This window comes from Streptomyces sp. NPDC107522 (assembly GCF_055657525.1).
Window position 1 is genome coordinate 168999 of sequence record NZ_JBVKAU010000006.1, and the last position, 53633, is coordinate 222631.

Consider the following 53633-nt stretch of genomic DNA (forward strand, 5'->3'; position numbering starts at 1 on the left):
CTTCGCCGCTGCGCCCGGGTCCTTTCGGCTTCGCTCCCGCGCCCCGGGTTCCTGGGGGCTCTTCGCCTCCGCGGCCCGGGCTGCTTGGGCTCTTCGCTCCTGCGCCCGGGTCCTTTCGGCTTCGCTCCCGCGCCCCGGGTTCCTGGGGGCTCTTCGCCTCCGCGGCCCGGGCTGCTTGGGCTCTTCGCCGCTGCGCCCGGGTCCTTTCGGCTTCGCTCCCGCGCCCCGGGTTCCTGGGGGCTCTTCGCCTCCGCGGCCCGGGCTGCTTGGGCTCTTCGCCCCTGCGCCCCGGTCCCTCCGGTACTTCGCCCCCACGCCCCCCGCGCTCTCGGCTCCTCGCCCCCGCCCCCCTTCGGGCCGGGTGGGGTGTCTCGCGTGCTAGGCGAACTGTCCCGGCTGGTAGTCGCCCGCGGGCTGCTGGATGATGACGTTCATCCGGTTGAAGGCGTTGATGAGGGCGATCAGGGACACCAGCGCGGCCAGCTGCTCCTCGTCGTAGTGCTTGGCGGCGTTCGCCCAGACCTCGTCCGGAACCCCGCCGGCCGCGTCCGCGATACGGGTGGCCTCCTCCGTCAGCTCCAGGGCGGCGCGCTCGGCCTCGGTGAAGCAGGTGGCTTCCCGCCACGCCGCGACCATGTTGAGGCGCAGCCAGTCCTCACCGGCGGCGACGGCGTCCTTGCTGTGCATGTCGGTGCAGTAGCCGCAGCCGTTGATCTGGCTGGCGCGGAGCGTCACCAGGTGCCCCAGCCCGGCGGGCAGCGACGAGTCGTGGATCACCTTGGACGCCGAGACCAGGTGCTTGACGAACTTGCCGAAGGTCGGGATCTCGAAGGCGTTCAGACGGGCGCTCATGGCGAACTCCTTGGCCGTTGTCGGTGGTTACACACTTCTGACGGAACGGCTCGGCGGAATGTGACATGGGCGGAAGTGACGTGGGTCACCCGCTGTCGGTGCCGTGGGAGTGTCCGGTGCCGTGGGAGTGCTCGGCCTTTCGCATGGGGTACCAGGTGTCGCCGGCCGGCCGGGGCGGGTCCGTGAGGTTCCAGCTCCACGAGAGCGTCGGCGTGATGCGCAGGTAGTGACCCGGGCCCACCATGCCGACGCGCTCCACGGGGCCGTCCGCGACCCCGTACACGCGGATGCCGCGGGCGACGAACGGCTCGATGGAGACCAGGTCGTCCACGACGAAGGCCACCTTGTCGCGACCGTGCCCGACGTTGCGGAACTTACGGGTGCCGAGCACCTCCGGGCGCGGGCCGCCCACCCAGAAGTGGGTCCCGTCGAACTCGAGGGCCACCGGCACCACATCGGGCTGCTCGTGCGCGCAGAGGCTGGCGAGCCGGGCGAGCGGGTTCGAGGACAGGTAGACGATCTCCTCGTCGCTGAACGACATGTCGGCTCCTCCGGCGGCACGGACAGGCTCCGCCCCAGGCTAGGACGCCACAGCCCGCCCCCTGCGGACGTAGAGCCGGAGCGTCTGGTCCATGTCCCGCTCCTCCATTGCCGTCCGCTCCTCCTCGAGCGGCGCCCGCACGTACCCGGCGCGGGAGACGACGCCCTGGGACGGGAGGTTGTCGGCCTCGATGGTGGCGCACAGGAGCCGTACGTCGTCCCGGGCCAGGGCCCACTCCGACAGGGCGCGCAGGGCCTCGCTCGCGTAGCCGCGGCCACGGGCGCCCTCCACGAGGTCGTAACCGACCTCCGCGCGGCCCTCCTCGTCGGGGGCGCCGTGGAAGCCCATGCCGCCGACCGCGAGGTCGTCCTCCCGCCGCACGAGGACGAACAGGCCGAACTCGGGCCGGTGCACGCCCGCCTCGTACGCCTTCAGCATCATCCCGGCGGCCTCCCTCGTCCCCTCGAAGGGCCCGCCCACGACCCATGTGAACCCGCCGTCGCCGCCCGCGCTCAGGTCGGCGGCGGCCGCGGGGGTGACGCCCTGGAGGGTGAGGCGGTCGGTGGGAAGGACGAGGTTGTTGTGCCAGCGCCACTCGGTGAGCGGCGCGCGGCCGGGCAGGTCACCGCGGCCGGTGGCCCACAGCAGGGTGCGCCAGTGGTCGGGGCCCGGCTGGACGTGCGGGAAGATCGTCGTCAGCACGAACTGGGAGAGCACGGCGGGCGGTTCGTAGGCCAGCCCGAGCCCCTCGGCGATGTCGTGCGTGTGCAGCAGCACCTCGGCGACTCCCATCGCGGCGAAGCCCTCGCGGTTCGCGCTGCGGAAGGGGTACGGGTGGAAGGCGCGCACCTCGGGGGGTGCGGTGCGGACGGCGGCGGTGAGGAGGGCGCCGGTCGCCTCGATGACCTGGATCAGTCCCGCGTTGTCGGTTCCCTCGTCGAGGGTGATGTCGAAGGGGACGTACGCGCTCTGCGCCCGGCCCGCCAACTGCCCCGCGTACGCGATCAGATCACCCGCGATGTGCTCGGCCGCCTCCCGGCAGCTCCACTCCAGCCTCCCGGCCTTCACTCCGTCCCAGTCCCGGTCCACCGCCGTCCGCAGCAGCGCCGCCGCACCGGCGACGGCCTCGTCCACTCGTTCCCCACCCATGTGTCGCATGTGCGGCAGGCTACGGGTCCCGGCTGGTCAGGGCGACAGCATTTCCAGCTCGGAGGAGAGGTTGTAACGGGCGGTGGCCTCCCACTTCTCCCGGCCGTACGGCGTGCGGAACAGGCTGGGCAGGGAGAGGAGTTGGCGCAGAATCGCCGAGCGGCCCTCGCGGAAGGCGTCGTTCGGGACGAAGTGGTACTCCTCGCGGACGGCGGCCGTGTAGGCGGCGTACGCGGAGGGCGGGGCGGCGAGGATCGCGAGGTCGGCGTCGCACAGGACCTGGCCGTTGCGGTCGTCCGGCGCCGGGTCGTGGGTGGTGGTGAGGCGGACCAGACGGGCCACCTCGGCGGTGCGCTCCGCGGGGACACCGGCCTCGGGGAGGGCGCGTTCGGCGAGGCGGGCGGAGCGCTCCTCGTTCTCCGAGCGGTCGGGGAGGTAGACGGCGTCGTGGAACCAGGCGGCGAGCCGTACGACGTCCGGGTCGTCGGCGTGTCCGGCGAGTTCGTCGATGCGGTCCAGGACCGCGGTGAGGTGGGTGAGGGTGTGGTAGCGGCGCTGCGGCTCCTGCCAGCGGGTGAGGAGGTTGTCGGCGTACGGAGCCGAGTCGGGGGTGGTGGCGGGTGAGCGGGCGGCGTTCAGGGCTTGGGTGAAGCGGGTGCGCAGGGCGTCGGGATCGGCCATGGCGTCATTGTGGCGGGTGTGTTCGCCGCCCCGGTGTGCCGACGTCCTCCCGGGCGCGTGCCCGGCCCCCTAGCGTGGACGCCATGACTTCTGCTGACGTGCATGACGTACGGGATCCCGAGCTGCCGGGGCGGCTGCTGGTCGTCGAGCGGGACGCGCTGATTCCGCTGTTGCGGTCGCGGCCGGAGGGCGACTTCGCGCTGCCGACCGCAGCGTGTCCGGGGTGGTCGGTGCGGGATGTGCTGGCGCACTGTTCGGCCGCGTTGATGCGGGTGGTGGAGAGCCGGTTCGAGAAGGGCGTGTTCTCGCCCGAGTCCAACGACCGGGACATCGCCGAACGCGCCGACTGGACGAACGCGCAGGTGGTCGACGAGCTCGAGCGCGGGATGACCGAGGCCGGGCCGGCGATCGCCAAGGCGGGCGGAGTGCTGGACGTGCTCGCGCTGGGCGAGTGGGTCCACGCGGGTGACGTGCGGGACGTGCTCGGGGAACCGGCGGCGTACGCCGGGGCCGGATTGCCGGACGCGCTCCGGCTGCTCGCCTGGTTCACCCGGGAGCGGCGGCATCTGCCCCTGCACGCCGACCTGGACGACGTCGACGAACCCCTGCGCCTGGGCGAGGCGGCGGCTCAGCGGCCACCGGCACGGTACATCGGGGACGCCGCCACACTCGTACGGCTGTATGCCGGGCGGCCGGTGGAGGGGGCGTCGTACGAGCTGGCGGGGGCGGAGGCGGGGGAGCTGAACATCTTCGGGTGACGGCGATGGGCGTCTTCGGGCGACGGTGACCTGGGCGCGGTCTCCGCGGTGGGCGGGGCGTACGCTTGGATGGATTGGACTAGACCTGTAGCCGCCGTCGAATGCCGAGGAATGGGGTCCCATGAGCGAGCGTGCAGTCCTGGAGGTGATCGCCCTCGGCGTCGAGGACGCGGTCGCCGCCCAGGCCGGGGGTGCGGACCGGTTGGAACTGGTCACCGACATGGCCACCGACGGGCTCACCCCGCCCGTCGAGACGTTCGCCGGGATCCGTGCCGCCGTCGACATCGATCTGCGCGTGATGCTGCGGCTGGTGGACGGGTTCGCGGTGGGGGACGTGGAAGAGGTCGTACGGGTGGCGCGGGCGATGCGGGATGCCGGGGCCGAGGAGTTCGTGCTCGGGTTTCTCGACGCCGACGGTGGGGTCGACCTGCGGGCCGTCGAGCGGGTCGTGGGCGTGCTCGACGGGTGCCGGTGGACCTTCCACCGCGCCGTCGACCGGGCCGCCGACCGGGATGCGCTGCGTAAGCAACTGGACGGGATGCCCGGGCTGGACACCTATCTCACGGCCGGGTCGGCGGCGGGAGTGGACGACGGGCTCGCCACGCTGGTCTCCGAGGCGGGCAGGAGTGGGGAGCCCGGGTACGAGCAGCGGATTCTGGTGGGGGGCGGGTTGCGCCTCGACCACGTGCCGACGCTGCTCGCCGCCGGGATCGACGGTTTCCACATCGGCGGGGCGGCGAGGCCGGGAGGGTGGGACGGGCCGGTGTCCGCGGCTGCGGTGGCTGAGTGGCGCGCGGTGCTGGACGGCGTTTCCTAGGCGCCCGGCGTGCGGGCTGGGCGGGGGGTGGGTGCGCAGCCCGGCGCGACGGGGTGCCGCTTCTGTGGGTCGGGAGCCGCCCCAGCGGCACGACTGCCCGCAGCTACGCCGGCATGACGTCAGCAGCTGGGCGAGCTGCAACGCCTTGGGGGCGCGGGGCTGTGTCCATATGCGGCTCCGCCGCGTGGGCGCGACCAGCCACCGACGACCTGCAGCCCGCCACGAGCAGTCACCACCCCCCACCCTCCCGGTCCCGGCCCAGCTCCGCCGGCAGCGGCGCCGCATGCGCAACGATCAGGCCCGACACCGCTCGGGTCAGGGCGACGTACAGCCGGCGCAGACCCGTTCGCTCGTCCGGTTCGCCGTCGACCACCGCCTGGGGCTCGTCCAGGACGACGTAGTCGTACTCCAGGCCCTTCGCGAGCGTCGCCGGGACGAGGGTCAGGCGGGTCTGCTGTGTCGTCTCCTCGCCCGGGGCCAGGTACGTTATCCCCACCGCCGTGAGCGCCTCCGCAAGGGCCGGAACCCGGGCATCCGCGGCGATCAGGCCGATCGACCCCTCGTTGCCCAGCAACTCCTCGCACGCGGCGACGACTTCCGCCGTGTCCGACACTCCACGGACCTCGAAGAACCCCGGGTTCTCACGGATCGACGCCACCGGTGTCAGGCCCGGCGCGATGTGCGGGAGGAGGCGGGAGGCGTACGTGATCACGTCCGTCGGGACGCGGAAGCCGGCCGTCAGTTCCTCGATCACGCCGTCCGGCTTGCCGAGGTGGGCCAGCGCCTCGTCCCAGCTGCGCGTCGCCCAGGGGGTCGTACCCTGCGCCAGGTCGCCCAGGATCGTCGCCGACCCGGTCGTACAGCGGCGGCCCACCGCCCGGTACTGCATCGGAGACAGGTCCTGCGCCTCGTCGAGGACGACATGGCCGAGGGACGGCGTGCGCGCCACGATGTCGTTCGCCTCGTCGATCAGCACCGCGTCCGCCACGGACCACTTGGCCGACCTGACGCTGCGCGCCGGCTTCGCCCAGAGGATCGCCTTCTGCTCGTCCTCGCTCAGCAGCCCCTGCGCGTGTACGGCGAGGAAGTCCGCGTCCGCGAGGAGGCGCAGCACGAGCTTCGCCGGGTCCACCGCCGGCCAGATCGCCTTCACCGCGGCCTTCACCGCGCTGTTGCGGGCCACCGCGTCCTGCACCCGGTCGTCCGGCGCCTCCCCCGCCCGCTCCATCTGCACCAGCACGGCATGCGCGATGCGCTGCGGGAGGGCCTCGCGGGCGGCCCCGTAGCGGATGTCGCGGGCGAGCAACTCGCTGACGATCTCCTCCACTTCGTACGCCGGGACGCGCCAGCGACGCGATCCGCGCACGACGACGACCGCCTCCGTCGGCATGGTCACCTGCGAGTAGACCGCCCGCCGCAGCACCTCCGCCATCCTCGCGTCGCCCTTGATCACCGCGGCCGCCGCGTCATCGGTGCCGCGCACCTCGACGTGGGCCACCAGGTCGTCGACCGTGGCCTGGCGGACCGTCAACTCGCCGAGCGCAGGCAGCACTTGCTCGATGTAGTGCAGGAAGGACCTGTTCGGCCCGATGACGAGCGTGCCGGTGCGGGCGAGCCGCTCGCGATGGGCGTACAGCAGATACGCCACCCGGTGCAGACCGACCGCCGTCTTCCCGGTGCCCGGGCCTCCCTGCACGCACACGGTCCCGCCGAGCCCGGACCGTACGATCTCGTCCTGCTCCGGCTGGATCGTCGCCACGATGTCCCGCATCGGGCCGACGCGCGGGCGCTCGATCTCCTGCTGGAGCAGCTTGCTGGTCTTCGCCGCCTCAGCAGGATCCGAGAGGTGCTCGTCCTCGTACGCCGTGAGGTCGCCGCCCGTGTAACCGAAGCGGCGGCGCAGCGCGATGTCCATCGGGTCCTTCTTGGAGGCCCGGTAGAAGGGCTGCGACACCGGCGCCCGCCAGTCGATGACCATCGGGTCGCCCTCGGCGTCGTGCACATGCCGGCGCCCGATGTAGAAGCGCTCGCCCTCGGCGCCTTCCGCCCCCTCCGCGATGTCCGGGCGGGGACGATTGAAGGGGCGCAGATAGTCGAGCCGCCCGAAGAACAGCGGCGTGTCGCTGAGGTCGGCCAGCGCCTTGATGCGCTCGTCGATCTGGTGGGCGAGGACTTCGGCGTTGACCCAGTTCGCGGTGACGTCGCTGATGTCGAGGGACTCGACGTCCTCGCGCATGGCACGCAGGGCGGCGCGGGACCCGGCGAGGTGGGAGCGTTCTCGGGAAAGCGGGTCGAGCTGGTCGAGGGGGTCCAGGGGGTCGTCGACGGGCGTGGACAAGGGGGTGCCTCCGGAGGGACCTACAGGTGGGTGACAGGCAGGTGGTCGAGAGAGCCGACCGGTTACCGTCCGGGCGGCGGCACTCCGCGGGGGAGGCGGGCAAGAGCGGAGATTTTAGGTGAGCGGGGAGGGCGGACGCCAACGAATATTCAACGACTGTTCAGCGCCCGGTCCGTCCCCTAGGGGATGCGCCCCTCCCCCTGGGGGGAAGCGGTCCGTCCCGAGGCGTACGGAGGCAGCAGGCGGCTTCGGACCGCAGACCGATGCCGTCCTTATGGCTGCGAATCCATCATGGAGACATGAGCGCAGCAACCATCCACCCAGCCCCCGTGGCACCCCACGGAGCGACGGCGCTCCAGGGGAACCACCATCACCGCCTCGGCGAAGCCCTGCGTGCCATCAAGGTGTTCATGGGCGCCGCCTTCGACGTGATCATCCTCGGTGAGTACGGCGAGGAAGCGGGCGTCCGCCGCAAGTGACCGTCTAGGGTCACCGCGTGACCCGCCGTTCACAGTCCGCAACCCCCTCCTGTCTTCTGGCGGTTTCCCTCCTCGCCCTCCTCGCCCTCACCGCCCTCTGCGTCCACCAGCGCCTGCCGATGGCCGACGCCCTGGTCTACCGGGCCGAAGGACAGGCCGTCCTCCGCGGCGGCGACGACCTCTACGACTTCACCGTCACCGAGTGGCATCTCCCCGCCACCTACCCGCCCTTCGCGGCACTCCTCTTCGTCCCGGCGGCGCTGATCCCCGTCCCGGCCCTCAAGGCGACCTTCCTGGCGGGCAACGCGCTCCTGCTCGCCGTACTCGTCCACCTCTCCGCACGCCTGGCGGGCCTGCCGAAGATCCGCCTCCCGGCCCTCTGCGCCGCCACGGCTCTGGCCCTCTGGCTGGAGCCGGTCTTCCAGACCCTCCTCTTCGGTCAGATCAACCTCGCCCTGGCCTGCCTGGTCCTGTGGGACCTCACACGGCCGCCCGGCGCTCGTGGCAAGGGCCTGGCGGTCGGCGTCGCGGCCGGGATCAAGCTGACGCCGGCGCTCTTCATCGCGTACCTGCTGCTGCGCGGGCGACCCCGGGAGGCGGCCACGGCGACGGCCGCCTTCGCGGGGTCGGTCGTCCTCGGGGCCCTCGCCCTTCCCGCCGCGAGCCTGGACTTCTGGACCCGCCGCCTCTACGAGACGGACCGCGTGGGCAAGGCCTGGATCGTCGACAACCAGTCCCTGCAGGGACTGATCGCGCGTGCACTGGGAGACCCGGCACCGGGCCTCGCCTGGGTCCTCCCGGCGGCAGCCGTAGGGATCACCGGCATGTGGTCGGCGGCGCGGGCCGCCGACGAGAGGCACGCCGTCCTTCTGACGGCGTTCACCATGCTGCTGGTCTCGCCGGTCAGCTGGTCCCACCACTGGGTGTGGTGCGTCCCCCTGATCGCCGTACTGCTGGCGGAGGGCCGTCCCCGCCTGGCGACGGCGACGACCCTCCTCTTCACGGCCCGCACGATGTGGCTGCTCCCGCACGAGGGCGACCTGGATCTCCGACTCCCCTGGTGGCAGCAGCCGTTGGCGGCGCCGTACCCACTCCTGGGGCTCGCCCTCCTGGTCGCCTATCCCTCGGCCAGGATCTCGTCCGCGTCCACGATCCGGTACGCGTACCCCTGCTCGGCGAGGAAGCGCTGGCGGTGGGCGGCGAAGTCCTGGTCGATCGTGTCGCGGGCGACGACCGAGTAGAAGTGGGCCTGGTGGCCGTCGGACTTGGGCCGCAGGACCCGGCCGAGGCGCTGGGCCTCCTCCTGGCGGGAACCGAAGGTCCCCGAGACCTGGATGGCGACCGTGGCCTCCGGCAGGTCGATGGAGAAGTTCGCGACCTTGGACACGACCAGGACGCTGATCTCGCCCTCCCGGAAGGCGTCGAAGAGCTTCTCGCGCTGGGCGTTGGAGGTCTCGCCCTTGATGACGGGGGCATTCAGGTGCTCGCCCAGTTCGTCGAGCTGGTCGATGTACTGGCCGATGACCAGGATCTGCTGCCCGGCGAAACGGCGGACGAGGGCCTCGGTGACCTTGCGCTTGGTGTCGGTCGTCGCGCAGAAGCGGTACTTCTCCTCCTGCTCGGCGGTGGCGTACGCGAGCCGCTCGGAGTCCGTCAGATTGACCCGCACCTCCACGCAGTCGGCGGGCGCGATGTAGCCCTGCGCCTCGATCTCCTTCCAGGGAGCGTCGAACCGCTTCGGACCGATCAGCGAGAACACGTCCGACTCACGCCCGTCCTCCCGCACCAGCGTCGCCGTCAGCCCCAGCCGCCGCCGGGCCTGAAGATCCGCCGTGAACTTGAAGACCGGCGCCGGCAGCAGGTGCACCTCGTCGTAGACGATGAGCCCCCAGTCCCGGGAGTCGAAGAGCTCCAGGTGCGGATAGACGCCCTTCCGCTTCGTCGTCAGCACCTGGTACGTGGCGATGGTGACCGGGCGGATCTCCTTGCGCGTACCGCTGTACTCCCCGATCTCGTCCTCGGTCAGCGACGTCCGCTTCACCAGCTCGTGCTTCCACTGCCGGGCGGAGACGGTGTTGGTGACGAGGATGAGCGTCGTCGACTTGGCCTGAGCCATCGAGCCGGCGCCCACCAGCGTCTTCCCGGCACCACAGGGCAGGACCACGACCCCGCTCCCGCCGTGCCAGAAGTTCTCCACCGCCTGCTTCTGGTACGGCCGCAGCGCCCACCCGTCCTCGGCCAGCTCGATCGGGTGCGCCTCGCCGTCGACGTACCCGGCGAGGTCCTCGGCCGGCCAGCCCAGCTTCAGCAGCGTCTGCTTGATCTGTCCGCGCTCGGACGGATGCACGACGACGGTGTCCGGATCGAGGCGGGCGCCGACGAGGGGCGCGATCCGCTTGGAGCGCAGCACCTCCTCCAGGACCGGGCGGTCGGTGGTGGTGAGGACGAGGCCGTGCGCCGGGTGCTTGGAGAGCGTCAGACGGCCGTACCGGTCCATCGTGTCGGCGATGTCGACCAGCAGCGCGTGCGGCACGGGGTAGCGGCTGTACGTCACCAGCGCGTCCACGACCTGCTCGGCGTCGTGCCCGGCCGCGCGCGCGTTCCACAGGCCGAGCGGTGTCACCCGGTAGGTGTGGATGTGCTCGGGCGCCCGCTCCAGCTCCGCGAACGCCGCGATCGCCCGACGGCACGCGTCGGCCTGCTCGTGATCGACTTCCAGGAGCAGGGTCTTGTCCGACTGGACGATCAGTGGTCCGTTCACGCGTGGCTGCCTTTCCGGATGCTCGGCGGGGCTCGGCGGGGGCTCGGTGGGGGCCAAACGTCCAGTGTGCCTGATCCTTTCCGGAGTCCCACAGGATGTCATTTCATCTGTCTTTTCATCCGTGTGAGTGGCGCGGTTTCACCTGTACGGCGGCGGCTGCGAAGAATGCCGGACGTGCCGCCCATCAGCCGTGATCCGTCCCCGACCACCACCACCCTCGGGTATGCCCTGTTCGCCACCCGCTGGTTGCAGGCCCCGCTCTACTTCGGTCTCGTGGCCGCGCAGGGGGTGTACGTCTACAAGTTCTTCAACGAGCTGTGGACCTTAGTCCTGCGCTGTGTGACCGGGCAGGCAACCGAGACGTACGTCATGCTCGCCGTGCTCAAGCTCGTCGACGTCGTCATGATCGCCAACCTGCTGATCATGGTGATCGTCGGCGGCTACGAGACGTTCGTCTCCCGCATCGGCCTCCAGGGCCACCGCGACCAGCCGGAATGGCTCTCGCACGTCAACTCCAACGTGCTGAAGGTCAAGCTCGCCACGGCCATCGTGGGCATCTCCTCCGTCCATCTGCTCCAGATGTTCGTGGACGTCCACCACACATCGCGCCACTCACTGCTGTGGGGCACGGTGATCCACATGGCGTTCATCGCCTCGGCGGCGATCCTGGCGTACATGTCGGGCCCGATGGCCGCGCACGCCGAGCGCGGTCATCAGCCGGCGCATCGCGACCCCGCTCCCGAGGCGCCCGTCGAGCCGGCTTTCGTCCCGGCCCAGGCCGCCTCACGCGAGGACGAGCCCAGCGCGGAGGAGCGGCTGAGCGCCGCCGGGTTCCCGGCCCGCAAGCTGCTGGAGGACTTCGACTCCGAGCACCCCCGCTCCTTCGACCGGGAGACCGTCGCCCGGCTCGGCAAGCTGGACTTCGTCGCCGCCCGCCGCAACGTGGTCTTCGTCGGCCCGCCCGGCACCGGCAAGACGCATCTGGCCGTCGGCCTCGGCGTGCGGGCCTGTCAGGCCGGGCACACGGTGCTGTTCGCGACCGCCGCCGAGTGGGCCGCCCGGCTGGCCGGCGCACGGGACGCCGGGCGGCTCGCCGAGGAACTGGCGGCGCTGGACGACCACGCCGTGCTGATCGTCGACGAGGTCGGCTACACCCCACTCGACGCGGAGACCACGGCCCTGTTCTTCCAGTTGATCGCGCACCGCTACGAACGGGCCTCGCTGATCGTGACCAGCGATCGCCCGCTCGGCCGCTGGGACGAGATCTTCGGCGGTCCCTCCGCACTGGCGATGGTGGACCGGCTGGCCCACCACGCCGAGGTCGTACGGATCGACGGGGACAGCTACCGGATGCGCCGCGCTACTTCAGCGTGGGCAGACCGAGGTTGTTGATCAGCGGTCCCTCGATGGTGACGCCTTCGGTGATCAGGGACTCCGCCGCCGGGGCCGGGAGGGGCAGCGGCGGGGCGGCTGGGGCCGCGGCGGCCCCGGGAGCGAGGGCGGTGACCATCGCGGCCGCCGAGACGAGGGCGGCGACGGCGACGCCGGTACGGGTGTGGACGGGGCGGTTCGAACGCATGCGGACTTCGGGGCCTTTCGGTTGCGGAGGGCGGGCCGGCCCCGGGACGCCGGGCCGGCCCGAAAGGTGCGCTGCGGTCGCGTCAGACCTGCGGGGTTTCGACTACCAGCCCGGCGATGTCGATGCTGACCGCCGCGGCCTGTGTGGTGGCGGCACCGATCATCAGGGCCACGGCGGCCAGGACGGTGGCAAGACGGCGAGCTGTGCGCATGGGACAACTACCTCTCTGTTGCGCTCACTTGAGCGTGATCAGGACACCCGGTGGCTGCCCTGCGCCACGCGACGCGATGCGGAAACACCCGAAAGGTCCCTCAAGAGTTGGAAAAGCCCGGCGTGGCGGGTATGAACCGCCGCGTACGCCCGGACGAGTGAGCCGCCCCAGCCGTCAGATCTGGTCGTCCGCGAGCTCGGCCACACCGGTGATCCGGTGCAGCGGATACGTCCGCACCTCGTCCGCGGTGTGGTCGTACGCCGTCACGAACCCGCCCTCGACCCGCACCGGCGCGATGACCCGCTGACTCGCGGCGCCCTCGGCGTTGACGTATCCGATCCACAGCGCCTCGCCGGTCAGGACGGCGGCCTGCATGGTGGCGAGGGTCTCCGCCGAGGTGGTGCGGGGCAGCTCACCGCCGGTCACGGGGGCCGCCGTCGCGTTCGGCTTGCGCGGGGTCGTGGAGGCGAGGTCGCCCGCGCGGATGGCACGGATCGCGGCCGTCAGCAGCGTGGCGTCCGGCGTCGGCGGACCGTCCGGGACCGGCTCGGGTGCCGTGCGCGGCGGGGTGCGGTGGGCGTCGGCGCGGGTGATCAGGACGTCGCCCTCGGCCGACTCGGCGGCCGGCGCGAAGCCCATGGCGCGCAGGCCCTCCAGCAGGGCGGCCGGGTCCGCCTGGGCGGCCAGCACCGTCGGCGCGAGGCGGCGCAGGCGCAGGCCCGCGGCGCGCTTGTCGGCGAGGATCTCGTTCAGCATCGCGTCGTCGTCGCAGCGGACGTACGCCGACGCCGCGCCCACCCGCAGATGCCCGTGCTTACGGGCCACGTCGTCGATCAGGTACGCCAGCGGCTGCGGCACCGGCGTACGCGAGTGCTCGGCGAGGAAGGCGTGCAGGTCGGAGGCGCTGCGCCCGGCGTCGAGGGCGCGGCGCACCGAGCCGGGAGTGAAGCGGTAGACCGTGGCGCCGCCCTTGGACTCCACGTCCGCGAGCACCCCCAGCATGTCGGCGAGCGGCCGCTGCAACGGGCCGGGCGCGACGGCCGTGAGGTCGGCCTGGAGGAGGACGTGGTCGAGCGGCTCGGGGAGGAGCGGGGCGAGGAGGCGGGCGGCGGCAGCGGTGGCCGCGGCCTGCTCGGCGGGGGAGAGGGGCTCGGGAGCCGGGGTGGGGCGGTGATGGACGGGGAGCTTGTCGCCGGGGCCGACCGGGTTCTCGGGCACGGGTTCCGGTGGCCGTGCCCCCAGCAGGGCCCGCCCCTGCGCCGACAGCGCCCCTCGCCCGGTCACGCCCAGCAGCTCCGCCTCGTTGAGCGTCCAGCGGGCGAGGCGGCTACGCAGGTCGTCGTCCTGCTGAGGCCCGCGCAGCGGCCGTTCCCAGCGCAGCCGTGCCAGCACCGACTCGGCGGACGGGGACGCGCCCTCGGGCAGCCCGGCGAGCAGGGTCAGCACCCGGTGGCGTACCTCCGGCGCGGCGGAGCGGTCAAGGCCCGGGCCGAGCGCCGACAACGTACGGTCCTTCGCGTCCCGCCCGCCGACCAGCCCGGCCGTACGCGTCGCCGTCAGCCACGCCTCCGCCAGCCGCGCCCAGCGCTGGGCCGAGGGCTGCTCCAGCCACTCGTCGTAGGCGGGGGTCGCCGCGTACCGCTCGTCGGCCTCGCCGTCGGAGGCCAGCAGGCCCGCGGCGTAGGCCAGCTCGACCCAGAAGGCGGCGACGGGTTCGGACACGTCCAGGGCGACGGCGGTGCGCTTGAGGTCGCGCACGCTGAGCCCACCGGCCCGCAGCACCGTGGGCCCGCCCTCGTCCCAGTCCTTCAGCAGCTCCTCGACGGTCGCCAGCGCCGTGTACGCCTGCCCGGCCGCCGTCCTGTCCACAACCTGTGGACGGTGCGTCGCGGCCGGCTCGATCGGGGGCGGCAGCGGCTCGGTGGTGCGGTGCGCGCGGCCCGCGCGCAGATGCAGGGCCACCTCGCGGGGCAGGACGACCGTGCCGGGCGCCGTCGGCAGCAGCAGGCCGCGGTCCAGGAGCCAGCGCAGGCGGGGTGCCGGATCCGCGGTGACCTGGCCGTACGGCGGTCCCCACACCAGCCGGGACAGGACCTCCCGGGACTCCTCCGGCGCGTCGGCCAGCAGGGCCGTCATGCGCCGCCGGTCGCTGAAGAGGGCGGTGAGCGAGGCCACGGCGGACACCGCGTCGTGGGTCGAGGGCAGCCCGGCCGTCGTGACGATCTCCTGGATCCGCCCCGGCGACATGCCCGCCGTCGCCTCCTGCACGGTCGGCCCGAGCCCGGTCGGCGACGGATGCTGCGGCGAGGGCGCGAGCAGCTCGCGCGCGGTGCGGACGAGGCGCAGCCGGTCGTCGCCGCCCCACACCAGGGCCTGGTCGCGCAGGGTGCCCAGGGCGTGCGGCAGCGCGCCGGCCACGGTCGGATCGCCCTCGTCGCCGGTCAGCAGGCCGAGCAGTTCGTCGTACGTCGCCGGGTCCGCCGCCACGGCCAGCGCCTCCGCCGTCTGCAGCGCGAAACGGTCCAGCCGCTCCAGGGCACGCACGACGGAGGCCCGCGTGCCGGCGCGGGTCGCCAGCTGAGTCAGGTCGGTCGGCACGGGGGTGATGAGGTCGGGCCTGCTGCGCAGAAGCACGGCCAGGGAGGCGTCGTCCCGCGCGCGGAGCGCTTCCGCGAGGGAACGGGGCGGTGTAGCCGGGTCGCTCATCCGACTCACGTTACCGGGTGGAGGGACGGGTCAGGGGGGTCCGCGGGATGCCTCCCGGGCGAACGGAACGTTGCGCAGATGGCCCCCGGATGAACATCACCCGGAGGATTGCGGCACCTCTGGCAACTCCCCGCACCCACTGGTCACCCTGGGCTCCCGGTCAACTACTTCACGGCTCAAGGGAATTCGGGGGCAGCGGTGAGAAGGGTATTCGGGGGGCAGCGGTGAGCGAGCAGGCCGAGCAGTGGATCGCGATCCTGAGTCTCGCGTTTCCCGTCGCGGCGTTCCTGTGGGAGTTCGCCATCGTGGGCCGCAAGCGGCTCGGCTACCGGGTGCAGATGGACACCATGGCCGCGGACGCGGCCGACAAGCCGTACGCCGACGTCCTGGGGGACATGCGGCACGACGGCCACCAGCTCAAGGATCCCTCGTTCGTCCTGCTGCGCATCGAGAACGCCGGATCGACCAAGATCGTGTCCGACGACTATCTGGCCGACCCCGCCGATCCCTACGGCATCAAGGTCACCTTCCGGGACCGCCGGGTCGCGGCCGTCGTCCTCACCGATCCGAGCGACGACGCCCTGCGCGACTTCTTCTTCGAGGAGGTGACGGAAGGCGACACCGTCCGCAACGTCGCCAAACCGGGCTTCCGCCGCAACAACAACGAGCGGGAGCGCACGGGCATCATCCGGCTGCCGAAGGTGACGCTGCCCCGGGGCGCCGAGTACAAGGTCCTCGTCGTGCTGGAACGCTGGCCCGACGACAACGGCACCGACCCGTTCCCGGATCCGGTCGTCCGGGGCACCGACGGTCAGGACCGCTGGTACGACCCCCTGGTACGGCTCCTGCGGCTGAAGGCGACCAGGACCGAGAGCCATGTCTTCGCCTCCCGGCCCGCATGGTGGCTCATCTGGATCCTGATCGCGGCCGTCGTCGTCCAGGCCTCCTTCACGCTCGTCTTCCGCAACGACCGACGGCCCCCGCTGGACTGCGTAGGCGGCACCCTCCACCTGCACGGCTCCACCGCCTTCGCGCCCGCGGTACGGGCCGCCGCGCGCGACTACCTCGAGCGATGCGACGGGGCGGACGTGCACATCCCGCTCGCGGACGACACCTTCAAGGGCAGCACCGACGGCGTCACCGACCTGGACAAGGCGGGCAAGGACGCCGAAGTCCCGGTCGGCGAGGGCCTCGGCGACCACATCGCCTTCACCGACGGCCTCGCCTCCGACGGCCACCCCCGGCTGATCCCCAGGCCCGTCGCGCTCTCCGTGTTCACCCTGGTCGTCAACAAGGACGCCGGCGTGGAGAACCTGAAACTGGACCAGATACGCGAGGTGTTCGCCGGCCAGGTCCAGAACTGGTCCGAGGTCGGCGGCAACGACGTGCCCGTCCACCTCATCAACCGCGACCCCGGCTCGGGCACCCGCAGCACCCTCGTCGCCAAGGTCCTGGGCGGCAAGGAACCGCCCCAGTTCACCGTGACCGACTGCGCGGCCCTGAAGCCGAAACGGTACGGCCGCTGCGAGGTCAGCAGCACGGACACCATGCTGAACAGAACCGCCTCCACCCCCGGCGCCATCGGCTACAGCGAGGCCACCGGAGTCGACGGCCACAAAGCCGCCGGCAACCTCGTCAAGCTGACGATCGACGGCCGCAAACCGACAGCGGAGGGCGTCGAGGACACCAACTATCCCTACTGGCAGACCGAGTTCGCCTACACCTACGGCGAGGCCCCGGCCGGCTCCGTCGCCGCTGCCTTCCTGAACTTCCTCACCCAGCAGAGCGGCCGCGACATCCTCCGCGCCCACGGCCACGGCCTCTGCTCCGAGGTACAGAACTCGGGCGAGTGCCGCCCGCTCTGAGCCGCCGCGTCCGTCCTGTCCTGCGCTAACGTCGTCCCACGGGGTATCCAACGCACCCACCCCGGAGGGGACTTCGTGGGGATCGAGAGCGACCAGGTCGTCTACGAGTATCTGAGCCGTGTCGGCGACGTGGCCCAGCAGCGACAGCTGCCGTCGGCCACCCGCATGCGCCTGGTGTCCGAGCTGCGGGGCGAGATCGACCGGCGGCGCGCCAAGGCCCCCGTCGACAGCCCCGCCGCCGTCCGCCGCATCATCGCCCGCCTCGGCACCCCGGACGAGGTCGTCGCCGCGGCCGGAGGCAAGGCCGTACCGGCCCCGCAGCCCCCGGTCACCTCCGTACCCGTACAGCCACAGCCACGTCCGGAGAGCCGCGACGGCGAGGCGGCCGAGGCCCGCCCCAAGGGCCTGCGCCGCATGGTGCCCCGCCCCCGCCCCGCCGAGCCCGCGGCGACCCCGGACGAGGCCCCTGCGCCGCCCCACCTCGCCAGCACGGCGGACCTCGGGGGCAGCGCGACCCAGCCCGACTGGTGGCGGGTGGACAGCAGCCCCTTCGGCCCCGGAGAGGACGTCCCGGGGTTCGTCGGCGGAGTCGAGATCCCGGAGATGCTCAGGCGCCCACCGGCACAGGACGAGGCCCGGCTACGAAAGAAGGAGCCGGCCGAGGAGCCCGCCCCGGCTGCCGTGGAGAAGACCGAGGAAGCGGCACCGGACGCACGCCGTCGCCGCCTCCTCCGCCGCCCGACCCTCCCCACCAGCCGCTGGAGCAACCCCCTCCTCCTGCTCGCCGCCGCGCTCCTCGTCACCGGCGCGATCCTCGGCAACCTCATCGTCCTGCTCCTCGGCTGGCTCATCGCCTGGGGCTCACGCCGCCTGTCCGACGCCGAGACCAAATGGGCGGTGGTGATCCTCCCCGGCCTCTCCCTCACGGCAGGCGTGGTCTGGCTGTGGGGCCGCACGGAGGGCCGATGGGGCACCCCTATCGCCGAAGGCCAGATGAATGCTGCCCTCGCCGACACATGGCCGTGGGTGGTGAGGGGCGCGGCGGTGGCATCGGCCTTGTTCATCGTCTGGCGTTCACAGAAGCAGACCTGAGGGGCGCGGGGCTGTATCGATATGCGGCTCCGCCGCGTGGGCGCGACAAGCCCCCACTCACCCGCAGTCGCCACACCACATTCACGACCGAGCTACTGGGCGAAGGCACAATGACCCCCATGGCCTTCACCGTCGGCTTCGACCTGGACATGACCCTCATCGACTCCCGCCCCGGCATCCACGCCACCTACACGGCGCTGACCGAGCGGACAGGGACATACATCGACGCCGACCTGGCGATCACCCGCCTGGGGCCACCCCTGGAGGAGGAGCTGGTCAACTGGTTCCCGGCGGAACAGGTCCCCGCCATGGCAGACCTGTACCGCGAGATGTACCCCACGATCGCCATCGCCGCGACCCCCGCACTCCCCGGCGCCGCCGAGGCGATCACCGCCGTACGCGCCGCGGGCGGCCGCGCGATCGTCGTCACCGCCAAGTACGAACCGAACGCCAAGCTGCACCTGAAGCATCTCGGCATCGACCCGGACGCCGTCATAGGCAACCTCTGGGCCGAGCAGAAGGCGGAGGCCCTGCGCGAGTACGGCGCAGTCGTATACGTCGGCGACCACGCGGGCGACGTACGAGCCGCCCGAGCCGCCGGCACCCTGTCGGTCACCGTGGCCACCGGCCCCTACGGCACCGACCAGCTGCAGGCACTCGGCGCGGACGTGGTCCTCACGGACCTGACAGGGTTCCCGGACTGGCTCACCGGCTACCTGGACGCGCCCCGCGCCTGACGCCTCCCCGCCGCGATCGAGCGGAGCACCCCCGCTCCGGCGACGAGGAATCCGACGCCCATGAGCATGCTCAGTCCGAACATGTATGTCGGAAATGGCGTCGTACCGAGCAGGAAGGGCGTCACCGTGACCAGAGTGGCCACGGCACCGATGAAGAACACGACCGCTCCGGCACGGATCAGCCGGTCACCGGGAGCGGCGGAATTCGTTTGGGTTTTGTCACGCACCGGACCAGGGTAGTTCCCTGCGCGAGGGAACAACCGGGCGACGTCTTGTCACGGGCCCGGGGACCATTAGCCTTGGTACCGGCGGGTCATGGTCGACCCGCTGTAGTGCTATCAAGAGCCGTTTTCAGAAGCAGTTTTCCGACGAGTACGAGGACGAGGACAGACGTGCCTACCGGCAAGGTCAAGTGGTTCAACAGTGAGAAGGGCTTCGGCTTTCTCTCCCGCGACGACGGCGGTGACGTCTTCGTTCATTCCTCGGTCCTCCCCGCCGGAGTAGACACACTCAAGCCGGGACAGCGAGTGGAGTTCGGGGTCGTCGCCGGTCAGCGCGGTGACCAGGCCCTTTCGGTCACCCTGCTCGACCCGACCCCCTCGGTCGCGGCGGCCCAGCGCAAGAAGCCGGACGAGCTGGCGTCGATCGTCCAGGATTTGACGACGCTCCTCGAAAACATCACCCCGATGCTGGAGCGCGGCCGCTACCCCGACAAGGCCGCCGGAAAGAAGATCGCCGGTCTGCTCCGGGCGGTCGCCGACCAGTTGGACGTATAAGTCCAGTAAGTCCCGTTCAAGTCCCGTTACGGGAAATCCAGCGCATCCCGGCCGAGGGGCGGCACCAGCCCCTCGGCCGCCGCGCGTGTGAGCAGCCCGCGTACCGCCGCGTAGCCGTCCACGCCGAGGTCGTGCGTGAACTCGTTGACGTACAGCCCGATGTGCTGGTCGGCGACGGCCGGGTCCATCTCCTGGGCGTGCTCCATGACGTAGGGCCGGGAGGCCTCGGGGTCGTCCCAGGCGGCCTTCACGGACGTACGGATGGAGTCGGCGAGCAGCCGCAGTGCGGCCGCGCCCAGCGACCGCTTCGCGATGATCGCGCCCAGCGGGATGGGCAGCCCGGTGGTGTTCTCCCAGTGCTCGCCCATGTCGGCGAGCTTGTGCAGCCCGTAGTTCTGGTACGTGAACCGCGCCTCGTGGATGACGAGCCCCGCGTCGACCTTGCCGTCCCGCACGGCGGGCATGATCTCGTGGAAGGGCAGGACGACGATCTCGCCGACCCCGGCGGGGAGCGTGTCGGCGGCCCACAGGCGGAACAGCAGATACGCCGTCGACTTCTCGCTCGGCACGGCGACCGTACGGCCCGTCAGGTCGACGTCCGCCTCCCGCGTCAGCACCAGCGGCCCGCAACCCCGCCCCAGCGCACCCCCGCAGGGCAGCAGGGCGTACTCGTCGAGGACGTACGGCAGCACGGCGTACGACACCTTCAGCACGTCGAACTCGCCGCGCTCGGCCATGCCGTTGGTGATGTCGATGTCGGCGAAGGTGACGTCGAGAGCGGGGGCGCCGGGGACGCGGCCGTGGGCGAGGGCGTCGAAGACGAAGGTGTCGTTCGGGCAGGGGGAGTACGCGATCTGCAACGGCTCACTGCTCATGCGGGTTCCAACTCTCCAGGACGGGCGCGAGCTTCCCGAAGCCCTCCGTCAGCGTGGCCAGCGCGTCGCCGATGCGCCAGGCGGCGCGGTCGCGGGGGCCGACGGGGTTGGAGATCGCGCGCAGCTCCAGCACGGGCGTGCGGTGCGCGGCCGCGGCCTCGGCGACGCCGAAGCCCTCCATGGCCTCGGCCAGGGCGGTGGGGTGGCGCTCGCGCAGCCGTGCGGCGCGGACGGCGGTGCCGGTGACGGTGGAGACGGTGAGGACGGCGCCGGGGCGCGCGCCGGTGGCGGTCGCGACCTCTCGTACGAGTGCTTCCGGCGGACGGTGGGTGACGGTGCCGAAGCCCAGCTCGGTGACGGGCAGGAAGCCGTCCGGTGTCTCCGCGCCGAGGTCGGCGGCGGTGATCTCGTCGGCGACGACGAGGGAGCCGACCGGGGCGTGGGGGAGGAAGCCGCCGGCGATCCCGGCCGAGACGACCAGGCCGTACGGGGCGCCTTCGAGGGCGGCCGTGGTGAGGGCCGTGGCGGTGGAGGCGGCGGCGAGGGCCGGGCCCACACCGGCGGCGATCACGTCGACGCCGGGGAGCGAGAGCGCCCGGGCCACCGCGTCCCTCTCCACAGGGACAGCGGTGGCCACCAGGACACGTACTGCGGCGGACGTGGTCAGCTGTCCTTCTTGAGCTTGAAGGACCACAGACCCGTCACGTCCTTCTCGCCGCCCTTGATCGACACCAGCGTGGAGTCGCCGCTGGCGCCGTACTGGGCGTTGAAGAACACGCTGCCCGGGATGGTGCGGTACGTCTTCTTGCTGGAGTCGGTGAGCGGCTGGCCGTTCATGAGGATGGTCCAGCCCTCGTCCGCGATGTCCGGGTCGACGCCGAAGCGCACGGTCTCGTCGGGGTCGACCTTGATGGACTCGATGCCCTTGTCCTTCAGGCACTTCGCCAGGTCGGCGGGCTTCAGCGCGTCGCCCTCACCACCGCAGGTCGCCTCCGTGTGGACGGAGGAGGTGCCGACGGTGACCGTGGCCAGGGGCGTCGGCTCGTCGCAGGCCGACAGCAGGAGCAGTCCGGCGGAAACGGCGCCGGCGGCGGCGAGCGCGCGGCGGCGTCGCACAACGGATTGCAGCGTGGTCATGGCGGAAGGCTATCGGGCGCGTATGGCGCTCTCTCTACGTGGGGGCGGCGTGCCGTGCGTCACGGAGGTGTCAGGGCGTACGTCACGGAGGCGCCGGGGCGTGTCAGTCCACCCGCGGCCGGGCGTGGCCGCCGTGCCGGGCTGGGCCGATCGGGCCTTTGGCGGTGGTCAGTCTGTCGGTGGCGGCGATGGCCGCGCGGGGCGGCAGCCCGAACCAGGCCGCAGGGCGTGCGCCGTGGAGGCGCCGATGCCTGCGTCACCGCGGCGCCGGGGGCGTGTCAGTCGGCCCGCGGTCGTGTGTGGCCGCCGTGCCGGGCCGAGCCGATCGGGCCTTGACGGTGGTCAGTCTGTCGGTGGCGGCGATGGCCGCGCGGGTCGGCAGCCCGAGGCAGGCCCGCAGGGCGTGCGGCGTGGAGGTGCCGATGCCTGCGTCACGGCGGTGCCGGGGGCGTGTCAGTCGGCCCGCGGTCGTGTGTGGCCGCCGTGCCGGGCTGAGCCGATCGGGCCTTTGACGGTGGTCGGCCTGTCGGTGGCGGCGATGGCCGCGCGGGGCGGTAGCCCGAACCAGGCGTGCGGCGTGGAGGTGCCGATGCCTGCGTCACGGCGGCGCCGGGGTGTGTCAGTCGACTCGTGGCCGGGCGTGGCCGCCGTGGCGGGCCGAGCCGATCAGGCCCTTGACGGTGGTCAGCCAGCCGACGGCGACGATCGCCGCGCCGATCAGCAGGCCGAACGGACCCCTGAGCGGCAGCACGATGCCGATCGCGCCACCGAGCACCCAGGACATCTGCAGCAGCGTCTCGGAGCGCGCGAACGCCGACGTACGGACCAGCTCCGGCACGTCCCGCTGGATCAGCGCGTCCAGCGACAGTTTTCCCAGTGCCTGCGCGAACCCGGCGACCGCCGCCAGGAACGCCACCAGGACGGCGCCGAAGAAGGCCGCGGCCGTGATCGCCACGGCCAGCACGAAGCCCACGACGGTCACGATGATGATCTCCGGCGCCCGGGACCTGAGCCACGCCCCGACGGCCGTACCGATCGCGTTTCCGACCCCGGCCGAGACGGCCACTATGCCCAGCGACACGGCGGCGCTCTGGCCGGACATCGGGTGCTCGCGCAGCAGGAACGCCAGGAAGAAGATCAGGAAGCCGGACAGGCAGCGCAGGGCGGCGTTGGCGCCGAGCGCGTGGGTGACGGCGATGCCGACCGTGCGCAGCCCGGGGCGCTTGACGGGCTTGAGGTGCGGCCCGTGCAGATGCTGCTCGTCGGCCGCCAGCAGCGCGGTGTCCTCGCCCTTGGCCGAGTCGACCTTGTGCGGGAGCGAGAAGGACAGGAACGTACCGGCGATGAAGATCACAAAGGCGCCGTAGAGCGGCCAGCGCGGCCCGATCGCCTGGAGCCCCGCGCCGACGGGCGCGGCGATGCCGGTGGCGAGCAGCCCGCCGAGCGTGACCCGTGAATTGGCCTTCACGAGGGAGAAGCGGGGTGGCAGGAGCCGGGGCACCACGGCGCTTCTGACGACCCCGTACGCCTTCGAGGCGACCAGCACCCCGAGCGCGGCCGGATAGAGCTGGAGGTCGCCGCTGACGACGGCGCTGGACAGCACCAGGGCGAGGAGCGCCCGGGCCAGCATCGCGCCGGCCATCGCCGCCCGGCGGCCGTGCGGGAGGCGGTCGAGGAGGGGGCCGATCACGGGGGCGAGGAGCGTGAACGGCGCCATGGTGATGCCGAGGTAGAGCGCGACGCGCCCGCGGGCCTCGTCGGTCGGGACGGAGAAGAAGACGGTGGAGGCGAGCGCGACGGTGATCATCATGTCGCCGGCGCCGTTCACCCCGTGCAGTTCGATCAGCTTGCCGAGGCCGGACTCACCGGCGCCCTGCGCGTGCGTCGCCTTGCGGATGCCGCGGGCGGTGCCGGTGACGGGGAAGTGCAGGGCGCGGCCGACCGCGCGGAGGGAGCCGCCCATCCGGCCCGTTCCGCCGCCTCGACTCCGGCCGCCCTTGGCGCCACCGACTCCGGTGGCTCCTTGGGGCGGCCTCGCAGTTGCCACGACGCAATAGTGCCCCGAGATGGGGGTGGGTAGTGCGGTTACGGCGCGTATGGGGGGAACCGATGGGCAAGTCTCAGGTTGCCGGAAGGTTCGGAGGAGGGCCGCCGGAGGGCAACTCTCAGGTCGGCGGCACCGGTTCTTCGGGCTTCTGCCGGCCGCCGCGCACGGTGAAAGGGCCGTCGGTGTAGGCCCAGCGCTCGCGAACAGGTAGCGTGCGTATCTCAGCCATCCCGCACAATGGATGACGTAGGTGCGCCCGAGCGCGATTCGGACGCGGACGTCGACGCGGCCCACAGGTCCGCTCCGTCCGTTCCATCGCCCTCGAGGACCGCACCCGAGAGACGGCGTAGGAGAGAAGCGATACCTGTGAGCGCAGCGACAACGCGAAGCCGCACCCCCGACCGTCTGTGCGCCGAGGCGGTCGACCTCGCCCGCAGTGCAGCCGAGGAGGCCGCCGCGCCCGGCGTGGTGGGCGAGCACGCGGGTCTGATCTCCGAGGGCGACCGCGTTGTCACGCACTTCTTCGAGTGCAAGGAGCTCGGGTACCGCGGCTGGCGCTGGGCGGTGACGGTGGCCCGGGCGTCGCGCGCGAAGATCGTGACGCTGGACGAGGTGGTGCTGCTGCCGGGTCCTGACGCGCTCCTCGCTCCCGAGTGGGTCCCGTGGAGCGAGCGCCTGCGCCCCGGCGACATGGGCCCGGGTGACCTGCTCCCCACGGACGCCGAGGATCTCCGCCTGGAGCCCGGCTACTCGGGTGAGGACGAGCCGGTGCCGAGCTCGGCCGTCTCGGAGGAGATGGCGGAGCTGGTGGAGGCGGAGGACGCGGAGGTCACGGGCGCCACCCCGGCGAACCTCCCGGTGACGCCGTCCCGTGGCACGATCGCCGCCGTCGCCGAGGAACTGGGCCTGCGCCGCGCCCGCGTCCTGTCCCGCTACGGCCTTCATGTCGCCGCGGACCGCTGGGAGGAGGCGTTCGGCGCGAAGACCCCGATGGCTCAGGCGGCCCCGGCCTCCTGCGTCAGCTGCGGCTTCCTGCTCCCGATCGGCGGCTCACTGGGCCAGGCCTTCGGCGTCTGCGCGAACGAGTTCTCCCCCGCCGACGGCCGTGTCGTATCCCTGACCTACGGCTGCGGCGGCCACTCCGAGGCCGCGGTCATGCCCAAGCCGCCGCGTCCGGCTCCGCCGGTGATCGACGAGACGCGGGTGGACCACTTCCCCCTGCGGCCGGCGGCGGATTCGGGGTCGGTGCCGATCGCGGCGGACGAGGACTCGGCGGAGTTGGGGCACTCCTAGGGTTCAGGCCGAAGGTTCAGGATGCCGGTTGCACGCCGGCTTCGTCCTCGCCCTCGGCCTTGTAGCGCGGCAGGTTCTCCGTCGAGATCGTCCAGTCGGCGATGGTGACGTCTTCTCCGTAGACGAAGTCCTTGCGGGTCGCGTAGCGCGGCCCCTCGGGAGTGGCGTGGATGTCGGTGAGGACGGCACCGGTGCCGGTGCGGGGGTCGAAGATCGCGTAGACGGGGATGCCGATGAGCGGGTAGTCGCGCATCTTGGTGACCCAGTCGTTGTCGGGGTTGGAGCGAGAGACGATCTCAATGGCGGCGATGACGGTGCGGGGGTCGATGGACCCCTGGACACTCAGGTCGGTCCACGCGATTACCATCACATCGGGGTGTCGCATGATGCCCTCGGGCTCATCTTCCACGTCGGGTGTGCCGTTGTGCGCCAGCAAGTCATCCGGCATGACCTTCTCCAGACGGCGGCTGACGTGCGCGGCCGTGACCTCGTGAGGTCCTCCCGGCGACATCATGTCGTGAACGATCCCTTCCTTGGTGATCTCGAACTTTCCGGGGAGCGCGTCGTCCATGGACTGAACGAAATCCCGCATGGCCCGGTACAGGTGGTGGGCGCCCTGTTGTGCGTTGTCCGGGGCGACGGTCATGGCGCTCGCTCCTCGTCGTCTGTGCCCAGGGGCAAGGATCGTCACGTTCATGCTAGGCGGCCTCCAGGAGATGGGATCGGCAGTCGCGGCAGCGGCCAGGGGCGGGTGAGCGGAAGGCGCGGTCGCAGCCTTCACATGTCTGGAGTGGGTGGCGGACAGCCGGCGGTGGGGCGAACGGGGGTGGTGGGGGGAGTTGGGTCGCGAGGCGGTGGGCCAGGAGGGCTGCCGGGCGGCACAGCGGCTCCGGTGGCAGGTCGGTGGTCAGGGCGTGGCGTACGGCGGTGGGGGTGACGTCGCGTTCGAGCCAGGCGGCGACGCCGGGGGCCAGGTGGGCGGTGTCGCGCCGGCTGAACAGCAGGCGGGGGTCGTGGCGGCGGAGGTCCGCGAGGAGGTCGGTGGCCGTCTGGAGGAGGGCCGGGGCCGGGTAGGCGGGTTGCGGTACGGCGGGGAGGGGCCTGCGGGTGGCTGCCGGGGTTCGCTTCTTGCGGGGCGGGGCCGGGTGGTCCTGGGTGTGGCGGCGGTGGCCGGGCTGGTTGCAGGAGATCGTGCGGGTGACGATGTGGCCGGCAGGCGTGCGTCGGCGTTCGCGGCGCAGGTAGCCGTGGGTCTCCAGCTCGCGCAGGGCGGCGGCGATACGGGTCCTGCCCTCCGGGAAGCGCGCGGCGAGGGTCTTGATGTCGACGTGGGCGCCGTTGGGGAGCGACTGGATGTAGACGGCGAGTCCGATGGCGAGGCCCGACAACTCCGGGTGCTGGGCGAGGTGGTTGCCGATCACCGTGAAGCGGGTGGTGTGGCGGGTGTTGTCGTGGATCAGGCCGCCCGCGTGGGGGTGGTTTTTGCCCGCGATACGGGACTGGGCGTGCGAGGGCGCGCTAGGGTTTTGGGTATCCATCGGGAAGGCTGCTACTTCCTTGGTGGTCAGGCCCTCGCACTGGGATGCCAGTCCCGGCGAGGGCCGTTGCATGTCTGCGGTTGTGTCGCGCTGAGCGTAAGGCCGGCAACAGCTCCCGAATCCAGCCGAGTTGGTGATGTTCACCCGCTTGAGTGAGTTTGCGTCGTGGGCGGGAGGGAGGGGTGGGGTTTGGTGCGGTTTCTTTCACCCTCGTGTTTCTTGGGAAAGGCCGCCCGTGGCACCGGAGCACCGGTTTCCGGGTTCCGGTGAGAGGTCGATTTCGGCCCAGACCGTCTTGCGCGGGGGCAGCCCCGGTGCGACGCCCCAGCGGTCGGCCAGAGCGTCGACGATGGTGAGCCCGCGGCCCGACTCCGCGTCGGCGGTGGGCTGTTCGGTGCACGGGAGTCGGTCGGCGCGGGTGTCGGTGACCTCGATACGCAGGGTGTCGCCGACGACGTAGAGGAGCAGCAGGAAGTCCCGTCCGGGGATCCGGCCGTGGGTGACCGCGTTGGTCGACAGCTCGGCGACCACGTGTGCCGCCGGGTCCAATGGCAGACCCCAGCTGCGGAGTTGTTCGGTGGCGAGGAGGCGGGCGAGGCGGGCGCCGCGTGGGGTGGGGGACAGTTGCACGCTGAAGTTGCGGATGGGGTTGTGGAGTTGGGCCGTGGGGGCGGCGGTTTCTTGATTCACATCACTCAGCGTGGCGGCGCGTGCTTACTGTGAACAGTGACTCAGCGGGTGCGTACGGTGACTGTCCGGAGCTTGTCCGGTCGTGTCCGGGCTGTCGGGACGGGCATGGGGGTACGGCGCTGGTGCATCGCGGCGGTACGAGGAGGGGTTTCGGGATGACGGTCGAGGCGGACGCGGGACGGCTCAAGACGGAGGCGGACGAGCCGGGTTGGGAGGTGGATCCCGACGATGAGTGGGGAGTCGCAGTCATCGCGACCGTCGGACGGCAGCTGAAACTGCGGCGGGAGGCGGTGGGGATGCGGGCCGCTGACTTCGGGAAGGCGGTCGGGTACGGCGAGGACCTCGTCTACAAGATCGAGGGCGGGAAGCGGATTCCTCGGCAGGAGTATCTGGACAAGGCCGACGAGGTGCTGAAGGCGGGCGGGCTCATCGCGGCGACGTGGGAGGACGTGAAGAAGGTCCGGTACCCGAAGAAGGTGCGGGAGCTGGGGAAGCTGGAGGCCAAGGCGGTCGAGATCGGGGGGTACGAGTGCAACATCATCGCCGGGCTGTTGCAGACACCGGAGCATGCCAGGGCGGCTATCGAGGCGGCGCAGCCTCCGTACTCGCAGGACGATGTGGACCGGATGGTGGCCGGTCGTATGGCTCGGCAATCCGTCTTCGAGCGTGACCCCGCGCCCGCGATTAGCTTTGTGCTGGAAGAGGCGCCGCTGAGGCGCCCTCTTGGGGGCACAATGGTGTGGCGACGGCAGCTCGAACGCCTATTGGAGGTGGGTCGGTTGAGGAACGTCACGCTTCAGGTGATGCCGACGCACCGTGAGGTTCACTCCGGCCTGGACGGAAGGATCGAGCTGCTGAAGTTCGCGGACGGCACGGCGGTGGGACGTTGCGACGGTGTGTTCAACGGCCGCCCTGTCACTGATCCCAAGCAGCTTCGCGTCCTTGAGCTGCAATATGGCACCATCCGAGCGCAGGCCCTCCCGCCTGGGGAGTCGCTGGCCTTCATCGAGCAACTGCTGGGAGAGACATGATGCGCAAGGCCCTCGCCGGGGACGCCTCCGAACTGGCGTGGTTCAAGAGCAGCTACAGCGGCGGCAACAATGGCGAGTCCTGCGTCGAGATCGCGGTAGCCCCCCACACCATCCACGTCCGCGACTCCAAGTACCGCGACACCAGCCCCCGACTCGCCCTCGCGCCGGAGGCCTGGGCCGCGTTCGTCACGTACGTCAGCTAGTTCTGCTTCTTGATGAGCTCGTCGGCGACCCACCGCGCGACCCCGGAGGGATACGGCGCCGGCAGTCCGAGGACGATGTGGCGGAAGCCCGCGTCTAGCGCCTCGGCGATCGTGTGCCGGGTGGCGGCCGGGTGGTCGTAGGAGACCGGCAGGTGGATCGAGCGGGTGATCGAGGCCGGGTCGCGGCCCGACTCGGCGCAGTAGCGGTCCAGTAGCGCGCTGCGGCGGACCGCGTCGCCGATGTCGCCGCCGGGGATGTTCCACAGGTCGGCGTGCTCGGCGGCCACGCGCAGGGTCGCGGAGGAGCGGCCGCCGATGAGGATGGGCGGGTGGGGGCGCTGGACGGATTTGGGGTTGGCGTAGGCGCCGGTGAGGTGGTGGTGGGTGCCGTGGAAGTCGAACGGGGCGGACTCGGTCCACAGGCGCCGGATCAGGGTGCAGGCTTCGGCGAGGCTTTCCACGGCGCGCGGGGTGTCGTGGAAGGGGATGCCGTGGGCCTCGTATTCGCGTCGCGCCAGCGGGTGGCCGGGGCGTGAGCCGACGCCTATGCCGAAGTCGAGCCGGCCGCCGGAGACGACGTCGACGGTCGTGGCGATCTTGGCCAGCATCGCGGGCGGGCGGAAGCGGTTGCTGGTGACCAGGACACCGAGGCGGAGTCGTCGGGTCTGCGCGGCCAGGGCCGCGAGCAGGGTCCAGCCCTCGTAGGCCGGTCCTTCCGGATCGCCCCCGATCGGCATGAGGTGGTCGAACAGCCAGGCGTGCTCGATCTCGGCTACCGCGTCCGCCTCTCGCCAGACGCGCAGGACGTCGTCGTACGGCACCTGCATGGGCGCGGTCATGATGCCGAAGCGGGGCGGCGCGGTGGCCGCGGTGTGCGGCATGGCGGTGTCCACAGCTCAGCGGCGCCGCAGCGACGCGTCCAGCAGCGCGGGCGGAGTGTCGAACTTCTCGTGCGCCGCGAGGTCGGTTCCGGGAGCCACGATCACATCGATCGCGTCGAGTACGTCCGCCGGAAGCACGGTGTCTGCGGCGGCGAGCTGCGACTGCAGGTGCTCCGGCGTGCGGGGGCCGATGAGCGCGCTGGTCACGGCGGGGTGCGCGGTCACGAAGCCGAGGGCGAGCTGGATCATCGTCAGGCCCGCCTCGTCGGCGACCTTCGCCAGCTGTTCCACGGCGTCGAGCCTGGCCCGGTTGTGGGGGAGGCTCATGTCGAACCGCTCCGGCATGAACGCCGAGCGGTGTGTGCTCACGTCCTGGCCGCTGCGGACCGCGCCCGTCAGCCAGCCCGAGGCCAGCGGGCTCCACACCAGCACACCGAGCCCGTACTCCTCGGTCACGGGCAGGACGTGGGCCTCCACTCCGCGCTGGAGGATCGAGTAGTTGGGCTGTTCGGTGACATAGCGGCCCAGGCGGTGCTCACGGGCGGCCCACTGGGCCTGGACGATGCGGTGGGCGGGGAAGGTCGAGGAGCCGAAGTAGCGGATCTTCCCGGCGCGTTGCAGGTCCGTCAGGGCAGACAGCGTCTCCTCATCGCTGGTGTCCGGGTCCCAGCGGTGCATCTGGTAGAGGTCGATGTGGTTGACGCCCAGGCGGCGCAGGCTGTCGTCCAGCGCCTTGACCAGCCAGCGGCGTGAACCGCCCTGGTGGTTGCGCTCCTCACCCATCGGCATGGTCGCCTTCGTGGCCAGCACGATGTCGTCGCGACGGCCCGCGATGGCCTTGCCGACCATCTCCTCCGACTCTCCGCCGCTGTACCAGTCGGCGGTGTCGACGAGGTTGATCCCCGCCTCCAGGGCGGTGTCGACGAGGGCGGTGGCCTCGTCCTGGGTGGTGCGTCCGATCGCGCCGAAGTTCATGGCGCCGAGCGCGAGCGCGCTGACCTGTACTCCGGTGCGGCCCAGGGTGCGGTACTGCATGGCCGTATCTCCTCACGGTGAAACGGAACATCGTTCCGTATTGGCGCCACGAACGATACGGAACACTGTTCCGTTTTGGCAAGCGGGGTGGCGTACCGTGAACGGCAGTGCAGAGGGACGGACAGGGAGTGGCTCGGTGGACGACAGCGACGAGGGCGCCGGGCGCGTGGCCACACCCAGGCGGAAGGACGCCCGGCGCAACCAGGAGACGCTGCTCGACGCGGCCGCCAGGGTCTTCGTCGTGAAGGGCGTGGACGCGCCGGTGCGCGACATCGCGGCCGAGGCCGGCGTCGGGCTGGGCACGATCTACCGTCACTTCCCGACGCGGGCGGAGCTGATCATCGCCGTCTACCGGCACCAGGTCGAGGCCTGCGCGGAGGCCGGTCCGGCCCTGCTGGCCGTCGGCGAGACCCCGCACGCCGCACTGGCGCGCTGGATCGACCTCTTCGTCGACTTCCTGGTCACCAAGCACGGGCTTGCCGCGGTGTTCCAGTCCGGCAACGCCGACTTCGAGGCCCTCCACTCCTACTTCCTCGACCGCCTCGTGCCCGTCTGCACCGAGCTGCTCGAGGCCGCGGCCGCCTCCGGTGAGATCCGCCCCGGCATCGAGGCCTACGAGCTCATGCGCGGCGTCGGCAACCTCTGCATCGGCGCCGACAGCGACCCCCGCTACGACGCCCGCCGACTGGTCGAACTCCTTGTCGCGGGGCTGCGCCGGCCGCACTGACGGGGGATCGCGTCCGACCCGGGGGACGCGACGGGCAGGCAGCGCACCCACGCCCCGTGAGCGGTACCTTCATCATCACGCCGATGAGGAGAGTCAACGTGAGCAAGTTCGTGCGGCCCGCAGCCGAAGGCGCCGACCCCTTCGGTACGGCCCGTCTGCGCCGCGGAGTGCTGGACGCCTGGGCCACCAGCCCCGCCCGTTTCCGGGAGGACGCCAACGCCGAGGAGGACCTCGTCCTCGGGGGGTACCGGGACCGGCTTGTCGTCGAGCTCGCTCAAAATGCCGCCGATGCCGCAGCGAGGGCCGGCGTGACCGGGCGGCTTCGGCTCACCCTGCGCGACGGTGTTCTCGTCGCCGCCAACACCGGCGCCCCGCTGGACGCCGCCGGTGTCGAGTCGCTGTCCACCCTGCGCGCCTCCGCCAAGCGGGACACCCAGCAGGGCGCCGTGGGGCGCTTCGGCGTGGGGTTCGCCGCCGTGCTCGCCGTGACGGACGAGCCCGCCGTCGTCGGGCGGCACGGTGGGGTGCGCTGGTCCCTCGCCGAGGCCCGGGAGCTGGCGACCGAGACCGCCCGCCACAGCCCCGGGCTCGGGGACGAGATCCGGCGCCGTGACGGGCATGTGCCCCTCCTCCGGCTGCCGTTCGCCGCCGAGGGCACCGCCCCGGACCCGTACGACACCGCCGTCATCCTTCCCCTGCGCGACACCGCGGCCGCCGATCTCGCCGAGCGCCTGCTGCACGCCGTCGACGACGCCCTGCTCCTCGCGCTCCCGGGCCTCGAGGAGGTCGTGGTCGAGGAAGGTGAGGACGAGCCGCGTACGTTGCGCCGTCGTATCGACGGGCCCTTCACCGTCGTGGAGGACTCACGCAACGGCGTCACCCACTGGCGTACGGCCGCCGCCCACGGCCCCCTCACGCCCGACCTCCTCGCCGACCGGCCGGTCGAGGAGCGGCTGCGGCCGCACTGGTCGCTGACCTGGGCCGTGCCCGTCAACGCCGCCGACAGCACGCCCGCCCGGCCCCGCACCGCCCCGGTCCTCCACGCACCCACCCCCAGCGACGAACCCCTCGGCGTCCCCGCCCTCCTCATCGCCTCCTTCCCCCTCGACACCACCCGCCGCCACGCCGCCCCCGGCCCGCTCACGGACTTCCTCGTGCAGCGCGCTGCGGACGCGTATGCCGAACTGCTCGCCGACTGGCGTCCGGTGAGCGAGGGCATCATCGGGCTCGTGCCCGGCCCGCTCGGCAAGGGGGAGCTGGACGGGGCCCTGCGTCAGGCCGTCCTGGAGCGCCTGCCCCGGACCTCTTTCCTGCCGCCCGCCGTCGAGCCGCGCGAGCACGACTCCGAGTTGCCCGAGTCGCTGCGGCCGCGGGACGCCGAGGTAGTCGAGGGCGCCGGTGCGGAGACCGTGCGGGTGCTGGCCGAGGTGCTGCCCACGCTGCTCCCCGCCGGGCTCGAACGGCGCGTGGAGCTGCGGACGCTGGGTGTCGCCCGCGTCCCGCTCACCGACGCCGTCGACCGGTTGGCGGGGCTGGAGAAGGACCCCGGCTGGTGGCGACGGCTCTACGACAGCCTCGCCGGAGTCGACCCGGACCGGCTGTCCGGCCTGCCCGTGCCGCTCGCCGACGGCCGGACGACGATCGGCCCCCGTCAGGTCCTCCTCCCCACCCCCGACGGCGCCCCCGTCGACCCCGAGATCCTCGCCCGCCTCGGCCTCAAGGTCGCCCACCCGGACGCCGCCCACCCCCTCCTGGAGAAGCTCGGCGCCCTGCCGGCCACGCCCCGCGCCGTCCTCACCACCCCCCAGGTGCGCGCCGCAGTCGCCGCCTCCCTCGACGAGGACGGCGGCATGAGCTGGGAGGAGGACGCCCCGGACGCCGAGGAACTGGCCGACACCGTGCTCGCGCTGGTACGGGACGCGGGCCTGGACCCCGGCGACGAGCCCTGGCTGGGTGCCCTCGCACTGCCGGACGAGGAGGGGGAACTGGCCCCCGCAGGTGAACTCGTCTTCCCCGGCAGCCCCTTCGCCCAGGTCATGCGGGAGGACGAACTCGCCACCGTGGACGCGGAGCTGGCGGAGAAATGGGGAGAGCAGCCACTCGCCGCCTGTGGCGTCCTCGCCAACTTCGCCCTCGTCCGGGCCACGGACGTCGTCCTCGACCCGGACGAACTGGAGCCGCGCGAAGGTGACTTCGCCGAGCCCGACGACGCCGGTCTGCTGGATGCCGTGGACGTGTGGTGCGAGGACATCCTCGACCGCTTCCCGGACACGCCCGTACCGCCGGTCGCCACCGAGCTGATCGCCGTACGCGACCTGGATCTGGTGGACGACGACAAGTGGCCGCAGGCCCTCGCCCTGCTCGCCCAGCCGCCCCTGCGCGACGCGCTCACCCAGCAGGTGCGGATCCTGCTGCCCGACGGCACGCACGAAGTCGTACGGCCGTACACGGCCTGGTGGCTGCGGGGGCATCCGGTGCTGGACGGCCGCCGCCCCGCCGGTCTGCTCGCCTCCGGCGGCGACCCGCTCCTGCGCGGCCTGTACGACGAGGCCGACGCGACCGGATTCGACGACGAGCAGGTGCTGCGGGCGCTGGGCGTGCGCACGTCCGTCGCCGCGCTGCTCGACGAGCCGGGCGGCGCGGCGGAGTTGCTGGACCGCCTGGCCGACCCGGACCGCCCCGTCACCTCCGCCCAACTGCACGCCCTGTACGGCGCCCTGGCCGAGCTCGACCCCGAGCAGGTGACCCTGCCGGACGAGCTGCGGGCCGTGATCGACGGGCGGGTCGAGGTCGTGGACGCGGCGGACGCCGTGGTCGTCGACTCACCCGACCTGCTGCCCTTCACGCAGGGCGTGCCGCTGCTCCCCGTACGGCCTGCGCGGGCCGCCGAGTTGGCCGAGCTGTTCCAGGTGCGGCGGCTGAGCGAGTCCGTGACGGGCTCGGTCGACTCCGAGGGCACCGAGCACGACGTCCCGGACTCGGTGCGGGTGCTGCTCGGGGCGCGGACGCCGGCGTCGTACGTCGAGCACGAGGAGCTCGTCGTGGACGGCGTGGAGATCGACTGGCGCCTGACGGACGACGGCGCCCTGCACGCCGCGACCCTGGAAGGCGTCGCCGCGGGGCTCGCATGGGCAGCGGGGCAGTGGCCGCGGCGCTTCGAGGTGGCGGCGCTGCTGGAGGATCCTTCGCGGACGGGGGAGCTGGCGCGGGATCGGTGGTTCGACTGAGTCCGAAACGGCCGGCCCACCGGATGTGGTGGGCCGGCCGTCTGTGCGGTGCAGCCGGTGTCGCCGTTCGCGGCGGCGTTGGCGGTGCCGCCCGCGCTCGCCGCCGGCAAGAACATGTGGCCGAAGGTCCAGTGCACAAAATCTTCACGGGCCGTACAACCATTCGTTCCCGTCGTAGATCTGATCAACCGAGTCAACAGACTCCTTGATCACTTGAGCCCCGCGTGACACGGGCCGCGTGCCCGAGAGCCGCGGGGCTCCTCTCCATATGGGGAAGCGCATGCGCATTCGAGCCACCGTGGCCGCCGTCACCGGCGCCCTGGCCCTCTCCGCTCTCGTCGTGCCGGCCGCGCAGGCCGCCGACGCGCCCTCGTACGGCAAGGAAGACGTCCAGGCGGCCGTGCAGGCCGCGCGTCAGGCGGACGCCGACGGCGCCGCCCGCAGCACCTACGCCGCCGAGGACTACTCGGGCACGCCGTACGCTCTCGACGTCACCTTCTCCAACGTGAAGGTCAACAACGGCAAGCCGATCGTCGCCGGCATCAGCAACAAGGTGACTGTCCCGGTGACCTACACGGTCACCCACTCCGAGGACGTCGACCTCCAGGCCGAGGACACGTGGGTCGATGTCGAGATCTACCGCGGCGTGTACGGCGATCCGGAGAACGGCAACTCCCTGATCGGCGACGACTGGCCGGTGTGCACCGTGGTCTCGTCCACGGTCGACACCTGCAAGGGCACCATCGACATCTACCCGGCCGAGGAGCTGACCAACGCCGACGCCACCACGTGGAAGGCGTTCGGCTACGTCATCGACTGGAACGACCAGGACCCGTTCAGCGAGGACGTCGACCTGAACAAGGTCGGTTATGCGGAGCAGGACGCCCTGACCACCACCAAGCTCCAGCGCTTCTCCAAGCTGACGGTCAACGCCTCCCCGGAGCCGGTGAAGAAGGGCAAGACCATCACGGTCACCGGAAAGCTGACCCGCGCCAACTGGGACCGCGGCACCTACAACGGCTACGCCAACCAGTCGGTGAAGCTGCAGTTCCGCAAGAAGGGCTCCAGCACCTACACCACGCTGAAGACCATCAAGACGAACACGTACGGCGACCTGAAGACCACGGTCACCGCGTCCACGGACGGCTACTTCCGCTACCGCTTCGAGGGCACCTCGACCACCCCGGCGGTCAGCGCCACGGGTGACTTCGTCGACGTGCAGTAGTAGTTCGCGCGCAGCAGGAAAAGCTGGGCATGCGTCACGAACTTCCGGTTTTACGCCGGGAGTTCGTGACGCAGCTCACGAAAATTCCGCGGCGAGGACACAACCCGCAACCCCCTGCCGCCCATCTGATCACATGGGCCAACAGGCCCCACGATCACTCGGGCCCCGACGTGACCGCCAGTGCAGGCCGCGACGACCAGCGGGGCCCCTTTCCGTATCAGGGGAACGCATGCGCAACAGAGCCACCGTGGCCGCCGTCTCCGCTCTCTCCGGCGCCCTGGCCCTCTCCGCCTTCGCCGTGCCGGCCGCGCAGGCCGACGACTCCGCCGCCTCCTACCGCGCCGACGTCGCGAAGATCCGCCAGGCCGCGCAGGCCGGGTCCGGCCGGGCCGCGGCCGCGGAGGGTGAGCCGTATGCCCTGAACGTCTCCTTCTCCAACTTCAAGATCGCCAAGGCGGTCAAGGTCGGCACGACCGAGCACGTTTCCACCACGGTGACGTACACGCTGACCCACGGTGCGGACGTCGACATCAAGGCCGCCGACTTCGTCACCGACCCGATCATCTTCAAGGGTGCCTTCACCGGCCCGGACAACATGCTCTACGGCAACAAGCCGGCCAAGTGCACCGCGACCTCGGCGACGACCGCCGACTGCAAGGGCACCATCGACGTCTACCCGGGCGCCCACGAGCTCATCAACACGGACGCCGGTACCTGGAGGGCCGCGGCGGAGGCCACCGCCTTCAACGGCCAGGACCCGGACGGCGAGACCTTCGACATCACCAAGGTCGGCTACAAGGGCCAGGACGGCCTCGGCACCACCCTCGTCCAGCGTGCCTCGAAGCTGACCGTCAACGCCTCCCCGGAGCCGGTGAAGAAGGGCAAGCCCATCACCGTCACCGGCAAGCTCTCCCGCGCCAACTGGGAGGACAACAAGTACCACGGGTACGTCAACCAGCCGGTGAACCTGCAGTTCCGCAAGAAGGGCAGCAACACCTACACCACGGTGAAGACCGTCAAGACCAACTCGACGGGCGACCTGAAGACGACGGTCACGGCCTCCGTGGACGGCTACTTCCGCTACACCTTCGCCGGCACGACGACGACCCCGGCGGTCATCGCCACGGGCGACTTCATCGACGTCCAGTAGGACAGCGCCGCAGAACCTCGCAGCAGAACCCCGAGCGGGGGCTCAAGCGCGCCGGGCGCGGCGGATCAGCCGGGACGCCGTGAAGTACAGGGCGGTGACGATCGTCCAGGCCGCCAGGAACCCGACCGCGATGCGCTTGTCGCCCCCGCTCCACAGAAGGGCGGCCATCCCGGGGCCGCCGATCCACCAGACGAGCAGGAAGAGGATCAGGAGACATCCGGTGACCCACTCGAACAGTTCACCGAGTAGTTCACCGAGGGTCTCCCGGAGCCAGCTCATGGTTGGGCACTCCTGTGCAGCTGAGACGTCTACGTGATCAACCGCCTCAGCTTATGAACCCCTGACCGAGTGAGGTGAGGCGCCCCGGCTACGCCGGGAACCGGCGGTCGACCCACCTCCACGTGAGCTCCAGGGCGACCGCCGCCACCGCCGAGATGCCGACCGCGATCCACGGCATCGTCATCCCGACGAGCCGCAGCGCGAAGAACTCCTGCAGCCAGGGCACGACCAGGACCAGCAGGAATCCCAGCCCCATCGCGGCCACCAGCGCGAGACGCCACCAGGTGTAGGGCCGGGCGATGATGGCCAGGACCCACATGGAGATCAGGAACAGCGTCAGCGTCGCGACGCTCGTCTCCGCGGGCAACGTGTCCGCGCCCGTGTAGTAGTGACGGGCGATCAGATACGTCGCGAAGGTCGCCGTCGCCGCAACCAGCCCGCCCGGGATCGCGTACCGCATGACCCGCCGTACGAAATGGGGTTTCGCGCGTTCCTTGTTGGGTGCGAGGGCCAGGAAGAAGGCGGGGACGCCGATGGTGAGGGTGGACAGGAGGGTCAGGTGGCGGGGCAGGAAGGGGTACTCCACCTGCCAGCACACCACCATCAGCGCCAGCAGCACCGAGTAGACGGTCTTCACGAGGAACAAGGTCGCGACCCGGGTGATGTTGCCGATCACCCGCCGCCCCTCCGCGACCACCGACGGCAGCGTCGCAAAGCTGTTGTTCAGCAGCACGATCTGTGCGACGGCTCGCGTGGCCTCCGAGCCCGAGCCCATCGCCACGCCGATGTCGGCGTCCTTCAGGGCGAGGACGTCGTTCACGCCGTCGCCGGTCATGGCGACGGTGTGCCCGTGGGACTGCAGCGCGCCCACCATGTCCCGCTTCTGCTGCGGGGTGACCCGCCCGAACACCGTGGCCTCGTCGATGGCCGTCGCCATACCGTCCCGTTCGCGCGGGAGCGTGCGGGCGTCGACCGTCGTGCCGGTCAGGCCCAGCTTGGTCGCCACCGCGCCCACGGACACCGCGTTGTCCCCGGAGATCACCTTGGCCCGGACCTTCTGCTCGGCGAAGTAGCGCAGCGTGTCGGCGGCATCCGGGCGCAGCCGTTGTTCCAGTACGACGAGGGCGGCGGGCTTGGCACCCTCGGCGACCTCGGGATCGTCGAGGTCGCGGTCGGCGCGGGCGAGCAGCAGGACCCGTAGGCCCTGTTCGTTCAACCGATCGGTTTCGGCCAGGGCGGGGTCGTCGGCGGGGAGCAGCACGTCGGGGGCGCCCAGCAGCCAGGTGCCGACCTCGCCGTTGCCCTCGCTGAACGTGGCGCCGCTGTACTTGCGGGCGGAGGAGAAGGGCAGGGACTCGGTGCAGCGCCAGTCCTCGGCGTCCGGATAGGCGTCGATGATGGCCTTCAGGGAGGCGTTCGGGCGGGGGTCGGACTCGCCGAGGGCGCCGAGCACCTTCCGTACGTACTCCTCCTCGTTGCCGCCCAGGGCCCGCAGCTCGGTGACGTCCATGCCGCCCTCGGTGAGGGTGCCGGTCTTGTCCAGGCAGACCGTGTCCACGCGGGCGAGGCCCTCGATGGCGGGCAGCTCCTGCACGAGGCACTGCTTGCGGCCGAGGCGGATGACGCCGATGGCGAAGGCCACGGAGGTGAGGAGCACCAGGCCCTCCGGGACCATGGGGACGATGCCGCCGACGGTCCGGGCGAGGGAGTCGTCGAGGTCCCGGTTCTTCACGAAGAGCTGGGTGACGATGAGGCCGATCGCGGCCGGGATCATCATCCAGGTGACGTACTTGAGGATGGTGGAGATGCCGGAGCGCAGCTCGGAGTGGACGAGGGTGAACCGGGAGGCCTCCTCGGCGAGCTGGGCGGCGTAGGCCTCGCGGCCGACCTTGGTGGCCTGGAAGGCGCCGCCGCCCGCGACCACGAAGCTGCCGGACAGGACCTGGTCACCCGGCCGCTTGACGACCGGATCGGCCTCCCCGGTGAGCAGCGACTCGTCGATCTCCAGCCCGTCGGCCTCGACGCACACCCCGTCCACGACGGCCTTGTCCCCCGGCCCGATCTCTATCAGGTCGTCCAGCACGATCTCGGACGTACTGACCTCGGCGGCGGCCCCGTCCCGCCGGACCGTGGGCCGCGCCTCACCGATCACGGCGAGCGAGTCGAGGGTCTTCTTCGCCCGCCACTCCTGGATGATCCCGATGCCGGTGTTGGCGAGGATCACGAACCCGAACAGGCTGTCCTGGATCGGCGCGACGAACAGCATGATCAGCCAGAGCACGCCGATGATCGCGTTGAACCGGGTGAAGACGTTGGCGCGGACGATGTCGGCCATCGACCGGCTGCTGCGCACCGGTACGTCGTTGACCTGCCCGCGCGCGACCCGCTCGGCCACCTCGGCCGCGGTGAGCCCGCCCGTCGCCACCGGGGCGGGGGCGGGGTGCACAGGGTTGTCCACTTCGGCGCCCGCGTCGGTATGCGTCATGCATTCGACGGTACGTGCGGATTTACGGCTTCACCCGCCGAGTGCGCGGAAGTTCCGACTTGGGGAGGACGGGAACGGGGCGATGTGGTGCCGTGGTTGTACGCGCGGAGTGGTTACTCCGCGGGCGCCTTGGCGCCTTCCTCGGTCTCCTTCAGCGCAGCCGCCCGTTTGATGGCCGCGTCGCGCCTGCGGACGTACCAGATGCCGATGAGCCCCAGCCCGCCGCCGGCCAGGCAGGTCCACACCCACCAGGCGTGCCCGTGGTCGTCGAACCAGCCGTAGAAGGGCAGCTGAACGACGAAGAGGACGAACCAGAGGATCGTGCCGCCGGTGATGGTCGCGACCACGGGCCCCTCCAGGGGCTCCGGCGCCTCGTGCTTGGGGGTCCACTTCGCCATGGCAGACAGCTTACGAGGCGATCAGGTCTACGCGCGGAGATGGCCGATCGCGGCTTTATATGTTCATACTGAAACGGTTTGTGCCTGACCACTTCTCTTCGTAGGAACAGCCAAAAGCATGCCCACCTCGGCCCCCGCCAAGGTCCCCGCCCCTGAACAGCCGGGAGCCGGCCCCGCCTACGGCGCACTCGACCGCTTCTTCAAGATCTCAGAACGCGGCAGCACCCTGCCGCGCGAAATCCGCGGCGGTTTCGCCACCTTCTTCGCGATGGCCTACATCATCGTGCTGAACCCGATCATCCTCGGCAGCGCGAAGGACATGTACGGCCACCAGCTGGACAACGGCCAGCTGGTTACCGCGACGGCCGTCACGGCGGCGTTCACCACACTGCTGATGGGCGTCATCGGCAACGTGCCGATCGCGCTCGCCGCCGGTCTGGGCGTGAACTCGGTGGTCGCCCTCCAGCTGGCACCCCGGATGTCCTGGCCGGACGCCATGGGCATGGTGGTGCTCGCCGGCTTCGTGGTCATGTTGCTGGTCGCCACCGGCCTGCGCGAGCGGGTCATGAACGCCGTGCCCTACAGCCTGCGCAAGGCCATCTCCATCGGCATCGGCCTGTTCATCATGCTGATCGGCCTCGTCGACTCCGGCTTCGTCTCCCGCATCCCGGACGCCGCCCACACCACCGTCCCGCTCCAGCTCGGCGGCGACGGTCACCTCAACGGCTGGCCGGTCCTGGTCTTCATCCTGGGCGCGCTGCTCACCCTCGCGCTGATCGTCCGCAAGGTCTCGGGCGCGATCCTGATCTCGATCGTCGCGATGACCGTGCTCGCCGTCGTCATCGAGGCGGTCGCGAAGGTGCCGTCCTGGGGGCTCACGACCCCGAAGTGGCCCGGCAACCCCTTCGAGACCCCGGACTTCGGTCTGATCGGCCAGGTCAGCCTCTTCGGCGGCTTCGACAAGGTCGGCGCACTGACCGGCACCCTCTTCGTCTTCACGGTCCTGCTGTCCTGCTTCTTCGACGCCATGGGCACGATCATGGGCGTCAGCGACGAGGCCAAGCTGACCGACGCCCAGGGCCAGATGCCCGGCATCAACAGGGTCCTGTTCGTCGACGGCCTCGCGGTCGCCACCGGCGGCGCCAGCTCCTCCTCGGCCACGACCGCCTTCGTGGAGTCCACGGCCGGCGTCGGCGAGGGCGCCCGTACCGGATTCGCGAACGTCGTCACCGGTGCCCTCTTCGGCGTGGCGCTGTTCCTGACCCCGATCGCCACGATGGTCCCGTCCCAGGCGGCCACCCCGGCTCTGCTCGCGGTCGGCTTCCTGATCCTGGCCAACTCGGTCAAGGAGATCGACTGGGCCGACTACACCATCGCGATCCCGGCCTTCGTGACGATGGTGATGATGCCGTTCACCTACTCGATCACCAACGGCATCGGCATGGGCTTCATCACCTTCGCGGTGCTGCGCCTGGCCGCCGGGCGGGGGCGGGAGGTGCCGGTCGCGATGTACGTCGTGGCGGCGGTGTTCGGCTTCTACTACCTGATGCCGGCGCTGGGTCTCACGTGAGCCGTCTCACGTAAGGCCGTAGAACTTCTCGGTCTCCTCGACGGCGGTCTGGAACCGCTCGTCGAAGTCATCGCGGATGAGCGTCCGGACGACATAGTCCTGGACGCTCATTCCTCTTTTCGCCGCATGCTCTCGGAGTCGTTCGAGCAGCTCATGGTCTATCCGCAGGCTGAGCACGCTGGTCCCCATGAACACGAGGGTTGCCGCACCCGGCGACTCGGTGTGTCACGTTCCGCCACCGAATCACCCGGATGAGTGATGTTGTATCCGGTGGTCTTTAGTCAGGGTAATGAGTTACGCTAAAGAACATGCCGGACCTTACCCATGGCGACGACGCTGCCGCCGTGAACTCTCTGCGCTCCGCCGTGATGCGACTGTCGCGTCGGCTCAAGCACCAGCGGGTCGACGAGTCGCTGAGCCCCACCGAGATGTCGGTGCTGGGCACCCTCTCCCTCTGCGGCAAGGCCACCCCCGGTGAGCTCGCCCGCAAGGAGCACGTCCAGCCGCCGTCGATGACGCGCATCGTCGCCCTGCTGGAGGCCAAGGGACTGGTCCGCCTGGAGCCGCACCCGGAGGACCGGCGCCAGAAGGTCGTCACGAAGACGGAGCAGGCCGAGGCGATGCTCGAGGAGAGCCGCCGCAAGCGCAACGCCTTCCTGGCCACCCTGGTCGACGGCCTCGACGAGGACGAGTGGGCGAAACTGCGCGCCGCCGCCCCCGTACTGGAGAAGCTCGCACACCTGTAAGCGACAGTCACAAGGAGGCGAACCCTTTTGAGTACGGGACCCGGAACACCTTCCGCACCCGCACCGGACGCCCACCGATCCACATCCGCCCTCAAGCCCCGCAAGTCCTCGATGTTCAGCTCGCTGAGCGTCAGGAACTACCGCCTGTTCTTCCTCGGCCAGGTCGTCTCCAACACCGGCACCTGGATGCAGCGCATCGCCCAGGACTGGCTGGTCCTCAGCCTCACCGGCTCCGCCACCGCCGTCGGCATCACGACGGCCCTGCAGTTCCTGCCGATGCTGCTCTTCGGCCTCTACGGCGGCGTCCTCGTCGACCGGCTGCCCAAGCGCCGTACGCTGCTCGTCACGCAGTCGTCGATGGCCGCCACCGGCATCGCGCTCGCCGTCCTCACCCTCACCGGACACGTCCAGGTCTGGCACGTGTACCTGGCCGCCTTCGCCGTCGGTCTGGCGACCGTCGTCGACAACCCGGCCCGTCAGTCGTTCGTCTCCGAGATGGTCGGCCCGGACCAGCTGCAGAACGCGGTCAGCCTGAACTCCGCGAACTTCCAGTCGGCCCGCCTGATCGGCCCCGCCGTGGCCGGCCTGATGATCACCGGCGTCGGCACGGGCTGGGCGTTCCTCGCCAACGGTCTCTCCTTCGTCGCGCCCATCGCCGGTCTGCTGCTGATGCGGGCACGTGAGCTGTACGTCGTCGAGCGCGCCCCGCGCGGCAAGGGGCAGCTGCGGGAGGGCCTGCGGTATGTCGCCGGGCGCCCGGAGCTGATCTGGACCATCGTCCTCGCCGGGTTCGTCAGCACCTTCGGCTTCAACTTCCCCGTCTACCTGTCCGCCTTCGCCGACGACGTCTTCCACGCCGGTGCGGGTTCCTACAGCCTCTTCAACACGCTGATGGCGGTCGGCTCCCTCGCGGGCGCGCTGCTCGCGGCCCGGCGCGGTACGGCCCGGATGCGGGTGCTGGTCGCGGGGGCGGTGGCCTTCGGCGCGATGGAGATCGTGGCCGCGCTCGCCCCCTCGCTGTGGCTGTTCGCCCTGCTCATGGTGCCCATCGGCATGTTCGGCATGACGGTGAACGTCACCGCCAACAGCAGCATCCAGATGGCCACCGACCCGGTCATGCGGGGCCGCGTGATGGCGCTGTACATGATGGTCTTCATGGGCGGCGCACCGCTGGGCGCGCCGATCGCCGGCTGGATCACGGACGCGTACGGCGTCCGGGCGGGCCTGGCGGCGGGCGGTGCCGTCACCGCCGCCGCGGCCGTCACCATCGCCCTGGTCCTCGCCCGCCTCGGCGGCCTGCGGCTGTCGGTCGGCTGGCACGACGGGCATCCGCGGGTGCGGTTCGTGCCGCGGGAGCGGCTTGCTGCCGCGGCGTAAGCCGCGATGGGGGGGTGCCGCGCGGTGTCGTTGGGCGGCTGCGGCGCCGTGGTGGCTGGTCGCGCAGTTCCCCGCGCCCCTTTTAGGGCGTTGGCGAACCGCAGCTGCCTTCGTCCGGCCTGCTGCTCACACCCTGCGGGCCAGCACCTGTCCGGGCCAGTCGTCCTTCCCCGTGTAGGTCTCTGTGCGGACGAAGCCGTTGGTCTCGTAGTAGCGGACCAGCTTGCCGTCGTCGCCTGCGTAGCAGTCCACGCGTAGGAGGGAGATGCCCGCCTGCCGGGTCGCCTCGGCGGCGTGGGCCAGCAGGGTGCTGCCCACGCCGCGGCCCTTGAAGCGGCGGTCGGAGGCGAGCCAGTGGATGTACCGCTCGGGCTCGCCGGGCGGCGGGAGGTGGGACAGGTAGGTGCCGGGGGCGTCGGTGAGGGTGAGGGTGCCGGCCGGCACGCCGTCGATCTCGGCGATGAACGCGCTGCCCGCGTCCATGTCCCGGGCGACCGATTCCGCCACCTTCGGGTTCTCCGACAGGGGCTTGGACCCCCACTGGCCGGTGCGCCCCTGTGTGATCAGCCACTCCACGCAGCTGTCGAGCATGCCGAGTATCACGGGGATGTCGCCGGGTCCACCGTCTCTGATCGTGATCTCCATGCCTCCATGGTGTCAGGCTTGGTTTCATGAGACTCTTCGCCGCGGTACTGCCCCCCGAGGAAGTGGCTGACCAACTGTCCTTCGAGGTCGCGCAGTTGAAGAAGCTGTCCGGTGCGGAAGGACTGCGCTGGACCGGCCGCCCGGGATGGCACTTCACCCTCGCCTTCTTCGGCGAGGTCGACGACGACCTCGTGCCGGACCTGTCGGCCCGCCTGGAGCGCGCCGCTCATCGCACCGCCCGCTTCCGGCTGGCCCTGCGCGGCGGCGGCCAGTTCGGGCACGGGCGTGCCCTGTGGGCGGGGGCGGAGGGGGATCTGGCGACGATGCGGCTGCTGGCGGACCGCAGTGAGGCCGCGGCGCGCAAGGCAGGCGTGCCGATGGGGGAGCACCGGCGTTACCAGGCCCACCTGACGGTGGCGAGGAGCCGGTCGGCGGTGGACGTACGGCCGTATGTCGCGGCCCTGCACGACTTCACGAGCCGTACGTGGACCGTGGACGAGCTGGTGCTCGTGTCCAGCAACCTGCCGAAGTCCGGCGTGGCGGGCGAGCAGCCCCGGTACGAGGCGGTCGCCCGCTGGCCGCTCGGAGGGGCCGGTTAGGCTCGTTCACGTGGACCCGAAAACCCGGAACCGGATCATGGCCGGTGCGCTTGTGTTGATGTTCGTGGTGGTGGCTGTCGCGGCGGCGCTCGGAAGGTAGCGCCCGCGCACCTGCCCGGCCAGGAACAGCGCCGCCGCATCCCGTACGCGGCGGCGCGGCAAGGCTCCCGGCGTCAGACGTGGCTCGTCACCAGGCGAACGCCTCCGGAGACGGCCCCGGGCCCGGGAAGATCTCGTCCAGCCCGGCCAGCAGCTCCTCGCTCAGCTCCAGCTCCGCCGCACGCAGCGCGGACTCCAGCTGTCCGGCCGTGCGCGGGCCGACGATCGGGCCGGTCACGCCCGGGCGGGTGAGCAGCCAGGCCAGGGCCACCTCGCCGGGCTCCAGGCCGTGCTTGTCGAGCAGGTCCTCGTACGCCTGGATCTTCGCGCGTACGGCCGGGTCGGCGAGGGAGTCGGCGGCCCGCCCCGAGCCGCGCCGCCCGCCCTCGACCTCCTTCTTGATGACGCCGCCGAGCAGCCCGCCGTGCAGCGGCGACCAGGGAATGACCCCGAGGCCGTAGTCCTGCGCGGCCGGTATGACCTCCATCTCGGCGCGGCGCTCGAAGAGGTTGTAGAGGCACTGCTCGCTGACGAGGCCGATGGTGCCGCCGCGGCGGGCGGCGATCTCGTTGGCCTGGGCGATCTTGTATCCGGGGAAGTTGGAGGAGCCGACGTACAGGATCTTGCCCTGCTGGACGAGGACGTCGATGGCCTGCCAGATCTCCTCGAAGCCAGTGGCGCGGTCGATGTGGTGGAACTGGTAGACGTCGATGTAGTCGGTCTGCAGCCGCTTGAGCGACGCGTCCACGGCACGCCGGATGTTCACGGCCGACAGCTTGTCGTGGTTGGGCCACGCCGCGCCGTCCGGGCCCATGTTGCCGTACACCTTGGTGGCGAGGACGACCTTGTCGCGGTTGGCGGTGCCCTTCGCGAACCAGTTGCCGATGATCGTTTCGGTACGGCCCTTGTTCTCGCCCCAGCCGTACACGTTGGCGGTGTCGAAGAAGTTGATGCCCGCGTCCAGCGCCGCGTCCATGATCGCGTGACTGTCGGCTTCGTCGGTCTGCGGACCGAAGTTCATGGTGCCGAGGACCAGTCGGCTGACCTTGAGTCCCGTGCGTCCGAGCTGCGTGTACTCCATGGGTCTGCACGCTAACTGCGTGGAGTGCGCTCTAGGCAAGAGGGTCATCTCCGAGGGCGACCTGGTGCTGGTGCACTCGAATGTGGTGCTGACGCCGGGCACGCGCGGCACCGCGGTCTGGAAGATCGTGGAGCACTGGGACGTGATCCAGGATGTGCCGGAGTCGTCCGCGCACGACAACACCATGTTCTAGCGCCGGTGTTCGCTGACCGCGCCGGTCGGGAATGGATCCCGGCCGGCGCGCAGCGGGCTACGGGCTACGGTCTCAGCCGAGGTGTCGGGCGAAGAACCGCACCGTGCTGTCCAGCTCGAATGCCGGGATCTCCGCGTGCTTGCCGGGGTTGGCGTGCAGCGTCTTCTCGGCCGAGGCGAAGGCGTCGAACAGGGCCAGGCCCTGGGCCCGCGGCACCCGCTCGTCGTCCCACTGCAGCAGGAACTCCACCGGCACGGTGATCCGCGAGGCGGCCTCGGCCGACGCCAGGGCCCCGGCCAGGCCCAGCACCGCCGCCCGAACCCTGGGTTCGGCGGCGACGAACGGAACGCCGAGCCCGCACCCCAGCGACACGCCCCAGTAGCCGACGGGGCCGGCGCCGACGTACTCGAGCTCCTGAGCCGCGTCCAGCACCGCCCGCCACTCCGGGACGGTCTGACGGGCCACCATCGCCTGGAAGCCGGCGATCAGCGGAGCCGGCTCCTCTCCGGCCTCCACGCGAGCCTGGTTCTCGGTCGCGATCCGGTCGTACTCCTCGTCCTTCGGCCGGTCACCGTGCCCGGGCACATCGACCGCGACCACCGCGAAACCGCACTCGGCCACGAAGCGGCGCGCGCGGACCGCGATGCCGGGGGCCTTCTTGTGCTGACCGCCGCCGTGCCCCATCAGAATCAGGGGACGCGTACCGGCAGCACCTTCCGGCGTCCACAGCACGCCGGGGATCTCACCGAGAGTGAAGAGCTGTTCGAAGACGCCGTCGGACGACGTCGCAGAGGTGAAGCGCATAGCGTTTCAAGCCTTTCGGGGTGCCTTGTGCGAGCACTCCCTCAGGCCATGCGAGGGAGGGAGGCCCGACCTGTGACAGCGTTGATCGGTCTCACCTCCTCGGTTTGTTGCGGCGCACGGCGGCGCTGAAAGTATCACTGGGACAGGGAGTTGAGGTAGACGGCCTTCTGGTTTGGTCAGCCGCGGGGGAACTTGTCGGTCTTGAGGGTGAGGCCGAGGAAAGTGGTGGTCATGTCGACGTCCCCGCCGTAGGTGATGGACGTGTCGCTCACGTAGTCGCCGTCCTTGGGCTGGGTGAACAAGTGGCACTTGCCCGCGTAAGGGTCGGCGATGAGGTATACGGGGACTTCGGCGAGGGCGTATGCGGTCTTCTTGGGGCCGTAGTCGTTCTTCGCCGTGTCCGTGGAGATGACCTCGGCGATGAACTCGACGTCCTCATAGCGCCAGCGGCCCTCGGAGTTCTTCTCTGCGCCGTCGCGCAGTTTCGCCACGTCCGGGGCCAGACCGTTCTTGCGGCCGGGGAAGTCGATGCGGACGTCGGAGAACACCTTGACGTCCATGCCGAACGTGTCTTCAAGGGCTCGGACGATCCTGCGAATGGTCTCCCAGTGGATGTCCCGCTGCGGCGACATGTAGATGGTCCCCTCGACGATCTCGACCTTGTATCCCTCGGGGACGGGCATCTTCTCGAGCCGCTCGAACATCTCGTCGAGCCAGTACGCGTCATCGCTCTGGGCCATCGCGATCCTGTCTTCAAGGACGGTCATCGTGGCGCTCCTCCCCGGCCGCCCCTCGCACAAGTGCGGCCGCGCAGTACAACGATACGCACAGTGACCGCGACACGGAGAGGAAGCTCACATGCCGGCCCAGGGCGCCCACCACCTCCTCCCCCTCCTCCACCACACCCTCGGCACCACCGTCCTCGGCATCTGCCTCCACGGCTCCGTCACCCTGGGCGGCCTGCGCCCCCACAGCGACATCGACGTCCTGGTCGTCGTGCAAGACCCCATGACGGATGCCCAACGCCACGCTCTGGTCGGGGAGTTGCTCAAGGTGTCCGGCACGAGCGTCACCGGTGGTCGTCCCGTCGAGCTCATCGTCGTCGTACAGGGCGACGTACGGCCCTGGCGGTACCCGCCCACCTGTGAGTTCCTGTACGGCGAGTGGCTGCGGGACGACTACGAGCGGGGCTTCGTCCCTGCCCGCGAGCCCATGCCCGACCTCGCCCCTCTCCTCACCATGGCCCTGAACGGTGACGCACCCCTCTACGGCCCGCCGCCCGCCGAACTCCTCGACCCCGTCCCGCACGACGACCTCCGGCGGGCCGTCGTCGCAGGCGTCCCGCAGCTCGTCGCCGAACTGGACACCGACACCCGCAACGTCCTGCTCACCCTCGTCCGCGTCTGGACCACCCTCGCGACCGGCGCCATCCGCTCGAAGGACGCCGCCGCCGACTGGGCGCTGCCTCGGCTACCGGCAGAGCACCGGCCCGTGCTGGCACACGCGCGTGCCGTTTACGTCGGGGAGCAGGCGGAGGACTGGACGAGCCTGCGGGGCGGCGTGCGGCCCTGTGCCGACTTCCTCGTGCGCGCCATCGACGGTCACAGGGCGTAGCTGTCGCCCACACTCCACGCCTGGTACATGGCGTCCGCGAACGCTCCCGCGATCTTGCGCTCGCCGCTCGCGTTCGGGTGCGTGCCGTCGTACGTGTCGAGGTGGATGTCGTACGACGCGGGAGGGGAAGCCAGCAGGAGGGGGGAGCGTGGCTCGTCCAGGTCGGCGACCGTCTTCGCCAGCAGCTCGTTGAAGCGGGTGACCTCGGTGGCGAAGGGCGCGTCCGACGCGGCGCGGACGTTCGGGATCACCGGGAGAACGACCATCCGGACGCGCGGGTTCGCCGCCCGCGCCTCGGCCACGAACCGCCGTGCGTTCTCCGCCGTCTGCTCCGCGTTGGTGTAGAAGCCCAGGTCGATCAGGCCCAGCGACACCAGTAGGACATCCGCCCGGCACGACCGCACCGCCTCGCCGATCAGCGGCGCCATGTGCAGCCAGCCCTCGCCCCAGCCGGCGAGATGGGCGCGGGGGAAGGCAGGGTCGGGGTCGGCGTACTCGTACGACGTGGGCGCGTCCGTCGCCTTGTCGTACAGGGTCTCGCGCGGGCCGACGAGGGCGAAGGGGCCGCCGGACGTCTCACGCAGGTGCTGCCACATGCGGTAGCGCCACGTGTGTTCGCCGGCGCTGCCGATGGTCATGGAGTCGCCGACGGGCATGAACCTGAGCATCCGCTCATGATGGACGATCGCTACCGGGCGGTAGAGGTGGGACGGGTGTGAAGCCTGACACGCCCCGAGAATTCACCCCCCTGGCCAGTCCCCTGCCGCCCGATCCCCACCGCGCCTCCGAACCGTCGGACCGGATGGCAGGCTTGGGGGCATGCGTCGACCGCTCGCCATCCTCGCCGGAGTCCTCCTCACCGGTGCGCTCACCCTTCCCGCCTCCGCAGCCGACGGGAACGAGGACTTCACGATCAAGGACCCGCGCATCACCGAGTCCAGCGGGCTGGCCGCCTCGCGACAGCACCCGGGCATCTACTGGACCCACAACGACCAGGACAAGGGCGCCTACCTCTACGCCGTCGACAGCAGCACCGGCGAGACCGTCGCCACGATCACCATGACCGGTGTGGGCACCCCGCGCGACGTAGAGGCGATCTCCATGGGTCCGGACAATCAGCTGTACGTCGGCGACATAGGCGACAACGACGGCGTGGAGTGGCCCTATGTGTGGGTCTACCGCCTGCCCGAGCCCGCCCAGCTCAAGGACCAGACCGTCCGTGCCACGCAGTACGTGGTGAAGTACTCCGACGGGCCGCGTGACGCCGAGTCACTCGTCGTGCACCCCAGGACCGGGCGCGTCTACATCATCGACAAGCAGGAGGACGGCGGGCACCTCTACGAGGGTCCGGCCGAGCTCTCCGCCTCGGGGACGAACGTGTTCAAGCCCGCCGCCCCCGTCGACCTGTGGGCCACCGACGCCGCCTTCTCACCGGACGGCAAGACGCTCGCCGTACGCGGCTACTTCGGCGGGATCGCGTACGACTGGAACGGCGGCAGGCTCAAGCGGCTGGAGCGCATCAGCGTGCCCATCGGGCAGGGGGAGTCCGCCAGCTACTCGGCCGACGGGACCAAGCTCATGCTCGGCAGCGAGGGGGTCGGCAGCGCCGTGGTGGCGAAGGACGCCCCCGGGGGCGCCGGGTCCTCCGACTCGTCTTCGGGCGGCGGGAGTTCGGCCTCCTCCAGCGGTGACGGGGACAGCGGCACGAGCGGCGACATCAAGCTCGGCGCCATCGCGGTGGTCGTCGGCTGTGTCGTCGTCTACGGGTTGCGGAGGCTGCTGCGCCGGGGGTGAGTGTGCTGGTCATGGCGGTGCAAGTACGGTGTAGGCGCGAACACATGTGGTCCCTGCGGTCCATGTATGGTGCCGCCACATGGATCACCCGCCCATGCCGCCTGACGTCGTGCAGGTGCTCAAGCACAACCGCACGCTGTTGTACCAGCACATAGCCACGCGCCTCGCGCTCGCCGGGGCCCTGTTCGCGGTGCCCTTCGTGGCGCACCTGGTCGGCTATGACGCCGTCCTGCCGGCGTTCGGCATCCCGGCCGCCTTCTTCGTGCTGATCTTCCTGTTGCTCCGGCTGCGCCACGGTTCGCGGATGAAGGTGTGCGAGAAGGTGCTGCGCACCTACCCCCTGGAGTGGCGCACCCGGGTGTCGAAGAAGCGCTCCGAGTGGAAGTACCTCGGCGACGTGCACACCGTCCGGCTCTCGGTGCGCGGGCAGCACGGCGCCCCTTCGCTGCCTGCCGTGAACGCCTCGACGGTGCGCCACTGGCCGAAGGAGGCCGAGGAGGGCGGCGCCTGGTTCGCCGGTGACCCCGCCTTCGGCGGCGTCATGGTCCTGCCGGGGAGCAACGCCATGTTCTTCGTGCAGCCCGCGGACTGGCAGAAATACGAGCAGGAGCGCGCCGAGGCCGGCCCGGAGCGCCGGGCGCTCGCCGAACAGGCCGGTATCTCCGCTCTGTTGGAGAAGGAACCGAACATCATGGTGGGCGGATGAAGCGCGTACTGGGCTGGGTGAGCGGTGCCGTGCTCGCCTTCGCCATGACCTTCTGGTGCGTCACCGCGACCGCCGACCTGGCGCTGTCGGCGGGGATCTACGGCACTCCGGGCACGTACAAGGTGGAGCGCTGCTACGACACCGACTACAGCCGTAAGAACTCCGAGTACGACTGCCACGGGGACTTCACGCCGGACGGCGGCACCGCCGCCGACGCCGTGTGGGTGCATCTCACCGACACCGGGCACGACTATGCGGACGGCAGCACCTTCGACGCGCGGCAGGGGATCGAGCCGGACACGATTCAGCGGGCCGGGTTCTGGGGCGTCGTGGGCGAGCTCTGGCAGATCGCGATCAGCGTGGCCGTCCTCGCGGTCCTCGCGTACCAGGCGATCAAGCCGCGAGGGGAGGCCGCCCAGCGCCGCGAGGCACACCGCCGGGAGCCCTCGCGACGCCAGAAGGCGGCCGACCGTTTCGGCTCCGCCGTCGTGGTCGCCGGCCTCGTGGGCATCCTGAGCTGGATCGCCATGCTCGCGGAGCCGACACCCTAGGCGGAGGGCCCCGTCAGGGCTCCGTCAGGCAGAGGGACCCGGCGTCTCCTCGAGCGGCCGTACCTCGTAGTGCAGCGTCGACGTCCTCATCAGCCGGTGCGTCAGCGGCACCACCATGCCCTGCAGGACGGGGTGCTTGCGGCGCAGCAGCTTCGCCGCGTGCTGGTCCTCCGCGCTGCCGGGGTCCAGCAGCCGGGCCCGGGCGTGGATCTCCGGCCCGGTGGGGCGGCCGCGGACGGTGGACGGGGCGATCTCGACGTCGGGGTCCCGGCGGAGCCGTTTGACCTTGCCCGCCCTGCCGGGGGTGCGGAAGTACGCGTGGTCACCGTCGACGGCGATGCTCACGGCAGTGCCGACGCCGGTGCCGTCCCTCCGGTGACTGGTGAGACGGACGGCCCACTGCTTGACGAAGGGAGCGAGCTCGGGGCTCGCGGGCGCGGTGCTCATGTCTCCATGGAGGCACCGCCGGCCCCGCCTGTCATCCCGTCCGCTGCCATCCCCTCAGCCCTCGGGCCCCTCCGCTGTCGGCCCCTCCGCTGTCGTCCCCCCGCGCCGGGCCACGAAGACCTCCAGCCCGTCCAGGATCCGCTGCAGCCCGAACTCGAAGTGGTCGAAGTCGGGACCCCAGGTGTTCTCGTCGAGGGAGGCGAGGAGGGGATAGCGCCCGGACGCCATGATCTTCTCCAGCATCGGAGCCTGGGCCTGCCAGAACTCCGTGTCGGTCAGCCCGGTCCGGCGCTCCGCCTCCCGCTGGTACAGCTGGGTGCGCGCCGCCCCGACGACGTATCCGTCGATCATGACGATCGCCGAGACCAGCTCGGGGTCGGTCAGCCCCATGGGCTTGATGCGGGCGAGCACCTTCTCCATGCCGTCGAGGGCGCTCGGGCCCAGGATCGGGCGGGACTGGTTGACCTGGAGCAGCCAGGGGTGGCGCCGGTAGAGGGCGAGGGTCGCGCGGCCCATGGCCTCCAGGGCCGAGCGCCAGGAGCCGTCGCCGAGGTCGGCGGGGTTCTCGGAGGGGCGCTGGACGCGGTCCAGCATCAGGTCGAGCAGCTCGGCCTTGCCGGGGACGTACCGGTACAGCGACATCGTGCCGGTGCCGAGTTCGGTGGCGACCCGGCGCATGGACACCGACTCCAGGCCCTCGGCGTCCGCGACACGGACGGCCGCTTCCACGATCTGGTCAAGGGTGAGGGTCGGCTTGGGGCCGCGGCTCGGGCGTCGGCCCGTGTCCCAGAGCAGCTCCAGCGTGCGGACGATGTCGCCGCTGCCGCTGGTCTCCGTGCTGCCGGTACCGCTGGTGCCGCCCTTGCCGCTCGTCATGCGGTTCAGCTTAAGCCCTTCCGAAAAAAACTGAGTACGGCGTACGCGCAATCGGGTACGGTGTACTCAGTTACCGAAAGGGGGACCCATGAGCGCTCACGGACACGACGGGGACGGATACGCGGTACGGGCCGAGGGCCTGGAGAAGCGCTACGGCGAGAAGCGCGCCCTCGACGGCTTCGACCTGGCCGTCCGCGAGGGGACGGTGCACGGCCTGCTCGGGCCGAACGGCGCGGGCAAGACCACCGCCGTACGCATCCTGTCCACGCTGATCAGGCTGGACGGCGGCCGGGCGGCGGTGGCCGGTCTGGACGTGGCCCGGCAGTCGCGCGAGGTGCGGGCGCGCATCGGGCTCACCGGGCAGTACGCGGCCGTCGACGAGGTGCTCACCGGCCGGCAGAACCTGGAGATGTTCGGCCGGCTCTTCCATCTGGGCGGCAGGCGCGCGAAGCTGCGGGCCACCGAACTGCTGGAGCAGTTCGACCTGAGCGACGCCGCCGACCGGGGCGTCGGCAAGTACAGCGGCGGCATGCGGCGCCGCCTCGACCTCGCCGCGTCGATGATCCTCGCCCCGGCCGTCCTCTTCCTCGACGAGCCGACGACGGGACTCGACCCCCGCAGCCGGGGCGAAGTCTGGGAATCGGTAAGGGCGTTGGTGGCCGGCGGCACGACGGTCCTGCTGACCACGCAGTACCTGGAGGAGGCCGACAAGCTGGCCTCCCGCATCACCGTCATCGACCAGGGCCGGGCCATCGCCGACGACACCCCCGACGGGCTGAAGAACCTCGTCGGCGGCGACCGCATCGAGGTCGTCGTCGCCGAACGGGCCGACATCCCGCAGGTGGCGAAGGTCGTCGCCCGGGTCTCGGACGGCGAACCCGAGACGGAGGAGGGCGAGTCGCGGGTGCACGCGCCCGTGCTCGACCGGGTCGCCGCGCTGACGGAGGTCGCGCGGACGCTGCAGGACG

General features: G+C 71.1%; 55 protein-coding genes and 1 pseudogene (1 of these 56 only partly in view). 26 read left to right on the top strand and 30 right to left on the bottom strand.

Translation table 11 applies throughout. The features are described 5' to 3' along the window. Nucleotides 1–378 precede the first annotated feature (378 nt). The 4 genes from ACZ7L6_RS21080 to ACZ7L6_RS21095 all read right to left on the bottom strand — a co-directional run bounded on the left by ACZ7L6_RS21080 (nt 379) and on the right by ACZ7L6_RS21095 (nt 3223). Nucleotides 379–852, bottom strand: a complete 474-nt coding sequence (locus tag ACZ7L6_RS21080) for a carboxymuconolactone decarboxylase family protein (protein WP_471926026.1) — start codon at nt 850–852, stop codon at nt 379–381. Nucleotides 853–937: 85 nt separating this feature from the next. Further along, nucleotides 938–1393, bottom strand: coding sequence for a PPOX class F420-dependent oxidoreductase (locus ACZ7L6_RS21085; protein ID WP_471926028.1), 456 nt, complete (start codon nt 1391–1393; stop codon nt 938–940). Between the two features lie 39 nt (nt 1394–1432). Beyond that, a complete protein-coding gene (locus ACZ7L6_RS21090; protein WP_471926030.1) occupies nt 1433–2551 on the bottom strand; it encodes a GNAT family N-acetyltransferase in 1119 nt (372 codons plus the stop codon). 27 nt (nt 2552–2578) lie between these two features. Beyond that, on the bottom strand, nt 2579–3223 hold the full coding sequence (locus ACZ7L6_RS21095) for an HD domain-containing protein (protein ID WP_471926031.1): 645 nt from the start codon (nt 3221–3223) through the stop codon (nt 2579–2581). An 83-nt stretch (nt 3224–3306) separates the two neighbouring features. Between ACZ7L6_RS21095 and ACZ7L6_RS21100 the strand changes: the two genes are divergently transcribed. Beyond that, complete coding sequence (locus ACZ7L6_RS21100) at nt 3307–3981, top strand: maleylpyruvate isomerase family mycothiol-dependent enzyme (protein WP_471926032.1); 675 nt, start codon at nt 3307–3309, stop codon at nt 3979–3981. Nucleotides 3982–4102: 121 nt separating this feature from the next. Next, a complete protein-coding gene (locus ACZ7L6_RS21105) occupies nt 4103–4798 on the top strand; it encodes a copper homeostasis protein CutC (RefSeq protein ID WP_471926034.1) in 696 nt (231 codons plus the stop codon). A 229-nt stretch (nt 4799–5027) separates the two neighbouring features. On the opposite strand, the gene ACZ7L6_RS21110 is transcribed toward ACZ7L6_RS21105, so the two are convergent. Beyond that, nucleotides 5028–7136, bottom strand: a complete 2109-nt coding sequence (locus ACZ7L6_RS21110) for a HelD family protein (protein WP_471926036.1) — start codon at nt 7134–7136, stop codon at nt 5028–5030. 299 nt (nt 7137–7435) lie between these two features. Between ACZ7L6_RS21110 and ACZ7L6_RS21115 the strand changes: the two genes are divergently transcribed. Together ACZ7L6_RS21115 and ACZ7L6_RS21120 are read left to right on the top strand one after the other, a co-directional pair. Continuing rightward, a complete protein-coding gene (locus tag ACZ7L6_RS21115; protein WP_471926038.1) occupies nt 7436–7615 on the top strand; it encodes a hypothetical protein in 180 nt (59 codons plus the stop codon). A gap of 17 nt (nt 7616–7632) precedes the next feature. Continuing rightward, nucleotides 7633–8733, top strand: a pseudogene (locus ACZ7L6_RS21120) (glycosyltransferase 87 family protein); the annotation flags it as partial. On the opposite strand, the gene ACZ7L6_RS21125 reads toward ACZ7L6_RS21120, so the two are convergent. Then, complete coding sequence (locus ACZ7L6_RS21125; RefSeq protein ID WP_471926040.1) at nt 8733–10376, bottom strand: DNA repair helicase XPB; 1644 nt, start codon at nt 10374–10376, stop codon at nt 8733–8735. The pseudogene ACZ7L6_RS21120 and the gene ACZ7L6_RS21125 sit on opposite strands and share 1 nt — an antisense overlap. A gap of 165 nt (nt 10377–10541) precedes the next feature. Here ACZ7L6_RS21125 and istB point away from each other — a divergent pair, with 165 nt between their 5' ends. Next, nucleotides 10542–11768, top strand: coding sequence for an IS21-like element helper ATPase IstB (gene istB, locus ACZ7L6_RS21130; protein WP_471926042.1), 1227 nt, complete (start codon nt 10542–10544; stop codon nt 11766–11768). Here the strand turns inward: istB and ACZ7L6_RS21135 are convergent. From ACZ7L6_RS21135 to ACZ7L6_RS21145, 3 genes are all read right to left on the bottom strand, one after another. Then, complete coding sequence (locus ACZ7L6_RS21135; RefSeq protein ID WP_471926044.1) at nt 11737–11955, bottom strand: hypothetical protein; 219 nt, start codon at nt 11953–11955, stop codon at nt 11737–11739. The genes istB and ACZ7L6_RS21135 overlap by 32 nt on opposite strands. Before the next feature lie 82 nt (nt 11956–12037). Further along, on the bottom strand, nt 12038–12166 hold the full coding sequence (locus ACZ7L6_RS21140; protein ID WP_471926046.1) for a hypothetical protein: 129 nt from the start codon (nt 12164–12166) through the stop codon (nt 12038–12040). A 174-nt stretch (nt 12167–12340) separates the two neighbouring features. Beyond that, nucleotides 12341–14872: a helicase-associated domain-containing protein gene (locus ACZ7L6_RS21145; RefSeq protein WP_471926048.1), complete on the bottom strand. Its 2532-nt coding sequence runs from the start codon at nt 14870–14872 to the stop codon at nt 12341–12343. Between the two features lie 224 nt (nt 14873–15096). On the opposite strand from ACZ7L6_RS21145, the gene ACZ7L6_RS21150 reads away from it, so the two are divergent. From ACZ7L6_RS21150 to ACZ7L6_RS21160, 3 genes are all read left to right on the top strand, one after another. Further along, nucleotides 15097–16737, top strand: coding sequence for a substrate-binding domain-containing protein (locus tag ACZ7L6_RS21150; RefSeq protein WP_471926050.1), 1641 nt, complete (start codon nt 15097–15099; stop codon nt 16735–16737). A gap of 75 nt (nt 16738–16812) precedes the next feature. Beyond that, nucleotides 16813–17829: a hypothetical protein gene (locus tag ACZ7L6_RS21155; protein ID WP_471926052.1), complete on the top strand. Its 1017-nt coding sequence runs from the start codon at nt 16813–16815 to the stop codon at nt 17827–17829. Between the two features lie 119 nt (nt 17830–17948). Then, nucleotides 17949–18566 carry an HAD family hydrolase gene (locus ACZ7L6_RS21160; protein ID WP_471926054.1) on the top strand — a complete coding sequence of 206 codons (618 nt, stop codon included), beginning with the start codon at nt 17949–17951 and terminating at the stop codon, nt 18564–18566. On the opposite strand, the gene ACZ7L6_RS21165 is transcribed toward ACZ7L6_RS21160, so the two are convergent. Beyond that, nucleotides 18542–18793, bottom strand: coding sequence for a hypothetical protein (locus ACZ7L6_RS21165; RefSeq protein WP_471926056.1), 252 nt, complete (start codon nt 18791–18793; stop codon nt 18542–18544). The two genes, ACZ7L6_RS21160 and ACZ7L6_RS21165, sit on opposite strands and share 25 nt — an antisense overlap. A 165-nt stretch (nt 18794–18958) precedes the next feature. On the opposite strand from ACZ7L6_RS21165, the gene ACZ7L6_RS21170 reads away from it, so the two are divergent. Continuing rightward, nucleotides 18959–19342, top strand: coding sequence for a cold-shock protein (locus ACZ7L6_RS21170; protein WP_004000281.1), 384 nt, complete (start codon nt 18959–18961; stop codon nt 19340–19342). A gap of 26 nt (nt 19343–19368) precedes the next feature. Here ACZ7L6_RS21170 and ACZ7L6_RS21175 read toward each other — a convergent pair whose 3' ends face one another. The 4 genes from ACZ7L6_RS21175 to ACZ7L6_RS21190 form a co-directional block, all read right to left on the bottom strand. After that, nucleotides 19369–20217 carry a 1,4-dihydroxy-6-naphthoate synthase gene (locus tag ACZ7L6_RS21175; protein ID WP_471926058.1) on the bottom strand — a complete coding sequence of 283 codons (849 nt, stop codon included), beginning with the start codon at nt 20215–20217 and terminating at the stop codon, nt 19369–19371. Then, nucleotides 20207–20911 carry a futalosine hydrolase gene (locus ACZ7L6_RS21180; protein WP_471926060.1) on the bottom strand — a complete coding sequence of 235 codons (705 nt, stop codon included), beginning with the start codon at nt 20909–20911 and terminating at the stop codon, nt 20207–20209. Before ACZ7L6_RS21180 ends, ACZ7L6_RS21175 begins: the two co-directional genes overlap by 11 nt. Then, entirely contained in the window at nt 20881–21354 is a 474-nt protein-coding gene (locus ACZ7L6_RS21185) for a DUF2771 domain-containing protein (protein WP_471926062.1), read from the bottom strand. The genes ACZ7L6_RS21180 and ACZ7L6_RS21185 overlap by 31 nt, the downstream gene beginning before the upstream one ends. Nucleotides 21355–21973: 619 nt before the next feature. Continuing rightward, nucleotides 21974–23401, bottom strand: coding sequence for an MFS transporter (locus ACZ7L6_RS21190; RefSeq protein ID WP_471926064.1), 1428 nt, complete (start codon nt 23399–23401; stop codon nt 21974–21976). A gap of 366 nt (nt 23402–23767) precedes the next feature. Here ACZ7L6_RS21190 and ACZ7L6_RS21195 point away from each other — a divergent pair, with 366 nt between their 5' ends. Further along, entirely contained in the window at nt 23768–24694 is a 927-nt protein-coding gene (locus ACZ7L6_RS21195) for a DUF3027 domain-containing protein (protein WP_471926066.1), read from the top strand. Nucleotides 24695–24710: 16 nt separating this feature from the next. Here the strand turns inward: ACZ7L6_RS21195 and ACZ7L6_RS21200 are convergent, their stop codons facing one another. The 3 genes from ACZ7L6_RS21200 to ACZ7L6_RS21210 all read right to left on the bottom strand — a co-directional run bounded on the left by ACZ7L6_RS21200 (nt 24711) and on the right by ACZ7L6_RS21210 (nt 26922). Then, complete coding sequence (locus ACZ7L6_RS21200) at nt 24711–25340, bottom strand: Uma2 family endonuclease (protein ID WP_471926068.1); 630 nt, start codon at nt 25338–25340, stop codon at nt 24711–24713. A gap of 52 nt (nt 25341–25392) precedes the next feature. Continuing rightward, nucleotides 25393–26232: a helix-turn-helix domain-containing protein gene (locus ACZ7L6_RS21205; RefSeq protein WP_471926070.1), complete on the bottom strand. Its 840-nt coding sequence runs from the start codon at nt 26230–26232 to the stop codon at nt 25393–25395. 204 nt (nt 26233–26436) lie between these two features. Continuing rightward, nucleotides 26437–26922 (bottom strand): ATP-binding protein, encoded by a 486-nt coding sequence (locus tag ACZ7L6_RS21210; protein ID WP_471926072.1) that lies wholly within the window; start codon nt 26920–26922, stop codon nt 26437–26439. Between the two features lie 155 nt (nt 26923–27077). Between ACZ7L6_RS21210 and ACZ7L6_RS21215 the strand changes: the two genes are divergently transcribed. Then, the gene (locus ACZ7L6_RS21215) at nt 27078–27953 is read left to right on the top strand and encodes a helix-turn-helix domain-containing protein (protein WP_471926074.1); all 876 of its coding nucleotides are present in this window, start codon (nt 27078–27080) and stop codon (nt 27951–27953) included. Beyond that, the gene (locus ACZ7L6_RS21220) at nt 27950–28156 is read left to right on the top strand and encodes a DUF397 domain-containing protein (RefSeq protein WP_471926076.1); all 207 of its coding nucleotides are present in this window, start codon (nt 27950–27952) and stop codon (nt 28154–28156) included. The genes ACZ7L6_RS21215 and ACZ7L6_RS21220 overlap by 4 nt, the downstream gene beginning before the upstream one ends. Here the strand turns inward: ACZ7L6_RS21220 and ACZ7L6_RS21225 are convergent. Together ACZ7L6_RS21225 and ACZ7L6_RS21230 are read right to left on the bottom strand one after the other, a co-directional pair. After that, nucleotides 28153–29037, bottom strand: coding sequence for an LLM class flavin-dependent oxidoreductase (locus tag ACZ7L6_RS21225; protein WP_471926078.1), 885 nt, complete (start codon nt 29035–29037; stop codon nt 28153–28155). The genes ACZ7L6_RS21220 and ACZ7L6_RS21225 overlap by 4 nt on opposite strands. Before the next feature lie 15 nt (nt 29038–29052). Then, nucleotides 29053–30072 carry an aldo/keto reductase gene (locus ACZ7L6_RS21230; RefSeq protein WP_471926080.1) on the bottom strand — a complete coding sequence of 340 codons (1020 nt, stop codon included), beginning with the start codon at nt 30070–30072 and terminating at the stop codon, nt 29053–29055. A 136-nt stretch (nt 30073–30208) separates the two neighbouring features. Here ACZ7L6_RS21230 and ACZ7L6_RS21235 point away from each other — a divergent pair, with 136 nt between their 5' ends. The 4 genes from ACZ7L6_RS21235 (at nt 30209) to ACZ7L6_RS21250 (ending at nt 36401) form a co-directional block, all read left to right on the top strand. Next, a complete protein-coding gene (locus ACZ7L6_RS21235; RefSeq protein ID WP_471926082.1) occupies nt 30209–30799 on the top strand; it encodes a TetR/AcrR family transcriptional regulator in 591 nt (196 codons plus the stop codon). Nucleotides 30800–30897: 98 nt separating this feature from the next. Next, entirely contained in the window at nt 30898–34026 is a 3129-nt protein-coding gene (locus ACZ7L6_RS21240; protein ID WP_471926084.1) for a sacsin N-terminal ATP-binding-like domain-containing protein, read from the top strand. Between the two features lie 280 nt (nt 34027–34306). After that, nucleotides 34307–35251: a hypothetical protein gene (locus tag ACZ7L6_RS21245; RefSeq protein WP_471926086.1), complete on the top strand. Its 945-nt coding sequence runs from the start codon at nt 34307–34309 to the stop codon at nt 35249–35251. Between the two features lie 229 nt (nt 35252–35480). Then, on the top strand, nt 35481–36401 hold the full coding sequence (locus ACZ7L6_RS21250) for a hypothetical protein (RefSeq protein ID WP_471926088.1): 921 nt from the start codon (nt 35481–35483) through the stop codon (nt 36399–36401). Between the two features lie 42 nt (nt 36402–36443). On the opposite strand, the gene ACZ7L6_RS21255 is transcribed toward ACZ7L6_RS21250, so the two are convergent. The 3 genes from ACZ7L6_RS21255 to ACZ7L6_RS21265 form a co-directional block, all read right to left on the bottom strand. Then, nucleotides 36444–36680 carry a hypothetical protein gene (locus ACZ7L6_RS21255; RefSeq protein ID WP_471926090.1) on the bottom strand — a complete coding sequence of 79 codons (237 nt, stop codon included), beginning with the start codon at nt 36678–36680 and terminating at the stop codon, nt 36444–36446. 88 nt (nt 36681–36768) lie between these two features. Continuing rightward, on the bottom strand, nt 36769–39165 hold the full coding sequence (locus ACZ7L6_RS21260) for a cation-translocating P-type ATPase (RefSeq protein ID WP_471926092.1): 2397 nt from the start codon (nt 39163–39165) through the stop codon (nt 36769–36771). Between the two features lie 113 nt (nt 39166–39278). Then, the gene (locus ACZ7L6_RS21265; protein WP_471926094.1) at nt 39279–39563 is read right to left on the bottom strand and encodes a DUF2530 domain-containing protein; all 285 of its coding nucleotides are present in this window, start codon (nt 39561–39563) and stop codon (nt 39279–39281) included. 118 nt (nt 39564–39681) lie between these two features. Here ACZ7L6_RS21265 and ACZ7L6_RS21270 point away from each other — a divergent pair, with 118 nt between their 5' ends. Beyond that, on the top strand, nt 39682–41133 hold the full coding sequence (locus ACZ7L6_RS21270; protein WP_471926096.1) for an NCS2 family permease: 1452 nt from the start codon (nt 39682–39684) through the stop codon (nt 41131–41133). 6 nt (nt 41134–41139) lie between these two features. Here the strand turns inward: ACZ7L6_RS21270 and ACZ7L6_RS21275 are convergent, their stop codons facing one another. Then, entirely contained in the window at nt 41140–41322 is a 183-nt protein-coding gene (locus ACZ7L6_RS21275; RefSeq protein ID WP_441273936.1) for a ribbon-helix-helix protein, CopG family, read from the bottom strand. Between the two features lie 119 nt (nt 41323–41441). On the opposite strand from ACZ7L6_RS21275, the gene ACZ7L6_RS21280 reads away from it, so the two are divergent. Together ACZ7L6_RS21280 and ACZ7L6_RS21285 are read left to right on the top strand one after the other, a co-directional pair. Beyond that, complete coding sequence (locus ACZ7L6_RS21280; RefSeq protein ID WP_471926098.1) at nt 41442–41879, top strand: MarR family winged helix-turn-helix transcriptional regulator; 438 nt, start codon at nt 41442–41444, stop codon at nt 41877–41879. A 27-nt stretch (nt 41880–41906) separates the two neighbouring features. Continuing rightward, nucleotides 41907–43256 carry an MFS transporter gene (locus ACZ7L6_RS21285; RefSeq protein ID WP_471926100.1) on the top strand — a complete coding sequence of 450 codons (1350 nt, stop codon included), beginning with the start codon at nt 41907–41909 and terminating at the stop codon, nt 43254–43256. Nucleotides 43257–43382: 126 nt separating this feature from the next. On the opposite strand, the gene ACZ7L6_RS21290 is transcribed toward ACZ7L6_RS21285, so the two are convergent. Next, nucleotides 43383–43901 carry a GNAT family N-acetyltransferase gene (locus tag ACZ7L6_RS21290; protein ID WP_471926102.1) on the bottom strand — a complete coding sequence of 173 codons (519 nt, stop codon included), beginning with the start codon at nt 43899–43901 and terminating at the stop codon, nt 43383–43385. Between the two features lie 26 nt (nt 43902–43927). Between ACZ7L6_RS21290 and thpR the strand changes: the two genes are divergently transcribed. Beyond that, nucleotides 43928–44500 carry an RNA 2',3'-cyclic phosphodiesterase gene (thpR, locus tag ACZ7L6_RS21295; RefSeq protein WP_471926104.1) on the top strand — a complete coding sequence of 191 codons (573 nt, stop codon included), beginning with the start codon at nt 43928–43930 and terminating at the stop codon, nt 44498–44500. Between the two features lie 187 nt (nt 44501–44687). On the opposite strand, the gene ACZ7L6_RS21300 is transcribed toward thpR, so the two are convergent. Continuing rightward, nucleotides 44688–45680, bottom strand: a complete 993-nt coding sequence (locus ACZ7L6_RS21300; protein WP_471926106.1) for an aldo/keto reductase — start codon at nt 45678–45680, stop codon at nt 44688–44690. Here ACZ7L6_RS21300 and ACZ7L6_RS21305 point away from each other — a divergent pair. Continuing rightward, a complete protein-coding gene (locus ACZ7L6_RS21305; RefSeq protein WP_471926108.1) occupies nt 45679–45873 on the top strand; it encodes a nuclear transport factor 2 family protein in 195 nt (64 codons plus the stop codon). The two genes, ACZ7L6_RS21300 and ACZ7L6_RS21305, sit on opposite strands and share 2 nt — an antisense overlap. A gap of 72 nt (nt 45874–45945) precedes the next feature. Here ACZ7L6_RS21305 and ACZ7L6_RS21310 read toward each other — a convergent pair whose 3' ends face one another. Both ACZ7L6_RS21310 and ACZ7L6_RS21315 read right to left on the bottom strand, forming a co-directional pair. Further along, entirely contained in the window at nt 45946–46677 is a 732-nt protein-coding gene (locus ACZ7L6_RS21310; protein ID WP_471926110.1) for a dienelactone hydrolase family protein, read from the bottom strand. A gap of 176 nt (nt 46678–46853) precedes the next feature. After that, nucleotides 46854–47444, bottom strand: a complete 591-nt coding sequence (locus ACZ7L6_RS21315) for a Uma2 family endonuclease (RefSeq protein WP_471926112.1) — start codon at nt 47442–47444, stop codon at nt 46854–46856. A gap of 91 nt (nt 47445–47535) precedes the next feature. Between ACZ7L6_RS21315 and ACZ7L6_RS21320 the strand changes: the two genes are divergently transcribed. Then, nucleotides 47536–48291, top strand: a complete 756-nt coding sequence (locus tag ACZ7L6_RS21320) for an aminoglycoside adenylyltransferase family protein (protein WP_471926114.1) — start codon at nt 47536–47538, stop codon at nt 48289–48291. Here ACZ7L6_RS21320 and ACZ7L6_RS21325 read toward each other — a convergent pair. Further along, a complete protein-coding gene (locus ACZ7L6_RS21325; protein ID WP_471926116.1) occupies nt 48279–48959 on the bottom strand; it encodes an SGNH/GDSL hydrolase family protein in 681 nt (226 codons plus the stop codon). The two genes, ACZ7L6_RS21320 and ACZ7L6_RS21325, sit on opposite strands and share 13 nt — an antisense overlap. Nucleotides 48960–49110: 151 nt before the next feature. Between ACZ7L6_RS21325 and ACZ7L6_RS21330 the strand changes: the two genes are divergently transcribed. From ACZ7L6_RS21330 to ACZ7L6_RS21340, 3 genes are all read left to right on the top strand, one after another. Then, complete coding sequence (locus ACZ7L6_RS21330) at nt 49111–50085, top strand: lactonase family protein (RefSeq protein WP_471926118.1); 975 nt, start codon at nt 49111–49113, stop codon at nt 50083–50085. A gap of 79 nt (nt 50086–50164) precedes the next feature. Beyond that, nucleotides 50165–50791 carry a hypothetical protein gene (locus ACZ7L6_RS21335; RefSeq protein ID WP_471926120.1) on the top strand — a complete coding sequence of 209 codons (627 nt, stop codon included), beginning with the start codon at nt 50165–50167 and terminating at the stop codon, nt 50789–50791. Continuing rightward, nucleotides 50788–51342, top strand: coding sequence for a hypothetical protein (locus tag ACZ7L6_RS21340; RefSeq protein WP_471926122.1), 555 nt, complete (start codon nt 50788–50790; stop codon nt 51340–51342). The genes ACZ7L6_RS21335 and ACZ7L6_RS21340 overlap by 4 nt, the downstream gene beginning before the upstream one ends. A gap of 24 nt (nt 51343–51366) precedes the next feature. Here the strand turns inward: ACZ7L6_RS21340 and ACZ7L6_RS21345 are convergent, their stop codons facing one another. Together ACZ7L6_RS21345 and ACZ7L6_RS21350 are read right to left on the bottom strand one after the other, a co-directional pair. Then, nucleotides 51367–51789 (bottom strand): PPOX class F420-dependent oxidoreductase, encoded by a 423-nt coding sequence (locus tag ACZ7L6_RS21345; protein ID WP_471926124.1) that lies wholly within the window; start codon nt 51787–51789, stop codon nt 51367–51369. 54 nt (nt 51790–51843) lie between these two features. Further along, nucleotides 51844–52665: a TetR/AcrR family transcriptional regulator gene (locus ACZ7L6_RS21350; protein ID WP_471926126.1), complete on the bottom strand. Its 822-nt coding sequence runs from the start codon at nt 52663–52665 to the stop codon at nt 51844–51846. Between the two features lie 88 nt (nt 52666–52753). Here ACZ7L6_RS21350 and ACZ7L6_RS21355 point away from each other — a divergent pair, with 88 nt between their 5' ends. Beyond that, nucleotides 52754–53633, top strand: partial view of an ATP-binding cassette domain-containing protein gene (locus ACZ7L6_RS21355; RefSeq protein ID WP_471926128.1) — the 5' portion only. Its footprint extends 110 nt past the window's final position; the window shows 880 of its 990 coding nt (coding positions 1–880); the start codon lies at nt 52754–52756; its stop codon lies beyond the right edge, outside the window.

What these genes read in the sequence shown, in the direction of transcription:
- ACZ7L6_RS21080 (WP_471926026.1), bottom strand. Translation starts at nt 852, where the DNA reads ATGAGCGCCCGTCTGAACGCCTTCGAGATCCCGACCTTCGGCAAGTTC.
- ACZ7L6_RS21085 (WP_471926028.1), bottom strand. Translation starts at nt 1,393, where the DNA reads ATGTCGTTCAGCGACGAGGAGATCGTCTACCTGTCCTCGAACCCGCTC.
- ACZ7L6_RS21090 (WP_471926030.1), bottom strand. Translation starts at nt 2,551, where the DNA reads ATGCGACACATGGGTGGGGAACGAGTGGACGAGGCCGTCGCCGGTGCG.
- ACZ7L6_RS21095 (WP_471926031.1), bottom strand. Translation starts at nt 3,223, where the DNA reads ATGGCCGATCCCGACGCCCTGCGCACCCGCTTCACCCAAGCCCTGAAC.
- ACZ7L6_RS21100 (WP_471926032.1), top strand. Translation starts at nt 3,307, where the DNA reads ATGACTTCTGCTGACGTGCATGACGTACGGGATCCCGAGCTGCCGGGG.
- ACZ7L6_RS21105 (WP_471926034.1), top strand. Translation starts at nt 4,103, where the DNA reads ATGAGCGAGCGTGCAGTCCTGGAGGTGATCGCCCTCGGCGTCGAGGAC.
- ACZ7L6_RS21115 (WP_471926038.1), top strand. Translation starts at nt 7,436, where the DNA reads ATGAGCGCAGCAACCATCCACCCAGCCCCCGTGGCACCCCACGGAGCG.
- istB (WP_471926042.1), top strand. Translation starts at nt 10,542, where the DNA reads ATGCCGGACGTGCCGCCCATCAGCCGTGATCCGTCCCCGACCACCACC.
- ACZ7L6_RS21135 (WP_471926044.1), bottom strand. Translation starts at nt 11,955, where the DNA reads ATGCGTTCGAACCGCCCCGTCCACACCCGTACCGGCGTCGCCGTCGCC.
- ACZ7L6_RS21140 (WP_471926046.1), bottom strand. Translation starts at nt 12,166, where the DNA reads ATGCGCACAGCTCGCCGTCTTGCCACCGTCCTGGCCGCCGTGGCCCTG.
- ACZ7L6_RS21145 (WP_471926048.1), bottom strand. Translation starts at nt 14,872, where the DNA reads ATGAGCGACCCGGCTACACCGCCCCGTTCCCTCGCGGAAGCGCTCCGC.
- ACZ7L6_RS21160 (WP_471926054.1), top strand. Translation starts at nt 17,949, where the DNA reads ATGGCCTTCACCGTCGGCTTCGACCTGGACATGACCCTCATCGACTCC.
- ACZ7L6_RS21175 (WP_471926058.1), bottom strand. Translation starts at nt 20,217, where the DNA reads ATGAGCAGTGAGCCGTTGCAGATCGCGTACTCCCCCTGCCCGAACGAC.
- ACZ7L6_RS21185 (WP_471926062.1), bottom strand. Translation starts at nt 21,354, where the DNA reads ATGACCACGCTGCAATCCGTTGTGCGACGCCGCCGCGCGCTCGCCGCC.
- ACZ7L6_RS21200 (WP_471926068.1), bottom strand. Translation starts at nt 25,340, where the DNA reads ATGACCGTCGCCCCGGACAACGCACAACAGGGCGCCCACCACCTGTAC.
- ACZ7L6_RS21205 (WP_471926070.1), bottom strand. Translation starts at nt 26,232, where the DNA reads ATGGATACCCAAAACCCTAGCGCGCCCTCGCACGCCCAGTCCCGTATC.
- ACZ7L6_RS21215 (WP_471926074.1), top strand. Translation starts at nt 27,078, where the DNA reads ATGACGGTCGAGGCGGACGCGGGACGGCTCAAGACGGAGGCGGACGAG.
- ACZ7L6_RS21220 (WP_471926076.1), top strand. Translation starts at nt 27,950, where the DNA reads ATGATGCGCAAGGCCCTCGCCGGGGACGCCTCCGAACTGGCGTGGTTC.
- ACZ7L6_RS21225 (WP_471926078.1), bottom strand. Translation starts at nt 29,037, where the DNA reads ATGCCGCACACCGCGGCCACCGCGCCGCCCCGCTTCGGCATCATGACC.
- ACZ7L6_RS21230 (WP_471926080.1), bottom strand. Translation starts at nt 30,072, where the DNA reads ATGCAGTACCGCACCCTGGGCCGCACCGGAGTACAGGTCAGCGCGCTC.
- ACZ7L6_RS21245 (WP_471926086.1), top strand. Translation starts at nt 34,307, where the DNA reads ATGCGCATTCGAGCCACCGTGGCCGCCGTCACCGGCGCCCTGGCCCTC.
- ACZ7L6_RS21250 (WP_471926088.1), top strand. Translation starts at nt 35,481, where the DNA reads ATGCGCAACAGAGCCACCGTGGCCGCCGTCTCCGCTCTCTCCGGCGCC.
- ACZ7L6_RS21255 (WP_471926090.1), bottom strand. Translation starts at nt 36,680, where the DNA reads ATGAGCTGGCTCCGGGAGACCCTCGGTGAACTACTCGGTGAACTGTTC.
- ACZ7L6_RS21260 (WP_471926092.1), bottom strand. Translation starts at nt 39,165, where the DNA reads ATGACGCATACCGACGCGGGCGCCGAAGTGGACAACCCTGTGCACCCC.
- ACZ7L6_RS21265 (WP_471926094.1), bottom strand. Translation starts at nt 39,563, where the DNA reads ATGGCGAAGTGGACCCCCAAGCACGAGGCGCCGGAGCCCCTGGAGGGG.
- ACZ7L6_RS21270 (WP_471926096.1), top strand. Translation starts at nt 39,682, where the DNA reads ATGCCCACCTCGGCCCCCGCCAAGGTCCCCGCCCCTGAACAGCCGGGA.
- ACZ7L6_RS21275 (WP_441273936.1), bottom strand. Translation starts at nt 41,322, where the DNA reads ATGGGGACCAGCGTGCTCAGCCTGCGGATAGACCATGAGCTGCTCGAA.
- ACZ7L6_RS21280 (WP_471926098.1), top strand. Translation starts at nt 41,442, where the DNA reads ATGCCGGACCTTACCCATGGCGACGACGCTGCCGCCGTGAACTCTCTG.
- ACZ7L6_RS21290 (WP_471926102.1), bottom strand. Translation starts at nt 43,901, where the DNA reads ATGGAGATCACGATCAGAGACGGTGGACCCGGCGACATCCCCGTGATA.
- thpR (WP_471926104.1), top strand. Translation starts at nt 43,928, where the DNA reads ATGAGACTCTTCGCCGCGGTACTGCCCCCCGAGGAAGTGGCTGACCAA.
- ACZ7L6_RS21305 (WP_471926108.1), top strand. Translation starts at nt 45,679, where the DNA reads ATGGGTCTGCACGCTAACTGCGTGGAGTGCGCTCTAGGCAAGAGGGTC.
- ACZ7L6_RS21300 (WP_471926106.1), bottom strand. Translation starts at nt 45,680, where the DNA reads ATGGAGTACACGCAGCTCGGACGCACGGGACTCAAGGTCAGCCGACTG.
- ACZ7L6_RS21310 (WP_471926110.1), bottom strand. Translation starts at nt 46,677, where the DNA reads ATGCGCTTCACCTCTGCGACGTCGTCCGACGGCGTCTTCGAACAGCTC.
- ACZ7L6_RS21315 (WP_471926112.1), bottom strand. Translation starts at nt 47,444, where the DNA reads ATGACCGTCCTTGAAGACAGGATCGCGATGGCCCAGAGCGATGACGCG.
- ACZ7L6_RS21320 (WP_471926114.1), top strand. Translation starts at nt 47,536, where the DNA reads ATGCCGGCCCAGGGCGCCCACCACCTCCTCCCCCTCCTCCACCACACC.
- ACZ7L6_RS21325 (WP_471926116.1), bottom strand. Translation starts at nt 48,959, where the DNA reads ATGCTCAGGTTCATGCCCGTCGGCGACTCCATGACCATCGGCAGCGCC.
- ACZ7L6_RS21330 (WP_471926118.1), top strand. Translation starts at nt 49,111, where the DNA reads ATGCGTCGACCGCTCGCCATCCTCGCCGGAGTCCTCCTCACCGGTGCG.
- ACZ7L6_RS21335 (WP_471926120.1), top strand. Translation starts at nt 50,165, where the DNA reads ATGGATCACCCGCCCATGCCGCCTGACGTCGTGCAGGTGCTCAAGCAC.
- ACZ7L6_RS21340 (WP_471926122.1), top strand. Translation starts at nt 50,788, where the DNA reads ATGAAGCGCGTACTGGGCTGGGTGAGCGGTGCCGTGCTCGCCTTCGCC.
- ACZ7L6_RS21345 (WP_471926124.1), bottom strand. Translation starts at nt 51,789, where the DNA reads ATGAGCACCGCGCCCGCGAGCCCCGAGCTCGCTCCCTTCGTCAAGCAG.
- ACZ7L6_RS21350 (WP_471926126.1), bottom strand. Translation starts at nt 52,665, where the DNA reads ATGACGAGCGGCAAGGGCGGCACCAGCGGTACCGGCAGCACGGAGACC.